43 protein-coding genes and 2 tRNA genes (1 of these 45 cut by a window edge) are annotated in these 55,175 nt (G+C 69.8%); 22 read left to right on the top strand and 23 right to left on the bottom strand.

What is annotated here, in order from left to right:
* From mreC to ACH4YP_RS21265, 6 genes are all read right to left on the bottom strand, one after another.
* On the bottom strand, positions 1–526 hold the 5' portion of the coding sequence (mreC, locus tag ACH4YP_RS21240; RefSeq protein WP_361059283.1) for a rod shape-determining protein MreC. The gene continues 419 nt to the left of window position 1, outside the view; 526 of the gene's 945 nt are visible here — the first part of the coding sequence; the start codon lies at positions 524–526; its stop codon lies beyond the left edge, outside the window.
* Positions 527–691: 165 nt separating this feature from the next.
* Positions 692–1,711, bottom strand: coding sequence for a rod shape-determining protein (locus ACH4YP_RS21245; protein WP_361059281.1), 1,020 nt, complete (start codon positions 1,709–1,711; stop codon positions 692–694).
* Between the two features lie 1,046 nt (positions 1,712–2,757).
* On the bottom strand, positions 2,758–3,171 hold the full coding sequence (gene ndk / locus ACH4YP_RS21250; RefSeq protein WP_361059279.1) for a nucleoside-diphosphate kinase: 414 nt from the start codon (positions 3,169–3,171) through the stop codon (positions 2,758–2,760).
* Between the two features lie 192 nt (positions 3,172–3,363).
* Entirely contained in the window at positions 3,364–3,723 is a 360-nt protein-coding gene (locus ACH4YP_RS21255; protein ID WP_361059277.1) for a DUF4233 domain-containing protein, read from the bottom strand.
* 3 nt (positions 3,724–3,726) lie between these two features.
* Entirely contained in the window at positions 3,727–5,241 is a 1,515-nt protein-coding gene (locus ACH4YP_RS21260) for a folylpolyglutamate synthase/dihydrofolate synthase family protein (RefSeq protein WP_361059275.1), read from the bottom strand.
* Positions 5,242–5,380: 139 nt separating this feature from the next.
* Positions 5,381–8,011 carry a valine--tRNA ligase gene (locus tag ACH4YP_RS21265; RefSeq protein ID WP_361059273.1) on the bottom strand — a complete coding sequence of 877 codons (2,631 nt, stop codon included), beginning with the start codon at positions 8,009–8,011 and terminating at the stop codon, positions 5,381–5,383.
* A 136-nt stretch (positions 8,012–8,147) separates the two neighbouring features.
* Between ACH4YP_RS21265 and ACH4YP_RS21270 the strand changes: the two genes are divergently transcribed.
* On the top strand, positions 8,148–9,080 hold the full coding sequence (locus ACH4YP_RS21270) for a hypothetical protein (RefSeq protein WP_398491773.1): 933 nt from the start codon (positions 8,148–8,150) through the stop codon (positions 9,078–9,080).
* Positions 9,081–9,178: 98 nt separating this feature from the next.
* On the opposite strand, the gene clpX is transcribed toward ACH4YP_RS21270, so the two are convergent.
* The 5 genes from clpX to ACH4YP_RS21295 form a co-directional block, all read right to left on the bottom strand.
* Entirely contained in the window at positions 9,179–10,465 is a 1,287-nt protein-coding gene (gene clpX / locus ACH4YP_RS21275) for an ATP-dependent Clp protease ATP-binding subunit ClpX (protein ID WP_361071483.1), read from the bottom strand.
* 160 nt (positions 10,466–10,625) lie between these two features.
* Positions 10,626–11,306, bottom strand: coding sequence for an ATP-dependent Clp protease proteolytic subunit (locus tag ACH4YP_RS21280; protein WP_200398175.1), 681 nt, complete (start codon positions 11,304–11,306; stop codon positions 10,626–10,628).
* 101 nt (positions 11,307–11,407) lie between these two features.
* The gene (locus ACH4YP_RS21285) at positions 11,408–12,013 is read right to left on the bottom strand and encodes an ATP-dependent Clp protease proteolytic subunit (RefSeq protein ID WP_055611887.1); all 606 of its coding nucleotides are present in this window, start codon (positions 12,011–12,013) and stop codon (positions 11,408–11,410) included.
* Between the two features lie 459 nt (positions 12,014–12,472).
* Complete coding sequence (gene tig / locus ACH4YP_RS21290; protein ID WP_398491776.1) at positions 12,473–13,888, bottom strand: trigger factor; 1,416 nt, start codon at positions 13,886–13,888, stop codon at positions 12,473–12,475.
* Positions 13,889–14,086: 198 nt separating this feature from the next.
* Positions 14,087–14,163, bottom strand: a tRNA-Pro gene (locus ACH4YP_RS21295).
* Between the two features lie 153 nt (positions 14,164–14,316).
* On the opposite strand from ACH4YP_RS21295, the gene ACH4YP_RS21300 reads away from it, so the two are divergent.
* Positions 14,317–14,387: transfer RNA gene (locus ACH4YP_RS21300), tRNA-Gly, on the top strand.
* Between the two features lie 78 nt (positions 14,388–14,465).
* On the opposite strand, the gene ACH4YP_RS21305 is transcribed toward ACH4YP_RS21300, so the two are convergent.
* Both ACH4YP_RS21305 and ACH4YP_RS21310 read right to left on the bottom strand, forming a co-directional pair.
* Entirely contained in the window at positions 14,466–15,305 is an 840-nt protein-coding gene (locus tag ACH4YP_RS21305) for an alpha/beta fold hydrolase (RefSeq protein WP_398491778.1), read from the bottom strand.
* Between the two features lie 283 nt (positions 15,306–15,588).
* A complete protein-coding gene (locus ACH4YP_RS21310) occupies positions 15,589–15,783 on the bottom strand; it encodes a hypothetical protein (RefSeq protein WP_055611884.1) in 195 nt (64 codons plus the stop codon).
* 590 nt (positions 15,784–16,373) lie between these two features.
* On the opposite strand from ACH4YP_RS21310, the gene ACH4YP_RS21315 reads away from it, so the two are divergent.
* Complete coding sequence (locus tag ACH4YP_RS21315) at positions 16,374–17,573, top strand: acyltransferase family protein (RefSeq protein WP_361071471.1); 1,200 nt, start codon at positions 16,374–16,376, stop codon at positions 17,571–17,573.
* A 57-nt stretch (positions 17,574–17,630) separates the two neighbouring features.
* Here the strand turns inward: ACH4YP_RS21315 and ACH4YP_RS21320 are convergent, their stop codons facing one another.
* From ACH4YP_RS21320 to ACH4YP_RS21330, 3 genes are read right to left on the bottom strand one after another with little or no spacing between them, the layout of a single operon-like run.
* Positions 17,631–18,110 carry an HD domain-containing protein gene (locus ACH4YP_RS21320; RefSeq protein ID WP_398491780.1) on the bottom strand — a complete coding sequence of 160 codons (480 nt, stop codon included), beginning with the start codon at positions 18,108–18,110 and terminating at the stop codon, positions 17,631–17,633.
* Entirely contained in the window at positions 18,107–20,575 is a 2,469-nt protein-coding gene (locus tag ACH4YP_RS21325) for an ABC transporter permease (RefSeq protein WP_398491781.1), read from the bottom strand. The genes ACH4YP_RS21320 and ACH4YP_RS21325 overlap by 4 nt, the downstream gene beginning before the upstream one ends.
* A complete protein-coding gene (locus tag ACH4YP_RS21330) occupies positions 20,575–21,411 on the bottom strand; it encodes an ABC transporter ATP-binding protein (RefSeq protein WP_398491783.1) in 837 nt (278 codons plus the stop codon). Before ACH4YP_RS21330 ends, ACH4YP_RS21325 begins: the two co-directional genes overlap by 1 nt.
* 333 nt (positions 21,412–21,744) lie before the next feature.
* Here ACH4YP_RS21330 and ACH4YP_RS21335 point away from each other — a divergent pair, with 333 nt between their 5' ends.
* Positions 21,745–22,923: a cation:proton antiporter gene (locus ACH4YP_RS21335; protein ID WP_361071459.1), complete on the top strand. Its 1,179-nt coding sequence runs from the start codon at positions 21,745–21,747 to the stop codon at positions 22,921–22,923.
* A gap of 418 nt (positions 22,924–23,341) precedes the next feature.
* On the opposite strand, the gene ACH4YP_RS21340 is transcribed toward ACH4YP_RS21335, so the two are convergent.
* A complete protein-coding gene (locus tag ACH4YP_RS21340; RefSeq protein WP_361073205.1) occupies positions 23,342–24,523 on the bottom strand; it encodes a PP2C family protein-serine/threonine phosphatase in 1,182 nt (393 codons plus the stop codon).
* A 186-nt stretch (positions 24,524–24,709) separates the two neighbouring features.
* On the opposite strand from ACH4YP_RS21340, the gene ACH4YP_RS21345 reads away from it, so the two are divergent.
* On the top strand, positions 24,710–25,945 hold the full coding sequence (locus ACH4YP_RS21345) for a GNAT family N-acetyltransferase (RefSeq protein WP_361073202.1): 1,236 nt from the start codon (positions 24,710–24,712) through the stop codon (positions 25,943–25,945).
* Positions 25,946–26,062: 117 nt separating this feature from the next.
* Here the strand turns inward: ACH4YP_RS21345 and ACH4YP_RS21350 are convergent, their stop codons facing one another.
* Positions 26,063–26,872, bottom strand: coding sequence for a DNA-formamidopyrimidine glycosylase family protein (locus tag ACH4YP_RS21350; protein WP_361073199.1), 810 nt, complete (start codon positions 26,870–26,872; stop codon positions 26,063–26,065).
* Between the two features lie 223 nt (positions 26,873–27,095).
* On the bottom strand, positions 27,096–27,581 hold the full coding sequence (locus ACH4YP_RS21355; RefSeq protein WP_361072486.1) for a ribose-5-phosphate isomerase: 486 nt from the start codon (positions 27,579–27,581) through the stop codon (positions 27,096–27,098).
* A 329-nt stretch (positions 27,582–27,910) separates the two neighbouring features.
* Between ACH4YP_RS21355 and ACH4YP_RS21360 the strand changes: the two genes are divergently transcribed.
* Positions 27,911–29,386, top strand: coding sequence for an amino acid permease (locus tag ACH4YP_RS21360; protein WP_361072483.1), 1,476 nt, complete (start codon positions 27,911–27,913; stop codon positions 29,384–29,386).
* 149 nt (positions 29,387–29,535) lie between these two features.
* On the opposite strand, the gene ACH4YP_RS21365 is transcribed toward ACH4YP_RS21360, so the two are convergent.
* The gene (locus ACH4YP_RS21365; RefSeq protein ID WP_398491787.1) at positions 29,536–32,100 is read right to left on the bottom strand and encodes a protein kinase; all 2,565 of its coding nucleotides are present in this window, start codon (positions 32,098–32,100) and stop codon (positions 29,536–29,538) included.
* Positions 32,101–32,295: 195 nt separating this feature from the next.
* Between ACH4YP_RS21365 and ACH4YP_RS21370 the strand changes: the two genes are divergently transcribed.
* On the top strand, positions 32,296–33,078 hold the full coding sequence (locus ACH4YP_RS21370) for a hypothetical protein (protein WP_398491824.1): 783 nt from the start codon (positions 32,296–32,298) through the stop codon (positions 33,076–33,078).
* Between the two features lie 188 nt (positions 33,079–33,266).
* On the top strand, positions 33,267–34,616 hold the full coding sequence (locus tag ACH4YP_RS21375; protein ID WP_398491826.1) for an FAD-binding oxidoreductase: 1,350 nt from the start codon (positions 33,267–33,269) through the stop codon (positions 34,614–34,616).
* Here ACH4YP_RS21375 and ACH4YP_RS21380 read toward each other — a convergent pair.
* On the bottom strand, positions 34,600–35,181 hold the full coding sequence (locus tag ACH4YP_RS21380) for a biotin transporter BioY (protein ID WP_398491789.1): 582 nt from the start codon (positions 35,179–35,181) through the stop codon (positions 34,600–34,602). The genes ACH4YP_RS21375 and ACH4YP_RS21380 overlap by 17 nt on opposite strands.
* A gap of 661 nt (positions 35,182–35,842) precedes the next feature.
* On the opposite strand from ACH4YP_RS21380, the gene ACH4YP_RS21385 reads away from it, so the two are divergent.
* From ACH4YP_RS21385 to ACH4YP_RS21440, 12 genes are all read left to right on the top strand, one after another.
* Positions 35,843–37,120: an ROK family protein gene (locus tag ACH4YP_RS21385; RefSeq protein WP_398491792.1), complete on the top strand. Its 1,278-nt coding sequence runs from the start codon at positions 35,843–35,845 to the stop codon at positions 37,118–37,120.
* A 327-nt stretch (positions 37,121–37,447) separates the two neighbouring features.
* On the top strand, positions 37,448–38,515 hold the full coding sequence (locus ACH4YP_RS21390) for an ABC transporter substrate-binding protein (RefSeq protein ID WP_398491794.1): 1,068 nt from the start codon (positions 37,448–37,450) through the stop codon (positions 38,513–38,515).
* Positions 38,516–38,520: 5 nt separating this feature from the next.
* Positions 38,521–39,441: an ABC transporter permease gene (locus ACH4YP_RS21395; RefSeq protein ID WP_398491796.1), complete on the top strand. Its 921-nt coding sequence runs from the start codon at positions 38,521–38,523 to the stop codon at positions 39,439–39,441.
* A complete protein-coding gene (locus tag ACH4YP_RS21400) occupies positions 39,417–40,241 on the top strand; it encodes an ABC transporter ATP-binding protein (protein ID WP_398491798.1) in 825 nt (274 codons plus the stop codon). The genes ACH4YP_RS21395 and ACH4YP_RS21400 overlap by 25 nt, the downstream gene beginning before the upstream one ends.
* Positions 40,238–41,590: an LLM class flavin-dependent oxidoreductase gene (locus ACH4YP_RS21405; RefSeq protein WP_398491800.1), complete on the top strand. Its 1,353-nt coding sequence runs from the start codon at positions 40,238–40,240 to the stop codon at positions 41,588–41,590. The genes ACH4YP_RS21400 and ACH4YP_RS21405 overlap by 4 nt, the downstream gene beginning before the upstream one ends.
* A 60-nt stretch (positions 41,591–41,650) precedes the next feature.
* Positions 41,651–42,562, top strand: coding sequence for a TauD/TfdA dioxygenase family protein (locus ACH4YP_RS21410; protein WP_398491802.1), 912 nt, complete (start codon positions 41,651–41,653; stop codon positions 42,560–42,562).
* 136 nt (positions 42,563–42,698) lie between these two features.
* Positions 42,699–44,132, top strand: coding sequence for an amino acid permease (locus ACH4YP_RS21415; RefSeq protein WP_361064208.1), 1,434 nt, complete (start codon positions 42,699–42,701; stop codon positions 44,130–44,132).
* A gap of 171 nt (positions 44,133–44,303) precedes the next feature.
* A complete protein-coding gene (locus tag ACH4YP_RS21420) occupies positions 44,304–44,945 on the top strand; it encodes a superoxide dismutase (protein WP_398491804.1) in 642 nt (213 codons plus the stop codon).
* 236 nt (positions 44,946–45,181) lie between these two features.
* Positions 45,182–47,401, top strand: a complete 2,220-nt coding sequence (locus tag ACH4YP_RS21425; RefSeq protein WP_361064202.1) for an MMPL family transporter — start codon at positions 45,182–45,184, stop codon at positions 47,399–47,401.
* Between the two features lie 5 nt (positions 47,402–47,406).
* Positions 47,407–48,669, top strand: a complete 1,263-nt coding sequence (locus ACH4YP_RS21430) for a sensor histidine kinase (RefSeq protein ID WP_398491807.1) — start codon at positions 47,407–47,409, stop codon at positions 48,667–48,669.
* Positions 48,666–49,325 (top strand): response regulator transcription factor, encoded by a 660-nt coding sequence (locus ACH4YP_RS21435; protein WP_361064196.1) that lies wholly within the window; start codon positions 48,666–48,668, stop codon positions 49,323–49,325. Before ACH4YP_RS21430 ends, ACH4YP_RS21435 begins: the two co-directional genes overlap by 4 nt.
* A 10-nt stretch (positions 49,326–49,335) precedes the next feature.
* The gene (locus ACH4YP_RS21440) at positions 49,336–49,572 is read left to right on the top strand and encodes a hypothetical protein (RefSeq protein ID WP_398491809.1); all 237 of its coding nucleotides are present in this window, start codon (positions 49,336–49,338) and stop codon (positions 49,570–49,572) included.
* 12 nt (positions 49,573–49,584) lie between these two features.
* On the opposite strand, the gene ACH4YP_RS21445 is transcribed toward ACH4YP_RS21440, so the two are convergent.
* Positions 49,585–50,235: a DsbA family protein gene (locus tag ACH4YP_RS21445; protein ID WP_361064190.1), complete on the bottom strand. Its 651-nt coding sequence runs from the start codon at positions 50,233–50,235 to the stop codon at positions 49,585–49,587.
* Positions 50,236–50,424: 189 nt separating this feature from the next.
* Between ACH4YP_RS21445 and pepN the strand changes: the two genes are divergently transcribed.
* Together pepN and ACH4YP_RS21455 are read left to right on the top strand one after the other, a co-directional pair.
* Positions 50,425–53,001, top strand: coding sequence for an aminopeptidase N (pepN, locus tag ACH4YP_RS21450; RefSeq protein WP_398491811.1), 2,577 nt, complete (start codon positions 50,425–50,427; stop codon positions 52,999–53,001).
* A 253-nt stretch (positions 53,002–53,254) separates the two neighbouring features.
* Positions 53,255–54,316, top strand: coding sequence for a hypothetical protein (locus ACH4YP_RS21455; RefSeq protein ID WP_361064184.1), 1,062 nt, complete (start codon positions 53,255–53,257; stop codon positions 54,314–54,316).
* A gap of 55 nt (positions 54,317–54,371) precedes the next feature.
* Here ACH4YP_RS21455 and ACH4YP_RS21460 read toward each other — a convergent pair.
* Positions 54,372–55,175: RNA-guided endonuclease InsQ/TnpB family protein (locus ACH4YP_RS21460; protein WP_398491813.1), on the bottom strand; the 804-nt coding region annotated here is incomplete at its 5' end.

Raw genomic sequence — 55,175 nt, forward strand, 5'->3', positions numbered from 1 at the left:
CGTTGGCGAGCAGCACGGTGGCGGTGTTGGGCCCCACGGTGGTGACGCGCCCGACCAGCCCGTCCCCGTTCAGGACGGTCATGTCGCGCTTGATGCCGTCGTTCGCGCCGACGTCGATGGTCACGGTCCAGGAGAAGCCCTGGGCCGCTCCTATGGCGATGACCTCGGCACCCTTGATGCCGTACTGCCCGGCGCCGGCCGTCTTGAGGACCTTGTCGAGCTGTTTGAGGCGGCTGCGGTTGCGGTCGTCGCTGCCCAGCTTCGCCTTCAACGCGGCGTTGTCGCGCTCCAGTTGGGCGATGCGGTCGTGGCGGCCACCGGAGCCCTTCACGGCCTCGATCGCGTTGCCGACGGGGTCGACCGCGGAGGACACCCCGTTCTCGATCGGGCCGAAGACGGTGGCGGCGGCCTGCCGGGCACCGTCGACCGGCGAATCCTTGCCACCACGGATGTCCACCGTGATCAAAGCGAACGCGATGGCGATCAGCAGCACCAAGAGCAGCCGGCTCTCTCGTGTGTCCCTCACGTGCGGCGGCCGTGCCTTCCTCGTCGAATACGTGTATGACTCACCCGGAAAATCCCCGGAGTGCGGCGGATCCACGGGCGGCGTTACGGGGGAGCCTATGCCCCAATATCAACGATCCGCCGTACGAGAAGGGATCATCCCGTACGGCGGAATCGAAGAGTTACGTCATCTGCGCGGCTGGGCGTCCAGAACCTGCTGGAGCGCCTCGAACTCCTCGACGCACTTGCCGGAGCCGAGCGCCACGCTGTCGAGCGGATCCTCCGCGATATGGATCGGCATGCCCGTCTCGCGACGCAGCCGCTCGTCGAGACCGCGCAGCAGGGCGCCACCACCGGTGAGCACGATCCCGCGGTCCATGACGTCGCCGGACAGCTCCGGCGGGCACTTGTCGAGGGTGGTCTTGACCGCGTCGACGATGGCGTTGACGGGCTCCTCGATCGCCTTGCGGACTTCGGCGGCCGAGATGACTACGGTCTTAGGGAGGCCGGAGACCAGGTCCCGGCCGCGGATTTCGGTGTGCTGGTCGTCGTCGAGGTCGTACGCGGAACCGATCGTGATCTTGATCTGCTCGGCCGTCCGCTCACCGAGAAGGAGCGAGTACTCCTTCTTGATGTGCTGGATGATCGCGTTGTCCAGCTCGTCGCCGGCGACACGGATGGACTGTGCCGTGACGATTCCGCCGAGCGAGATGACCGCGACCTCCGTGGTGCCGCCGCCGATGTCCACCACCATGTTGCCCGTGGCCTCGTGGACCGGCAGGCCGGAGCCGATGGCCGCGGCCATGGGCTCCTCGATGATGTGCACCTGGCGGGCGCCGGCCTGGGACGACGCCTCGATGACGGCACGGCGCTCGACGCCCGTGATGCCCGAGGGCACACAGACGACGACGCGAGGACGGGCGAGATAGCGCCGCTTGTGGATCTTCAGGATGAAGTAGCGGAGCATACGCTCGGTGATCTCGAAGTCGGCGATGACGCCGTCCTTCAGCGGGCGCACGGCAACGATGTTGCCAGGCGTCCGCCCGATCATCTTCTTCGCTTCCGCGCCGACCGCGAGGATGCCACCGGTGTTGGTGTTGATCGCGACGACGGACGGCTCGTTGAGTACGATCCCGCGACCCCTGACGTACACCAGCGTGTTGGCGGTCCCGAGGTCGACAGCCATGTCACGGCCGATGAACGACATTGAGTTCCCCATCAGGATTCGTCTGGCCTTCCCAAGTGGAGCTTTTGATGGCTTTTTAGGTCGGCGAGGGTGAGCGCTGTGACGTGAAGGCTTCCATCGTAGTCTCGCCTCCACGAACACCGCGCGAGGGTCTTCGCCATTGTGACCAGATGACGTGCCGCCCCGCTTCTGGAGACGGTCCATCGGGGGAACGCGTTCCCCCGATCGCCACGCATATGCCAGCCGTCAGCAGCCATTGTGCGCCGCTCCCAGGTCAGAAGCCCAGGTACCTGACACAACATCAGAAGATTCTTGGCGGGGCGGGTTCTTCGGTGGGGCAAACGGGCGGGTGGGGCGTGAACGAGGGGTGAGGGGGTGGGGGACGGCCGGGTCTGGCGAGCCTGGGCCTGGCTTGCCGGGTCTGGCGAGCCTGGGCCTGGCTTGCCTGGACCGACCCGCCCGGGTCCCACCGCGCGGGTCCGGCCGCCCAGGTCTGGCCGCCCGGGTCTGGCCAGCCCACGCCCCGGGGTGCCGGGCTTGGAGCGCTCGGGTTTGGCGGGCCTGCGCCTCGGGGTGCCGAGCTTGGCGGGCTCGGGTCTGGCTGGCCTGCGCCCCGGACGCCGGGCTTCGTGAGCCCAGGTCGGGCGTGCCTGGGCCCGCCAGGCCTGCCGGGTGCAGAACCCGGTCCTCCGGGCGCCCGCGCGCCTGGGGGAGCGGCCCCGGCCGCCGGGAGTGGGCCAGGCGCCAGGAACGGCACGGGAGCTGGCCATGGGGCACGGGACCTGGGGACTGGGGACTGCGGCGTGAAACGCAGGGCCCCGGCCGAGCCCGGCATACGCCACGACGAGCCCCGCGACCGCCGGACCCGCGACCCCGCCGACCGGGACTGCGACCTGGGGTCTGGACCTGAGGCACAGGGCACCGAGCCTTGGGCCTTGGGCCTTGCAGTGTCTCCCGGGCGACTGCGTCGTGTCCGGGCGTCCGAGTTCCGCGACCGTGCTTCGCGCTCGGTCCGTCGCCCGTCGGCCCGCTGGTGGCGCGGGCCTCGGGGTTCGTCGGGCCGCCGGTCAGGCGAGGCCCGGGAAGAAGAGCTTCAGCTCGCGTTCGGCGGACTCCTCGGAGTCGGAGGCGTGGATCAGGTTCTCCCGGACGATCACACCGAAGTCACCACGGATGGAGCCGGGAGCGGCGGCGATCGGGTCGGTCGGGCCCGCGAGTGCCCGTACGCCCTCGATGACGCGCTCGCCCTCGACGACCAGCGCCACGACCGGGCCGGAGGCCATGAAGGCGACCAGGGGCTCGTAGAAGGGCTTGCCCTTGTGCTCGCCGTAGTGCTGCTCCAGCGTGTCCTGGTCCAGCGTGCGCAGCTCCAGCGCGGTGATCTCCCAGCCGGCCTTGCGCTCGATGCGGCTGATGATCTCGCCGGTCAGGCCGCGACGGACCGCGTCGGGCTTGAGAAGGACGAGGGTGCGCTGGCTCACGGTGGTGGCTCCTTCAGGTCACAGATGTGCGGATGACCGAGATTACAGGGCGTGTCCGGGTGCGTGTCACACAGCGTCAGGTGCTAAGGGATGGACCGGTCCGATACGGGCCGACCCCCATCGTCCCCTACTCAGGGGCTCCGCCCCCGAACCCCCGCTCCTCAAACGCCGGAGGGGCTGAATTTCAAGCGCCTACGCCGCGTTACCCCCGACCCCGGCCTCGGCCTGCGCGGCGAAGCGCGCCTTCGCTTCCTCCACCTTCCGTCCGAAATGGACCGACGCCCACCACAGCGCGGCGAAGACGGCCCCGAGGAAGAACATGGTCGGCACGACGAACCCGCTCGCGATCAGCAGAACCTGCAGCGCCCAGCCCAGCTGAACACCCCCAGGCCGCGTGATCATCCCGCAGAGCAGCAGACACAGCACCATCGCGACCCCGCTCACCGTCCAGACCGTGGCCATGGACAGATCGGGATCCTTCATCGCGACAAGTCCCGCGAAACCGATGACGAAGAACTCACCGATCAGCGTCGAAGCACAGAGCGTACGCACGGATCAGCCCCTCCCCAGCAGCAACCGGGCCTCGCCCACCGTGATCACGGAACCGGTCACCAGGACACCGGCCCCCGCGTACTCCGCCTCCTCCTCGGCCAGCGTGATCGCGGCCTCCAAGGCGTCGTCCAGCCGGGACTCGACCTGCACCCGGTCGTCCCCGAACACCTCGACGGCGATCGCGGCGAGCGAGTCCACGTCCATGGCCCGCTGGCTGGAGTTCTGTGTGACGACGACCTCGGTGAAGATCGGCTCGAAGGCTTCGAGCAGCCCCCGTACGTTCTTGTCCCCGCTCGATCCCACGACACCGATCAGCCGGCTGAAGTCGAAGACCTCGCGGACCCCCTCGGCGGTCGCCCGGGCCCCCGCCGGATTGTGCGCCGCGTCCAGCACGATCGTCGGCGACCGCCGCACGATCTCCAGCCGCCCCGGCGAGGAGACCGCCGCGAAGGCCTTGCGGACCGTGCCGATGTCGAGCGGCTCGGGCCGCTGCGAGCCGACCCCGAAGAACGCCTCCACCGCGGCGAGCGCCACCGCCGCGTTGTGCGCCTGGTACGCCCCGTGCAGCGGGATGTACACCTCGTCGTACTCCCCGCCCAGCCCCCGGAGAGTCAGCAGCTGCCCGCCGACGGCGACCTGGCGGCTCACGACGCCGAACTCGAGCCCCTCGCGGGCGACTGTGGCATCGACCTCGACGGCCTTCTTGAGCATCACCTGGGCGGCGTCGACGGGCTGCTGGGCCAGGATCACCGTCGCGTCCTGCTTGACGATCCCGGCCTTCTCCTTGGCGATCTCCCCGGGGGTGGTACCGAGCCGGTCGGTGTGGTCCAGATCGATCGGGGTCACGACGGCGACATCCCCGTCGATCACGTTCGTCGCGTCCCAGCTGCCTCCCATCCCCACCTCCACGACGGCCACGTCGACGGGCGCGTCCGCGAAGGCCGCGTACGCCATGCCCGTGAGGACCTCGAAGAAGGAGAGGCGGAACTCCTGCTGGGAGTCGACCATCTCGACGTACGGCTTGATGTCCCGGTACGTCTCCACGAACCGCTCGGCGGGGATCGCGGCGCCGTCCAGACTGATGCGCTCGGTGATCGACTGGACGTGCGGCGAGGTGTACCGCCCGGTGCGCAGGTCGAAGGCGCCGAGGAGGGCCTCGATCATGCGGGCGGTCGACGTCTTGCCGTTCGTCCCCGTGATGTGGATGGCGGGATACGCGCGCTGTGGCTCCCCCAGTACGTCCATGAGCGCGGCGATCCGGCTCACGGACGGTTCCAGCTTGGTCTCGCCCCAGCGCGAGGCCAGCTCGGCCTCGACCTCGCGGAGCGCCTTGTCGGTCTCCTGGTCGGACGGGCGCGTGGGAATGTCGGACTCCGGCGCCACGCCCTGCGTGCGCAGGGTACGGCTGCCGGCCTCGATCACGGCCAGATCGGGATCACGCCCGGTCTCCGCCTCGACGATCTCGTCGAACGGGTCGGACGGGTCTGACTCACTGCTGTCGTGCGGGAGCTCGCTCACACCCCCAGTCTACGGAGCCGCACCGACAGCGGCGGGAGAGGGCCGAGCCCCGTCGGGGACGGGCGGCAGACCGATGGCCCCGGAGCCACCAGGTCCCGGGGCCATCGGCCACGTACACGCTCACCCTCGCCGGAGGCGGTTAGGCCTGCGGCAGCCCCTCCAGCTGAGCCTGGATACGGGCGATGTCCTCGTCGGCCTTGGCGAGCCGCCCCCGGATCTTGTCCACGACATGATCCGGCGCCTTCGCGAGGAACGCCTCGTTGCCGAGCTTGGCGTTCGACTGCGCCTTCTCCTTCTCGGCGGCGGCCAAGTCCTTGGCAAGCCGCTTGCGCTCGGCGGCGACGTCGATCGTGCCGGAGAGGTCGAGCGCGACCTGTGCGCCCGAGACCGGCAGGGTCGCCGTGGCCGCGAAGGCGTCGCCCTCGGGCTGGAGGCGCAGCAGCTGGCGGATGGCCGCCTCGTGCGGGGCGAGGGCGGTCCCGTCGAGGGTCAGCCGGGCCGGGACCCGCTGGCCGGGCTGCAGCCCCTGGTCGGCACGGAAGCGGCGGACCTCCGTGATGACCTGCTGAAGCGTCTCGATCTCCCGCTCGGCGCCGGTGTCACGGAAACCACTGTCCTTCGGCCAGTCCGCGATCACGACGGACTCGCCACCGGTGAGGGTGGTCCAGAGCGTCTCCGTGACGAACGGGACGACCGGGTGCAGCAGCCGCAGCGTGACGTCCAGGACCTCGCCGAGGACGCGCTTGCTGACGTCGGCGGCGGCGCCGCCCGCCATGAACGTCGTCTTCGACAGCTCGACGTACCAGTCGAAGACCTCGCCCCACGCGAAGTGGTAGAGCGCGTCGGAGAGCTTCGCGAACTGGAAGTCCTCGTAGAGCGCGTCGACTTGGGCGACGGTCTCGTTGAGACGGGAGAGGATCCACCGGTCCGTCGCCGACATCTCGGACGCGTCCGGGAGCGGGCCCTCGACCGTCGCGCCGTTCATCAGCGCGAACCGCGTCGCGTTCCAGATCTTGTTGGCGAAGTTCCGGGACGCCTGGACCCAGTCCTCGCCGATCGGCACGTCCGTACCGGGGTTGGCACCGCGGGCCAGGGTGAAGCGGACGGCGTCGGAGCCGTACGCGTCCATCCAGTCGAGCGGGTCGACGACGTTGCCGAACGACTTCGACATCTTCTTGCCGCGCTCGTCACGGACCAGACCGGTCAGGGCGATGGTCTTGAAGGGGACCTCGCCGTCCATCGCGTACAGACCGAACATCATCATCCGGGCGACCCAGAAGAAGATGATGTCGTGGCCGGTGAGCAGGACGTCCGTCGAGTAGAACTTCCGCAGGTCCGGGGTCTGTTCGGGCCAGCCGAGCGTGGAGAACGGCCACAGGCCGGACGAGAACCAGGTGTCGAGGACGTCGGTGTCCTGCCTCCAGCCCTCGGCCTCGGTGCCCGGCGGCTGCTCGTCGGGGCCGACGCAGACCGTCTCGCCGTCCGGGCCGTACCAGATCGGGATGCGGTGGCCCCACCACAGCTGACGCGAGATGTTCCAGTCGTTGAGGTTGTCGACCCAGTCGAAGTACCGCTTCGACATGTCCTCGGGGTGGATCTTCACCCGGCCGTCGCGGACCGCGTCACCGGCGGCCTGCGCGAGCGGGCCGACCTTGACCCACCACTGCAGGGACTGCCGCGGCTCGATGGTGGTCCGGCAGCGCGAGCAGTGCCCGACGCTGTGGACGTACGGACGCTTCTCGGCGACGATCCGGCCCTGCGAGCGCAGCGCGCCGACGATGGCGGAGCGCGCCTCGTAGCGGTCGAGTCCCTCGAAGGGGCCGTGGACGGTGATGATCGCCCGCTCGTCCATGACCGTGATCGACTCCAGGCCGTGGCGCCGGCCGATCGCGAAGTCGTTCGGGTCGTGGGCGGGGGTGACCTTGACGGCACCCGTGCCGAACTCGGGGTCGACGTGCGTGTCCGCGACGACCGGGATGGTGCGGTCGGTCAGCGGCAGCTTGATGCGCTTGCCGATGAGGTGGCGGTAGCGCTCGTCGTCGGGGTGAACGGCGACGGCGGTGTCACCGAGCATCGTCTCGGCGCGGGTGGTGGCGACGACGAGCGTCTCGTCACCCTCGCCGTACTTGATGGAGACGAGCTCGCCGTCGTCCTCCTGGTACTCGACCTCGATGTCCGAAATGGCCGTCAGACAGCGGGGACACCAATTGATGATGCGCTCGGCGCGGTAGATCAGCTCGTCGTCGTACAGCTTCTTGAAGATGGTCTGGACGGCCTTGGACAGCCCCTCGTCCATGGTGAACCGCTCGCGGTCCCAGTCCACGCCGTCCCCGAGCCGGCGCATCTGCCCGAGGATCCTGCCGCCGTACTCTTCCTTCCACTGCCAGACGCGCTCGACGAACTCCTCGCGCCCGAGGTCGTGCCGCGACTTGCCCTCCTCGGCAAGCTGCTGCTCGACCTTGTTCTGCGTGGCGATACCGGCGTGGTCCATGCCCGGCAGCCACAGCGCCTCGTACCCCTGCATGCGCTTGCGCCTGGTCAGCGCGTCCATGAGCGTGTGCTGGAAGGCGTGCCCCAGGTGCAGCGACCCGGTGACGTTCGGCGGCGGAATGACGATGGTGTACGGCGGCTTCTCGCTCTTCGCGTCGGCGGCGAAGTAACCCCGTTCCACCCAGCGCTCGTACAGCTTCCCCTCTACCTCGGCCGGCGCGTACTGGGTCGGCAGTTCGGGGGCGTTGGCTGGCGTCTGCTGCTGAGCGTTCTCGGTCACGGGGTCAGTTTAGGGGTGTCACGGGCTCGCTCTGAAACTCGATTACTTAGTAACGGTGAGGGCCCCGATGCTCCACCCGCCCTCCCCTTGGGTCAGGATGTTCGGAACACATAAGCATCTGGAGGGGAACCCAGAAATGAGCTACAACCAGCCGGGCCCGTACGGCGGGCAGCCTCAGCAGCCCGGACCGTACGGTCAGCCGGGTCCTTACGGCCAGCAGCCGCCGCAGGCCCCCCAGCCCGGCTACGGCTACCCGCAGCAGGCGCCTCAGCAGCAGCCCGGCTACGGGTACCCCCAGCAGGCCCCTCCCGGGGTTCCGCCCCAGCAGCCCGGCTACGGCCAGCAGCCCCCCGGCGCCCCCTACGGCGCGCCGATGCCGCCGGCCCCGGGCGGCGGCAAGAAGAAGACGGGCCTCATCATCGGCGCGGTCGCGGTCGTGGCGGCGATCGCGGTCGGCGCGTACTTCGTCGTCGGAAGCGGCAGCAGCGGCTCCGCGGACGTCGCGGACGACGGCCCCCACAAGCTGACTACTCCGGCGACCGTACTCACGGAGTACAAGAAGGGTGACGCCTCCAGCTCCGACGGCATGTCCAAGTCGGACCTCAAGGACGCCGAGTCCTGGGGCGTGAAGAACGCCAAGGACGTCAGCGCCAACTACCAGGCGGGCGACAAATCCAACCCGCTGGCCGGGAAGCTGATCACCTTCGGTGGCGTCTACGGCGACATCGAGGACCCGGAGAAGGCGGTCGACGGATTCCTCGCCTTCATGAAGAAGGACTCCCAGGGTGAGGAGGGCGTCACCGTCGTCGGCAGCCCGAAGGAGTACAAGCCCGACTCGTTGGACGGCGCCGTCATGAAGTGCCAGAACGCCAAGGTGGACAACACCGACGGCGAGGCCAACGAGCCGAAGTCGGTGACCATGACGTACTGCGTCTGGGGCGACCACAGCACGCTCGGCTTCGTCATGCCGATGGAGCTCACGGACGTCGCGGCGGGCAAGAGTGCCGACCCCAATGAATCGGCCGAGACCGCCGCCAAGCTCCGCAAGGAAGTCCGCGTCAAGGCCTGACCGTACGTTCCAAGCGGTCTCTGGAGCAGTCTCAACGAGGAAGGGGCCCCGGTCTGTTGACCGGGGCCCCTTCCTCGTACCTCGTGTGTGCGTGCCGCCTAGGCGGTCTTCTGCTCGCCCGGTCCCCGTCCCCGCGCGTCCCGCGGGATCAGGGTCGGGTTCACGTTCGAGCGGACGACCTCCGACGTGATGACGACGCGGGCCACGTCCTTGCGGGACGGGACCTCGTACATCACCGCCTGGAGGACCTCTTCCATGATGGCGCGCAGGCCGCGCGCGCCGGTCTGGCGGAGGATGGCCTGGTCGGCGATGGCTTCGAGGGCCTCGCGCTCGAATTCCAGCTCCACGCCGTCGAGTTCGAAGAGGCGCTGGTACTGCTTCACCAGCGCGTTGCGGGGCTCGACGAGGATCTCGAGGAGGGCCTCGCGGTCGAGGTTGTGGACCGACGTGATGACCGGGAGGCGGCCGATGAACTCGGGGATCATGCCGAACTTCACCAGGTCCTCGGGCATGACGTCCTCGAAGCGGTCCTTCGCCTCCAACTCCTTCTTGGAGCGGATCGTCGCGCCGAAGCCGATGCCCTTGGCACCCGCGCGGGACTCGACGAGCTTCTCCAGGCCCGCGAAGGCGCCGCCCACGATGAACAGGACGTTCGTCGTGTCGATCTGGATGAACTCCTGGTGCGGATGCTTGCGTCCGCCCTGGGGCGGGACCGAGGCCGTCGTGCCCTCAAGGATCTTCAACAGGGCCTGCTGGACGCCCTCGCCGCTCACATCCCGCGTGATCGACGGGTTTTCGCTCTTACGAGCCACCTTGTCGATCTCGTCGATGTAGATGATGCCCGTCTCGGCCTTCTTGACGTCGTAGTCGGCGGCCTGGATGAGCTTCAGCAGGATGTTCTCGACGTCCTCGCCCACATAGCCGGCCTCCGTCAGCGCCGTCGCGTCGGCGATGGCGAACGGGACGTTCAGCATGCGGGCCAGGGTCTGGGCGAGGAGCGTCTTGCCCGAGCCCGTGGGGCCGAGGAGCAGGATGTTGGACTTCGCCAACTCGATGGCGTCCTCGCGGTTCTGACCTGTGCTGTTCTCGCCGGCCTGGACCCGCTTGTAGTGGTTGTACACCGCGACCGAGAGGGCCTTCTTGGCCGACTCCTGGCCTACGACGTACCCCTCGAGGAACTCGTAGATCTCGCGAGGTTTGGGAAGTTCTTCCCAACGCACCTCGCTCGTCTCCGCGAGCTCTTCCTCGATGATCTCGTTGCAGAGATCGATGCACTCGTCGCAGATGTACACACCAGGGCCTGCGATGAGCTTCTTGACCTGCTTCTGGCTCTTGCCACAGAACGAGCACTTGAGCAGATCGCCGCCGTCACCGATGCGTGCCACGGTGTGCTTCCCCTTCGCCTGGGAGACGCCTAGGTCCAGCGGCTCCTGGTGCTGCCTTATGTCCGACGGTACCTTGCCGAGCCCCTCGTTCGGGCCCCCCTTGGCGCGGTTCACTTTGTCGTGAACCGCGTCAAGGAGCGGCAGACGATACAGCGCCGCGTCACGCGACCGATGCGTTGTTCATCTTCCGGGTCGAGATGATCTGGTCGATCAGGCCGTACGCGAGGGCGTCCTCGGCCGTGAGGATCTTGTCGCGCTCGATGTCCTCGCGGATCTTCTCGATCGGCGTCGTCGAGTGCTTGGCCAGCATGTCTTCCAGCTGGGCGCGCATGCGGAGGATTTCGTTCGCCGCGATTTCGAGGTCCGAGACCTGGCCTCGGCCGGTCTCGCTGTACGGCTGGTGGATCAGCACACGGGCGTTGGGAAGTGCCATGCGCTTGCCCGGTGTACCGGCGGCCAGCAGGATCGCGGCGGCCGAGGCGGCCTGGCCCATGCAGACCGTCTGAACGTCCGGCTTCACGAACTGCATCGTGTCGTAAATCGCGGTGAGTGCCGTGAAGGAGCCGCCGGGGCTGTTGATGTAGACCGAGATGTCCCGGTCGGGGTCCATCGACTCCAGGCACAGCAGCTGCGCCATGACGTCGTTGGCGGAGGCGTCGTCGATCTGCACGCCGAGGAAGATCACGCGCTCCTCGAACAGCTTCGCGTACGGGTCGTACTCACGGACGCCCTGCGAGGTGCGCTCGACGAAGCGCGGGATGACGTAGCGGGACTCCGCGCGAGGGCCGGTGTACTCGGCCTCTGTGCGGGCGTAGAGGCCGCTGCCGGGGAAGTCGTTCACTGTGTCTCCTGGAGAGCCTGATAAGGGCTGAGGCGGTCGGCTGGGGGCTCGGAGGGGCTGGTGCCGGTCTACGCCGGCACCCGGGTCGGCGGTGTGCCGACCTATGCCGCCCCGGTGCCGCCGCCGCCAGGCATTCCGGCAGCGGTGGGCATGATGTCGTCGATGAGGCCGTACGCCTTGGCCTCGACCGGGTCGAACCAGCGGTCCCGGTCGGAGTCGCGGGTGATCTGCTCCACGGTCTGGCCGGTGTGGAAGGAGGTCAGCTCCGCCATCCGCTTCTTGGTGTGCAGCAGCCGCTCGGCGTGGATCTTGATGTCCGACGCGGAACCGGCGAGGCCGGCCGAGGGCTGGTGGATCAGGATCTCCGCGTTCGGCAGCGCGAAGCGCTTGCCCGGAGTACCCGCGCTCAGCAGGAACTGGCCCATGGAGGCCGCCATGCCCATCGCGATCGTCACCACGTCGTTCTTGATGTACTGCATGGTGTCGTAGATCGCCATGCCGGCGGTGATCGAGCCGCCGGGGCTGTTGATGTAGAGGTAGATGTCCTTCTCCGGGTCGGAGGCAAGGAGCAGCAGCTGCGCCGTGATCTTGTTGGCGATGTCGTCGTCGACCGCCTGGCCGAGGAAGATGATCCGCTCGCCGAGCAGCCGGTTGTAGACCTGGTCGCCGAGGCCACCACCGATGGGGTCGCCGGCGGCTGTGGGCATCAGATTCGTCACGTATCCACCTGCTCGTCTTACGACGGCGCCGGGCCGTCTCACGTCTTCTGCTGGGGGCGTGGGACCCCGTGTGCGCGCCGTGTCGGACGGCTCCGGGGACTCCCCTGCCCTCGTACTCATGGACCCTAACGCGCGGGTCCCTCCGGGGAATCCCGCAGAGGTGACTGTTCGCTGTGAGCGCATGCGCCGCGGTGGGTGAGCAGGGGGTTCGGCGGGCCCCGCCCCGGCTTTCGGGGGCGCGCGGAACCGCGCGCTCCGCCCCCGCCGGGCCGCGGTCGCGATCGCGTCCGCCTCGGACGGCGCCTCGGCGGGTGCGGGTTGTCGTGAGGCGGGCTGCTCGCGCCCGTGCGGCGGAGCCGCACGTCGATACAGCCCCGCGCCCCTGGAAGGCCCTACGGGCCCCCGGAACATGTCCCGGGGGCCCGCAAGTACGTACTGGTGAGGCGATCAGGCCTCGGTCTTCTCCTCGGAGTCCTTGGAAGCCTCGACGGCCTCGGGGGCCTCCTCGGCGGCTTCCTCGGTCGAGTCCTCGGCGGAGACCTCGTCCTCGTCCTCGTCGTCCAGGTCGACGAGCTCGCCGTTGGTGTCCTTCACCGTGGCGGCCTCGACCACGACGGCCAGAGCCTTGCCGCGGGCGACCTCGCCGACGAGCATCGGGACCTGGCCGCCCTCGACGACCGCCTGGGCGAACTGGTCGGGGGACATGCCGGAGGAGGCAGCACGCCGCATGAGGTGCTCGGTGAGCTCCTCCTGGTTGACGTTCAGCTTCTCCTTGTTGACGAGCTCGTCCAGGACGAACTGCGTCTTGATGCCCTTGACCGCGGCTTCCTTGGTCTCGGTGTCGAACTCCTCGGCCGTCTTGCCCTGGATCTCGAGGTACTTCTCGAGGTCGATGCCCATCTGGCCGAGCTGGTGGTGCTCCAGGTTGTGCTTGCGGGTGTTGATCTCGTCCTCGAGCAGCTTCTCGGGGACGGGCACCTCGACGAGCTCCAGCAGCTTCTCCAGGACGCGCTCCTGGGCCTGCGTGGCCTGGTCGTACTGCTTCATGTTCTCGAGGCGCTTGCGGCTGTCACCGCGCATCTCCTCGAGGGTGTCGAACTCGGACGCGAGCTGCGCGAAGTCGTCGTCCAGCTCGGGCAGTTCGCGCTTGGCGACCTGGGTGACCTTGACGGTGACCTCGGCCTCCTTGCCGGCCGCCGAGCCGCCCTTGAGCTCGGAGGCGAAGGTGGCCTCGCCACCGGCCTCCACACCCTTCACGGCGTCGTCGATGCCATCCAGCAGCTCACCGGAACCGATGGTGTAGGAGACGCCGCTCGCGACGCCGTCCTCCAGGACCTCGCCGTCGACCTTGGCCTCCAGGTCGAGGGTGACGACGTCACCGTCCTCGGCGGCACGCTCGACCGGGGCGGTCGAGGCGAAGCGCTCACGCAGCTCCTCGACGGCCTTGTCGACGTCCTCTTCGCTGACCTCGACGGCGTCGACCTCGACCTCGATGCCGGAGTAGTCCGGGATCTCGATGGCCGGGCGAATGTCGACCTCGGCGGTGAAGTTCAGCGTCTCGCCGTCCTTCAGCTCCGTGATGTCGACCTCGGGCTGGCCGAGGACGTTCAGCTCGGCCTCGTTGACCGCGTCGGTGTAGAACTTCGGAAGCGCGTCGTTGACCGCTTCCTCAAGAACCGCACCGCGGCCGAACCGCTGGTCGATGACGCGCGCCGGAATCTTGCCCTTCCGGAACCCCTTCACCGTGACCTGCTGGTTGATCTTCTTGTACGCCGCGTCGAGGCTGTCCTTGAGCTCCTCGAAGGGCACCTCGATGCTGAGCCGAACCCGGGTCGGGTTCAGGGTCTCCACGGCGCTCTTCACGGTTCGGTCTCCTTGGGGGCTGACTTCTTTGGGTTCTGCTGACGTTCTCCGCCGGATACGGCGGAGCCTCAGCGGATTGGCGGCCCTTGAGGGACGTAACAATGCAGACACACGGGCGCGCAGTTTGCATACTAGCCGCAGGCGGGACACGCCCCAAAAGGTGATCTTGCCGATGTCCGACACGGAGGTCCGGCACGGTGGTCGGGGTGGCGGGATTTGAACCCACGGCCTTCCGCTCCCAAAGCGGACGCGCTACCAAGCTGCGCCACACCCCGTCTGGTGCGAGACGTAGGGTACATGCCCGCAGGCGGCGCGGCTCCCGCATTTCACGGGGCAGTCGGGGCCTCCGGAACGGGGTGTGCGGCGAGGGGCCGCGACCCGCTACGATGCTTCCGTGCCGCGCGTCACTGACCTGCGGCGCGTCCTGTGCGGGCGTAGCTCAATGGTAGAGCCCTAGTCTTCCAAACTAGCTACGCGGGTTCGATTCCCGTCGCCCGCTCTCTACGGCTCAGGGCCAGGCCGGAGATTCGTTCTCCGACCTGGCCCTGACACGTTTCCGGGGCATCGCCGCGTTCGCTCAGTTCCGGAGGAAGGCGATCAACTCGCCCAGGAGGCGGGCCGGGGCGTCCAGGGGGACCAGGTGGCCCGCGTCCGGGATCGGGCGGAGACGGGCGCCCGGGATCAGGGAGGCGAGTTCCTCGCCCTTGGCGGGTGGGATCCAGGTGTCCTCGGCGGCCCAGCAGACGGTGACGGGCAGGTTCAGCGTGGGATAGAGGGGTTGGATCTCGTCCGTGTAGCGCTGGTCGGCCTGGGCGATCTGGCGGTAGAACGCCGCCTGCCCCGCCGTGTCCGTCCAGGGGGCGACCAGTTCGTCCAGCACCTCCGGCAGCAGTCCCCGATGGCTCGCGGAGCTCACGTACTCGCGGACCAGGGCCTCGTGCAGCGGTGCGGGCAGTTGCCCGAAGACCGCCGCGTTCTCGGCGACCAGGCGGAAGAAGGGCGAGCCCCAGGGGGCGAGCGCGACGGGGTCGACCAGGGCGAGGCGCCGGTACTCCGCCTTGTGCAGCAGGTGCGCGCGGAGTGCGACACAGCCGCCGAAGTCGTGTGCGATCACGGACGGGTTCGACAGTCCCCAGACCCGCAGGAGCTCGGCGAACACCTCGCCCTGCGCCTTCAGGGACACGTCCTGGCCGTCGCTCTTCTGGGAACTGCCGTAGCCGGGCATGTCCCAGACGTGGACCCGGTGGCCGTCGGCGGCGAGCGCCGGGGCGATCTCGTGCCAGACGTACGACGAGAACGGGGTGCCGTGCAGCAGCACCACGGGCGGGCCGTCCCGCGGCCCGAGGCGGTCCCACCGGAGGGTTCCGATCGGGCTCTCCCAGCTCTCACGCAGCTGCCAGGTGACCTCGGGGCTCACTTCCTCGGGCTCCTTCGGTCGAGAGAGCGGATGGGAAGCAGACCGATGAGAAGTCGTACGTCTGCCGGAGGGCTCGGACGTCCACCTCGTGGACCGAGCGGATTCCGTACGTCGCATACAGGGCGTCGCCGCCCACGAGTTCGCGCCGGCGTGCGCTTCGAGGGGAGCAACTCTTCCGGTACGCCGTGGAGTTCGGGTCCGCCCTCGGTGACCCGGGGCGCCGTGTTCCAGGCGCTGCCGGATGCCGTGACCGCGCACCTCGGAAGGGTCACCCCTGGGTCGCTCAGAACTGGATCGAGTTGATGGTCTCCGCTACCGAGTTGAGGAACCGTTGGATGTCGTCCGCCATGCCTGTGGAGGCGAGGAAGAAACCGAAGAGCACGGCCACCACCGCCGGCCCACCCTTGATCGATCCACCTCGTATCAACACCACCAGGACGATCCCCAACAGAAGCACCACTGACAGCGAAATGGCCACAACTGATCACACCCTACGGTCGGTCCGCTCTCCCGGCCCGGAGGTGCAACCCCGCGCACCCCCGCCAGAACCATCGTGCCACCAACGAGCCCGGCGTATGCGGCGGGTGAGCCATCGTTCGGTCACAGAGGCGAACGGCCGGGCGTCGTACGGCAATTCGAGCGATCCCTCTCACGGGAAATTCAGGAAGATCGTTTCCATGTCCACACAGTCGTCCACACAACCTGTTCGCAGCCAATTCGAATTGTTGCCACAGGCACAGCGACGAGACTGAAGCGAGACCGAAGACGGGTCACTAAAGACGAATCAACCGGACATTTCACCAGAGTCGCCCGCAGACGTTATGCACCATTTAGTCGTGACGAAGCAGGACGTAACACCCGCTTGCGGTATGACGATCGACACAGGCATCAGCATGACGACTTCGCCGAATACCGGGTACACGTACGGCGATAAGCAGGATTCGCCTCAGAGGTTTTACGAAATCACACAGACAACGCTAGGGTGCCTCAGATGTTCTACGCTGCCACGTCCCCCGCACGCGCAGCGAGGTCAAGGATCGTCTCCCCCAGCTCCTGGTGGGAGGGTCTGTGACGAACTCGCTCCGTCCGCACGGCCAACAGAGGGCTCCGCTCCCTTCGGCCCAGCCACCGGCGTCGGGTGTACCGAGCCCGCGACCACCACGAACCCCGGGATCCCCGCAACCGGGTACCGCCACCACCGGGCCGGGCACCAAGCCCGCCAAGCAGCGCGACGCGTTCTTCGACAACGCCAAGTACCTGGCGATCGTGTTCGTCGCGATGGGTCACGCCTGGGAACCGCTGACCGACCACAGCCGCGCCGCCGAGGCGCTCTACATGGTCGTCTACACCTTCCACATGCCGGCCTTCATCCTCATCTCCGGCTACTTCTCCCGCAGTTTCGACATGCGCACCGACCGGCTCCAGCGGCTGGTCACGGGCATCGCCGTGCCGTACATCCTCTTCGAGGTCGCGTACTCCCTCTTCAAGAAGTGGGCGGACGACGACCCGAGCCACCCGATCAGCCTGCTCGACCCCTGGTACCTCACGTGGTTCCTGGTCGCGCTGTTCGTGTGGCGGATGACGGTCCCGCTGTGGAAGGTCGTGCGCTGGCCCGTGCCGCTCGCGCTCGCCATCGCGATGCTCGCCTCCGTCTCGCCCGACATCGGCGACGACCTGGACCTCCAGCGGGTCCTGCAGTTCCTGCCGTTCTTCGTCGTGGGCCTGTTCATGAAGCCCGAGCACTTCCAGCTCATGCGGCGCCGCGAGGTGCGGATCCTGTCGGTTCCGGTGCTTCTGGGCGCGCTCGTCTTCGCCTACTGGGCGGGGCCGCGCATGAACTCGGCGTGGTTCTACCACCGTGACAGCGCCCAGGAGTTGGGCGCCCCCTGGTGGGCCGGTGTCGTGATGACGCTCGCCATGTTCGGCTGCTCGCTGGTGCTCACCTCGTGCTTCTTCGCCTGGGTGCCGCGCCGCAGGATGTGGTTCACGGTGCTGGGCGCGGGCACGCTGTACGGCTATCTGCTGCACGGCTTCCTCGCCAAGGGCTCCCGTTTCTGGGGCTGGTACGACGACTACGCGTGGCTGAACAAGCCGCTCGGCGAGATCTTCCTCACGGTCGTCGCGGCCGCGGTCATCACCGTGCTGTGTACTCCGCCTGTGCAGCGGGCCTTCCGGTTCGCGATGGAGCCGAAGATGGAGTGGGCGTTCAAGAGGGACGCCACGGAGCTGGCCCGGGAGCGGGCCAAGTCGGAGCGGGCCAAGTCGTAGGGCGGCCCACGTCGTAGAGCGGCCCACGTCGTAGAGCGCGCCCCGGCAGGGGCTCGGTCAGGGGCGTGGCAGGCCCAGGAGTTTGCGCATCCTCGTGTACTTCTGGGTCAGGCGGGCCCGGGTGAACTCGTCCAGGGCCGCCAGGCGGGCCGGGTCCGCGTTGTGGGCGAGGTCGGACTCCTTCACCAGGAGGGCTCCCGGGGTGGCCAGGATGCGGTCGGCGTAGGCCTCCGGGCGCTCGTCCCTCCGCTTGGTGAGGGCCAGCACGATGTCCTTCGTCCGCCGGGACAGGGCGGCCTCGCGGAGCCAGTCCTCGGAGAGCGCGTCGTCCTCGACGGAGTCGTGCAGCCAGGCGGCGGCGATCTGTTCCTCGTCGCCGCCTCGGGCCCGCACCCCGTCGGCCACGGCCAGCAGGTGTTCGGTGTACGGGCGGCCCGCCTTGTCCGTCTGGGCGGCGTGCGCGTTCCGCGCCAGGGCCTCGACCTCCGTGAGGGTCAGCAGGGGTCTTTCGGTCACTCGGCGCTCGTTCTCGGTCATAGGTCGAGTGTGCCCCGTATCGCGGCCCGCGCCGGTACGGTCGCCGCCGTCAGGCCGAGGATCACGATGGCCGCCGCGAAGGAGCCGTACACCAGCGGGGGTATGTAGGGCGCCCGGCCCGTCAGGCCCTTCATCATCGGGACGAGCGTGGCGAGCGCGATGGCCGTGCCGAGAGCGATCCCGGCGAGCGCGACGAGCAGCGCCTCCCAGCGGATCATCCGCATCACCTGGCGGCGGGTGGAACCGATGAGCCGCAGCGTGCCCAGCTCGCGCCGGCGGTCGAGGACCGTCATCACCAGGGTGTTGGCGGCGGCGACGGCCGCGAAGCCGCCGAGGACGGCCGCCATGACGGTGTTCGCCCAGGCGTTGAGCTCGCGGTCGAGGGACTGGGCGGTCGTGTAGTCCGCGCGTTCCAGGACAGTGCCCACCTTCGCGAGATCGCCGGCGCTTCCGCCCTTCGTCCAGACCTCGGTGACGAAGGCGGAACTGACGTGGCCCGCCAAGTCCGCCTGACCCATGGTGACCTGGGACAGTCCCATGCCCCGTTCGTACGTCGCCACGACGCGCGGGGACGTCTTCGTGCCGTCGGGCAGGCGCAGTTCCATCCGGTCGCCCACGCCGGCGCCGGCGTTCTCGGCCAGTGAGGCGTCGACCGCGACCTCGCCGCGCTTCAGGGACAGGGTGCCCTTGTCGACCTTCAGGTCCTGCACCCGGGCCAGGTCGCGTGCCGAGCCCGTGATGCCCTGGGTGGAGGCCGAGTCCAGGTACCCGTTCGCCCGCACGAGCACCTCGGTCCTCAACAGGCCGACGGCGGCGGTGACTTCGGGTGCTCGGGCGGCCTCGCGCACGGCGTCCGGAGCCAGTCCTCCGTCCGACGTCACGATGTGGTCGGCCACGATGCCGTCCCGCTGCTGCTCCTGGGTGACCCGCTCCTCGCTGGTGTGCATGAAGACGAGGACGGACGAGAAGGCCATCGCGAGGACGATCGGCGTGATCGCGGAGGCCAGCCGACGGGCGTTCGTACGGGAGTTGGCGGCGGCGAGTGAGGCGGACGCGCCCGCGCCGCGCAGCGGGAGCCCGAACAGGGCGGCGCAGGCGCGTGCGACCAGTGGTCCGAGCAGCGCCACCGCCAGCATGAACAGCATGACGATGCCCAGCGCCGCGTTGGCCGCGTCCTCCCCGGTCAGCGACGCTGCGAGCCCCGCGCAGACACACCCTCCGGCGGCCGCCGCGATCCCCAGCGGCGTACGGATCCAGCCCGGGCGCAGCCGCTCCACGGACGCCTCGGTGAGCGCCTGGCCCGGCTTGATGCGCGCCGGGCGGCGGGCGGCCGCGTATCCGGCGAGCAGTGCGGCGACGAGGACCGCGCCGACGGCGGAGAGCAGCGGGATGTACGAGACGGACAGGTCGACGGCCTCCGGGATCGCGCCCTTGTCCTTGAGCTGGCCGAACCACCAGCCGGCCAGCGCGATCCCGGGCAGCAGGCCGGCCAGGCCGGCGAGGGGCGCGACGAGCAGGTTCTCGGTGGCGATCGAGCGGCGGATCTGACGCGGGGTCGTGCCGATGGCCCGCAACAGGGCGAACTCGCGGGCGCGTTGGGCGACGGACAGCGCCACGGTGCCCATCGCCGTGAAGACGGCGACCGTGGCGGCGATTCCGCCGAAGGAACCGCCGAGCGCGATGAGCGTTTCCTTGGCCTCGGCGAGGGAGGAGTCCTCGACGGTCCCGCGGTCGCCCCCGGCGTACACCTCGGCGCGGTTGCCGAGAGCGTGCTCCACCTGGGACTTGAGGGTCCCGGCCGACACGCCCTCCTTGGGGAGGACGGCGATGGCGTCGACGCGGCCGGGGTGCCCGGAGAGGCGTACGGCTTCGGTGTCGGTGAACCAGGCGGTGGGCGCCCCGGCCTTGGTGAGCCCGGAGATACGGAAGGTGCGGGGGCCGTCGGCCGTGGTGAGGGTGACGCGGTCGCCCACCTTGCCGTTCGCGGCGCCGCCGTTCGTGAGGACGCCCTTCGTGAGGGCGACTTCGCCCGCACCGGGTGCCTGCCCGGACGTCAGCCGTTCGCCGGTGAAGGCGGTGGAGCCCCAGCCGTGGGCGGTGACCTGCTCACCCGTACGCGTCTGGACGGGGAAGGTGACATCCGGCACCGCCACCCGCGCTCCGGGCACCGAACTTGCCTTCGCCACCAGGGAGTTGTCCAGCCAGGCCCGGTCCGGGACGGGCACGGCGTCGTCCTCGCGGTCGTCGCCGTGGCCGGTGACGAGGTGGGCCCGCTGGTCGGCGGCGGCGACCACCGGGGCGCCGGCGTAGCGGGTGGGCGGAACCGAGGCCCGCAGGCCGGTCTCCAGGAGGATGCCGCAGGCCGAGACGATGAACGCGGCCATGGCCAGCGCGACGAACGTGCCCACGAAGGCGGCGGGCTTGAAGCGCACGGCGGCACGGGCGAGGCCGTTGGGCACGAACATCAGGCCGCCGCTCCCGAGAACGAGGGCGCGGCCAGCGACGCCATGCGGGCGGCGATCCGGTCGGCCGGGGCACGCTCCAGGTGGTCGACGATCGAGCCGTCGGCGAGGAACAGGACGCGGTCGGACCAGGCGGCGGCCGTCGGATCGTGGGTGACCATGACGACCGTGGCGCCGAGCCCGTCCACGGCCTGCCTCAGCAGGCCGAGAACCTCGGCGGCGGTGGTCGTGTCGAGCGCGCCGGTCGGCTCGTCCGCGAAAACGACGTCGGGCCGGGTGACGAGGGCGCGGGCGATGGCGACACGTTGCTGCTGCCCACCGGAGAGCTGGCCGGGGCGTCGGCGCCCCAGGCCGTCGAGGCCGACCTGACCGAGGACGGCTGCCGCCCGGCGCCGGTCGGGCCGGTGACCCGCCAGGCGCATCGGCAGCACCACGTTCTGCTCGACCGTCAGGGACGGCAGCAGGTTGAACGCCTGGAAGACGAACCCGAGGCGCGAACGCCGCAGCGCCGTGAGCTTGTTCTCACTCATGCCCGTGATGTCCGTGCCGCCGAGCCTGACCGTGCCGCCGCTCGGCCGGTCGAGGCCGGCCGCGCACTGCAGGAACGTGGACTTGCCCGAGCCGGACGGTCCCATCACGGCGGTGAAGCTGCCGCGCGGGAGCGCGAGGTCGATGCCGCGCAGGGCGTGCACGGCGGAGGCGCCGCGCCCGTACTGCCGCCGCACGCCCCGCAGTTCGACGGCCCAGTCCCCCGCCGAGGCGACCGCAGGGCCGGTCGTGCTCTGTTTCTGCACGGCGTCCCGGTCCCCGTCCTCGTACCGCTTCCTGCGCAGCCCCATGGCCGGGTCCGCCTTCCCTCGCTCGTCGCCCCGCTCGTCGCAGCGCGCTCGCTGCCGATGGCTCGAAACTACGGATTCGGGACCACTCGGGACCATGAGGGCGACCGCCGAGTCCACCTGGGGTAAACCCCACCACTCGGCGCGGACCGGACGGCACTCCAGATCGTTTGGTAAACTAATTACTGACGATTTCTTGACGCTTACTTGACCAATCGCCGACCGCTCCCTCGCCAGTCCCCCAACCGCGCCCTCTACTGCTCTTCACCGCTCCCTCGACCGCTCTCTCGACCAAGGAGGAACGGGCCCATCGGACACGCAGAGCTCCTGATCGCCATGGGCGGTGCCTTTCTGGCCGCCGCCGTTCTCGCCCGCGCGGGTGCCCGTATCGGGCTCCCCACGATTCCCCTCTTCATCCTGGCCGGAATCCTGCTCGGCCCCCACACGCCCGGCATCGTGCTCGTCTCGGACCCGCACGACATGGAGATGCTCTCCGCACTCGGCCTGGTCCTGCTGCTCTTCTACCTCGGCCTCGAGTTCCACATGGACGACCTCAAGGCGGGCGGGCGCCGGATGGCTCTCGCCGGAGGGATCTACCTCGCGCTGAACGTCGGCGCGGGCCTGGGCTTCGGATTCGCCCTCGGCTGGGGCACCTCCGAGGCGCTGGTCCTCGCCGGGGTGCTGGGCATCTCGTCGTCCGCGATCGTCACGAAGGTGCTCGTGGACACGGGGCGGCTCGGCAATCCCGAGACGAAGCCGATCCTCGGCATCATCGTCGTCGAGGACATCTTCCTCGCCCTCTACCTGGCGGCCCTCCAGCCGATCCTGTCCGGCGCGAACTCCCTCGGCGCGGCCGTCCTCGACGGCGGCAAGGCCTTCGCCTTCCTGCTGCTGCTCGCCCTCGCGGCGCGGTTCGGTACGCGGGTGGTGGGGCGGCTCTTCGACACCAAGGACGACGAGCTGCTGGTCATCTCCTTCCTCGGGGCGGCCGTGTTCATGGCGGGGGTCTCGGAGTGGTTCGGGGTGGCGGACGCGATCGGGGCGTTCATGGTCGGGCTGATGCTCGGCAGCACCTCCTCCGGGGAGCGGATACGGAAACTGGTGCATCCGTTGCGGGACGCCTTCGGCGCGATGTTCTTCTTCGCCTTCGGGCTGTCCATCGACCCCGGTGACCTGCCGACCGTGCTCTGGCCGGTGCTGGCCGCGGTGGCGCTGACGCTCGTCATGAACGTGCTCGCCGGTCTTGGGGCGGCTCGTGTGTACGGGTTCGGGGCCGGGCCGGCCGCCAATATCTCCACGACCCTTCTTGCTCGGGGGGAGTTCGCGCTCATCCTTGCGACGATGGCCGCGGCGGCGGGGCTCGACGATCGGCTGTCGCCGTTCATCGCGGGATATGTGTTGCTGCTGGCTGTTCTTGGGCCGTTGGCCGCGGGGCGGTCGGGGTGGCTGGCTCGGGTGTTGCCCGGGGGGCCGTCCGACGTGGAGCCCGAGCGGGACGTGGCCCGGGTCGGCTGAGACCGCCCGCGCTCATCTTGTGCGGTTTTCCCTTTCCCCAGCCCCACCTCTTCCCGAAATCGGGGCTCCGTCCCGGGGGTGGGTGGGGGACTGGGACGGATTGGCAGGTGCGGGCCCACCGCGGTTGCCCGCGCAGTTCCCCGCGCCCCTGAAGGGGCGCGGCGGATGGTGCAGTGGGCCGGCGGGGCCGTGGCGGGATGTGTGTCCGCAGCGTACGAGGACACCAGCAAGCGGTCACCGTGCGACAACCGCGCCTTACGTCACCGGCTGCGGACACACGTCCCGCCACGGCCCCGCACCCCACAGACGAACCGCACCCCCAACCACCCAGGGGCGCGGGGAACTGCGCAATCCTTCACCCGACCCAGCCACAACACAGCCGCACCCGCAGACGCACCCCGCAGACGAGCAACAACCCTCAGACCGTCGCCGGCCCCGTCGTCGCCCCCTCGCGGCAGATCAGCAGCAACGCCCGGTCGTCGTTCACGTCCTTCGCGACCGCCTCGATGAGGTGCCAGGCGGCACCGTGGAAGCCCCCGGCGACGTACCGGTCGGCCTCGCCGGTGAGGCGGTCGATGCCCTCGACGATGTCCCGTTCGGACGTCTCGACCAGCCCGTCCGTGAAGAGCATCAGGACGTCTCCAGGCCGCAGCGAACCCTTCACCGGGTCGAACTGGGCCCCGTCGTACACCCCGAGCAACGGCCCCTCCGCCGCCTTCTCCTCCCAGCGCCCACTCCCCGCGCTGAGTTGAAGCCCCGGAGGGTGTCCCGCGGAGAACAACTCGTAGTCCCCCGAGTCCAGGTCCAGGACCAGGTGGATCGACGTGGCGAAACCCTCGTCCCAGTCCTGCCGGAGCAGGTACCCGTTCGCCGCGGGCAGGAAGGCGTGCGGGGGAAGCGAGCCCAGCAGCCCCCCGAACGCCCCGGACAACAGCAGCGCACGCGACCCCGCGTCCATCCCCTTGCCGGAGACGTCCGTCAGGACGACCTCAAGCGTGCGGCCCCCGTTCGTACGGGCAGCGACGACGAAGTCGCCGGAGAACGACTGCCCGCCGGCCGGCCGCAGCGCCATCTCCCGATGCCAACCCATCGGCAGCTTCGGCAACTTGCTCTGCACCCGGATCCGCTCACGCAGGTCGAACAGCATGGTCCCGCCCCGCCGCCACGGCACACCCACCCGGCTGCGGAACTGGGCGATCAGCAGCCCGAAGAACCCGCACGCGGCCACGACCAGCACGATCCCGGGCGTCACCCGGGAAGGCCCCTCCGTGTACGGCCCGAGTTTCACGGACTCCACGATCAGCGCGGTGGCGGCCGCGGCGTACAGCCCGAGCAGACTCGACGGCCGCAGCAGCAGCCCGCCGGCGACGATCGGCAGGACCAGCAGCGCCGGCGAGCACCAGACGGAGTTCATGAGTGTGAGGCAGGCGATCACGGGAATGGTCAGCAGCAGACCGGCGAGCGCGACCCAGTCGGAGCCGTCGCCGCGGAAGTAGTCGACAGCGGATCTGCGCAGGCCGGTGCGGACCCGGTGAACCTGCTTCTTCAACCGGGCCGTGAACGTATCGGCTTCAGCGCGCCGCTCTCGTCCTACTGCCATTAGTTCGGGACCCTATCCATCGGACCAGGTGCTTGGCACGGGAGGTCCCACTTGTCCCCCGTCCGGGGACGGAAGTCACAGGGAATTCCGACCCTCGCAGAGCGTACGGCCGGATGCGGACCCCACATCGCCGGGCCGGGAGAAATAGAGTCGCTCATCCCGGATTGCCCTGGTAGGCATGAGGACATGACGACAGAACTGCGCGTGCTGCGCCCGGACGACTGGGACAAGTGGTACGGAAACCTCGAGCTCGCGTTCGGCGGGGTCGCGGAATCCGCCGAGGAGAGGTCGCTGTGGAGCGACCTCACGGAGCACGACCGGTTCATCGGCGTCTGGGACGGCGACGACTGCGTGGGTACGACCGGTGCGTTCACGTTCCGGGTCACCGTCCCGGGCGGCGCCGCCGTGCAGGCGGCCGGCGTCACCATGGTGAGCGTCGCCTCGACGCACCGCAGGCGCGGTGTGCTGAGCTCGATGATGCGTCGCCAGCTGGACGACGTGCGGTCCTGGGGCGAGTCGCTCGCCGTGCTCACGGCGTCCGAACCCGTCATCTACGGCCGGTTCGGCTACGGCGTGGCGACACATCAACTGCGCGCCGAGATCGACACGTCCCGGGTGCGGCTGTCGGTGCCGGAGGGCACGGACGACGTACGGCTGCGGCTCGTGGTGCCGGACGCGCCGGTCGTACGGGACGCCTGCGAGGCCGTGTACGCGCGGCAGGTGGCGGCCCGGCCCGGGATGACGGAGCGCAGGCCCGGCTGGGAGCGGCTGCCGCTGCTCGACCCGGAGAGCGACCGCAAGGGCACGTCGCCGCTGCAGTGCGTGCTCGCGGAGCGGGACGGCGAAGTGGTCGGCTACGCCCGGTACTTCAACAAGCCGGAGTGGGACTCGGCCGGCCCCGCCGGCACCATCGAGCTGCGCGACCTGGAGGCGCTCGACCCGGCGTCGTACGCGGCGCTGTGGCAGCACCTCTTCGGCATCGACCTGACATCGACGGTGAAGACGCACAGCCGTCCCGTCGACGACGCCTGGCAGCATCTGGTCTCCGACGTGCGGCGGTGCGGCGTGTCGCTCAGGGACTCGATGTACGTGCGGCTCGTCGACGTCGGCGCGGCGCTTGAGGCGCGGACGTACCAGGCGCCCGTGGACGTCGTGTTCGAGATCGAGGACGCCTTCTGCCCCTGGAACGAGGGGCGTTGGCGGCTCACGGGTGACACGAAGGGAGCGTCCTGCGCGCGGACGGCCGACGCGGCTGATCTCGCCCTGTCCGTACGGGAGTTGGGTTCGGTCTACCTCGGCGGCGTGTCCCTCGCCTCGCTCGCCGCGGCGGGGCGGGTGCGGGAGCTGCGCCAGGGCGCCCTCGCGGAGGCCTCGCTCGGCTTCTCCTCCGCGGCGGCGCCGTGGCTGCCGCACGGCTTCTGAGCCTCGGCGGGCCCGCTTGCCGTCAGGCCCGATGACTTTCAGGCCTGGCGACTCTCGGGCCTGGCGACTCTCGGGCCTGGCGACTCTCGGGCCTGATGACTCTCAGGCCTGATGGCTTCAGGTCTTCTGGCAGGTCGGGCACCAGAAGAGGTTGCGGGCGGCGAGATCGGCGGTGCGGATCTCGCCGCCACAGATGAGGCAGGGCAGGTTGGCCCTGCGGTACACGTAGACCTCGCCGCCGTGGTCGTCCTTGCGCGGCGGGCGGCCCATCGCCTCCGGTTCGTGCTCCGGGCGGACGGTGTCGATGCGGTTGTTGCGCACGCCCTCGCGCATGAGCGCGACCAGGTCCGCCCAGATCGCGTCCCACTCGGCCGCCGTGATGTCCTTGCCCGCTCTGTACGGGTCGATGCCGTGCCGGAAGAGGACCTCGGCGCGGTAGACGTTTCCCACGCCGGCGATGATCTTCTGGTCCATGAGGAGCGCGGCGATCGTCGTACGGCTGCGGGAGACGCGTGCGTACGCGCGTGCCGGTTCCGCGTCCTCGCGCAGGGGGTCCGGGCCCAGGCGGGCGTGTACCGCCTGCTTCTCCGCGTCCGTGATCAGCGTGCAGGTGGTCGGGCCGCGGAGGTCCACGTACGTGGTGTCGTTCGCGAGTCTCAGGCGGACCGTGTCCGTGGGTGGGGGTGCGGGGGTGGGGCCGAAGTTCACCTTGCCGAAGAGGCCGAGGTGGATGTGGATCCAGTCCTCGGACTCGAAGCGGAGGAAGAGGTGTTTGCCGTGGGCTTCCGCCGTGGTGAGTTCCGTGCCGTTCAGGAGGGCTGCGGCGTCTGTGAACTTGCCCTGGGGGCTGGTGACGTGTGCCCTGCGTCCACCGAAGGCGGAGAGGTAGTCCTCGGCCAGCCGGTGAATGGTGTGCCCTTCGGGCACGGGGGCCTCCTGGTCGGTGTGCGGATGCCGTACAAGCGGTTCCTCTTCCCCAGCCCCGCCCCTTCCCGAAACTGGGGGCTGCCGCCCCCAGACCCCCGCATCGGCCTGAACGGCCTCGTCCTCAAACGCCGGAGGAGCTAGCCCCTCCGGCGTCTGAGGAGCGGGGGTTCGGGGGCCGGCCCCCGAGACGGGACGGGTAGGGGCGGCGGGGGCGAGAAAACGCCTAGCCCTGCGGGTGGTGGGCCGGGATTGCCGGGAGGTCGCCCGTCGTCTCGTACGTCGACAGCATGTCGATGCGGCGGATGTGGCGCTCGTCGCCGGAGAACGGGGTGTTGAGGAAGATCTCGACGAACTTGGTCGCCTCCTCCTCGGTGTGCATCCGCGCACCGACGGCCACCACGTTGGCGTCGTTGTGCTCCCGCCCGAGCGCCGCGGTCTGCTCACTCCAGGCGAGCGAGGCCCGTACTCCCTCGACCTTGTTCGCCGCGATCTGCTCCCCGTTCCCAGAGCCGCCGATCACGATGCCCAGCGAGCCCGGGTCGGCCGCCGTGCGCTCCGCGGCGCGGAGGCAGAACGGCGGGTAGTCGTCCTGGGCGTCATAGATGAGGGGCCCGCAGTCGACGGGCTCGTGCCCGGCCGCCCTGAGCCACTCGACGAGGTGGTTCTTGAGTTCGAAACCGGCATGATCGGAGCCGAGGTACACGCGCATGGTCCGAGTGTGACACGCCTGTTTCCGATCGGCCCCGTCGGGGCAGGCGCACGAAATGCGCCGCGTCGCATGACGGAAAAGCGTGAGTAACACTACAGATCCTCAAGGAAACCTCAAGTAACGATCTGGATTCAAAGGTTCACGAATCCATTCGCCTGGGATTCACTGGACCGGCTTGTGTACCTCGTGTACCTCGTGTGCATCGCCCGTACACCGCTCGTACGGACTCCCCGTAGGAAACCGCGGTATCCGCAGCATCCGCGGTGGCTCGCAGTCCCCCACTCAAGTCCCCTCCCCCCACAGTCCCCGGCGCAAAGGAACACCGTCCTATGACCTCGCAGCCGACTATGACGAAGGCCGGAAACGGCCCCGACGGGCCCGGAGAACCCGGAGGACCCGACGCCGGCCTCCAGGCCGGGCTCAAGAACCGTCACCTCTCGATGATCGCCATCGGCGGAGTCATCGGCGCCGGCCTGTTCGTCAGCTCCAGCTCCGGTATCGCCACCGCGGGCCCCGGCATCCTCCTGTCGTACGCCCTCGTCGGCACGATGGTCGTCCTCGTGATGCGGATGCTCGGCGAGATGTCCGTCGCGAACCCGACCTCGGGTTCGTTCTCCGCACACGCGGACCGGGCGCTCGGCCGGTGGGCCGGCTTCTCGATCGGCTGGCTGTACTGGTTCTTCTGGGTCGTCGTGCTCGCCATCGAGGCGACCGCCGGTGCTGTGATCCTGGAGAGCTGGATCCCCTCCGTACCGCAGTGGGGCTGGGCGCTCATCGTCATGGTCGTGCTGACCGCGACGAACCTGGTCTCCGTCGGCTCGTACGGCGAGTTCGAGTTCTGGTTCGCCGGGATCAAGGTCGTCGCGATCGGCGCGTTCATCGTCATCGGCGGGCTCGCGGTCTTCGGCGTACTGCCGGGTGTCGACAGCGACACGGCCGGGCTCGGGAACCTCACCGACCACGGCGGGTTCCTGCCGAACGGGCCGGGCGCGATCCTCACCGGCATCCTGCTCGTCGTCTTCTCCTTCATGGGCAGCGAGATCGCCACCCTCGCGGCGGGCGAGTCGGAGAACCCGCAGCGCGCGGTGACCAAGTCCACCAACAGCATCATCTGGCGGATCGGCGTCTTCTACCTCGGCTCGATCTTCGTCGTGGTCACGCTGGTGCCCTGGGACTCGGACGCCATCCAGAAGGACGGCTCGTACGTCGCCGCCCTGAACTCGCTCGGCATCCCGCACGCCGGCGAGATCATGAAGTTCATCGTGCTGACGTCCGTACTGTCCTGTCTCAACTCCGGCCTCTACACCGCCTCCCGCATGGCCTTCTCGCTGGGTCAGCGCGGTGACGCGCCGAAGTCCTTCGCCCGTACCACCAGCCGTGGTGTGCCGATGACCGCGATCATCGCCTCGGTCGTCTTCGGCTTCGTCGCGGTGTTCTTCAACTACGAGTTCCCCGACTCGGTCTTCCTCTTCCTGGTCAACTCCTCCGGCGCGGTCGCCCTGTTCGTCTGGCTCGTCATCTGCCTCTCCCAGCTGCGGATGCGGAAGATCATCGAGCGCGAGACGCCGGAGAAGCTGGTCGTGCGGATGTGGCTGTACCCGTATCTGACGTACGCGACGATCGCGCTGATCGTCTTCATCCTCGGCTACATGCTCACCGACACCGAGCACGACGGCCGCGAGACGATGCTGCTGTCGCTTCTCGTCGCGGCCGTCGTCGTCGGCATCGCGCTGGTACTGGAGAAGGTGCGGCGCGGGAAGGCCCGGGCCGAGCTCCAGAAGGAGCAGGACTCCACGGCGGTCTGACGCCGACCCGGTTCGCTCGACCGGCCCGTCTGATCTCGCCTGTTCTCATCTGATCTCGCTTGATATCGTCTGATCTCCGTACGATTGATCTCTGCACGACGCCTCCGTGGGACTCCCCCGGAGGCGTCGTCGTGTTTCCGGCTCGTGCGTCACAGGGGCGTGAAGCTGTCCTTGACCTCCTCGTAGACCGGGAGTGCGCGGTCCTCGATCTCCGGGCGGTACCAGGTGGTGATCTCGTAGTACTTGCCGTCCGCGTTGAAGCCGAGCAGCCGGGCGTGCCAGGGCCGTCCCTTGGCCGTGACCGTGTACTCCCAGACGACGGCGGGCGCGTCGCGGAACGTGGTCTCCTCCAGCCGGATCCGCTGGTAGTCGAGTCCCTTGCTGGTGTCCTTCTCCGTGTTCGTCCACTGCTCCATCAGGTCGCCCCTGGCCGGGGCCGCGTTGGCGAGGATCTCCTGTTCGCGGTCCGGGGAGCTGTAGTGGACCTCGGCGCCGCTCTGCACCACCCGTTCCCAGCCCTCGGGCGGGACCCACGCGTACATACCGGCCTCCGTACGGGAGCCCTCCGGGAGGGTGGGCGGCCGTGCGGTGCCCGCGACCGTGGGGGGCGGAGTGGACGGAGTGCCTCCGGTGGTGGCGGAGGCGGACGCGGAAGAAGAGGGGAGAGAGGAGGGAGAGGCCTTGTCCTTGTCGCCGGGGGATCCGCCGAGCGCCGGGATCACCAGGGCGGCGACCACACCGGCGACGACCACACCCGCGGCGGCCACGGCTCCCTTACGGTTCCGGCTCCAGGTCCGGCTCCGGCGCGGGTCGGCCGGCACGGCGGGGCCGAGCGGTTCGCCCGGCGGCATCGGGGCCGACCGGGGCCTTGTGGGCAGCGAGTTGTTCCCGTTGGCAGCCGGTTGCGGCACCTCTGTCCGCTCCGGCCGGATGCCGGACGCGTGGAAGGCGTACCCGGATCCGGGAGCCGCTCCCGCGGAGGAGATCTCGGGAGTTCCCTCGGGCGGGGCCTCGGAGGACGCGTTCTCGGGGTCGGGGGCAGGTTCGTCCGGAGCGGAGGTTGAGGGCGGGCCCTCGCTTGAGATCGGGGTCGGGCTCTCCGTCGAGACTGGAGTCGGGCTCTCCGTCGCGGTTGGGGTTGGGGCGGCGGCAGAGGCGGGACCGGCCGCCTCCTCGGATTCGGTTGCGCTCCTGATCGTCGGTGTACGCCGTACCGGTACCGCGTCCTCCACCGGCTCCGTCAGCCTCGGATCACCCTTCCCTGTCGTCGGCGGGGTGAAGGCCGGCGGCTCCAGGACAGGAATCCGCAGGAACGGAGACGTCGGGTGCTCGGTCGACGGCGGAGGTTCGGCCGGTGGTGCCGGGGCCGCCGCGTGGAGCTCCGGTGATGCCGTACCGGCGGCCCCGGGTGAGGACTCGGCCGCATGGGAGGCCGCCGGTACGGCACCCGGAGCCGGTGCGGCTCCCGGCCGCGCCGCGGGTCCGGTTCCGGCCCTGACCCAGGACTCGGGACCAGACCCGGACCCACCCCCGGACGAGGACTCGGGCCCAGACCCGGACTCGGGCTCAATCCCGGCCCCGGACCCAGACCCGGCCCAGGACCCGGGCCAGGACTCGGACTCGGGCCCAATCCCGGCCCCGGCTGCAGCTGCGGACTCGGGTCCTGGAGCAGGCCCCGACGCCGTACCGGATTCAGAACCTCCCGTTCCCGCTCCCGCTCCCGCTGCCGCTGCCGATCCCGGTTCCGCCACCACTCCTGGAGCGGTCCTCTCCCCCTCCCCCAGGCCAACCAGCCGAGCCGGCTCAGGTTGCCCGGGCTGGCCGGGCTGGCCGGGATGACCGGGCTGCAGAGTCGGCTCGGGGCCAACCGCCGTGCCCAGACCGGCCGTTGCGCCGGGCGGCGCCGACGCCCCCGTGCTCCCGTCCGCCACCGGGCCGAGGATCGTCGCCAGTTCCTCCAGGCCCGGCCGTACCGACGGGTCCTTGAGCAGCAGGGCCGACAGCACCTCCCTCAACTCCCCCGCCGCGGACGGGATCTCCGGCTCCTCGTACAGCACGGCGTGCAGGGTGGCGAGGGTCGTCGCGCGGGAGAAAGGGGAGCGGCCGCCGAGGGCCGCGCAGAGGGTGGCGCCGAGGGACCAGAGGTCGGACGGCGGGCCCTGGGGGCGGCCGGAGACCCGCTCGGGTGCCATGTAGTCGGGGGAGCCGACCAGCATCCCCGCCATCGTCAGCGCCTCGGCGTCCTGGATCGCGGCGATGCCGAAGTCGGTGAGGACGACCCGGCCCGCCCGCCGCTCGACCAGGACGTTGGCCGGCTTGATGTCCCGGTGCAGCACGCCCCCCGCGTGCACCTGGCCGAGCGCGGCGACCAGTCCGAGCCCGACCCGTGCCGTGCCGCGCGGGCTCAGCGGCCCGTCCTCCGCCAGGACCTTGTCCAGGGAGCGGCCGTCGACCAGTTCCATCACGATCCACAGCCGTTCGCCCTGGTCCACCACGTCGTACACGCGCACGACGTTGGGGTGGTCGATCCGGGCCGTGGCCCTGGCCTCGCGCAGGGTTCGTTCGCGACGGGTCCGGGCGTCCTCCTGGTCCATGCCGTCTATGCGCATTTCCTTGACGGCGACCTGTCGGTCGAGGATTTCGTCGACGGCCCGCCACACCCGCCCCATTCCCCCCTGACCAATGCTCTCGGTCAGCCGGTAACGACCCGTCACCAGCAATCCCGGAATACCGCCCCTCGTTATTTCCGGCACCCCCATGCCCCCCTTCAACACCCGCCACAGAAGAACCGCAAAGAAGCACAATGGCCACAACTTCGTGCCACACCAGCATAGTGGGGAGAAATCTTGTGGTACCACTTCAAAGACTGCGAATTCAGGCGCAGTCAGGGGGATACAAGGGGGACGAACATGAGTTCTCGTCGCATGACGATCACCACTGGATCGCTGCTCACTGCATCTTTCTCGGCAGTGATGATCTTTTCCTTCTCCGCCGGTGCGGACGACGAAGGGCCGATGAGTGGCAAGGGGGGAAAGGTCGTCGACAAGGCACCCGCGGGTGTCGAGCTGACGACTCTGCTGCCCGAGAAGATCAAGGTCGACAACAGCTCACAGGAAACGGCAATTACCGCCACGGTAAAGAACGGGGGGACGAAGGACAGCGGCGCAATCCGACTGCTTGTGGTCGGTTTTGATGGCCTCTCGGTCAAGGGCGTGGAGGGCTGTGCGGAAATCGCCGAGAAAGACCTGCCCGAAGGTTCGAACAGTGGTTTCGCATGTGCCATCGACAATCTCGCGGCCGGCAAGTCGAAGTCGTACGCCGTGGACGCGACCTTCGATCTGAAGAAGGAGGGCAAGATCTGCCTGCCCGTCCAGGACGCCGACGGCAAGAAGACGTTCTGGCAGCAGGGCCCGGTCCCCTTCGGCGCGAACGACCCGTCGCCGAACGCACCGGCCACACCGCTCCTGCTCGGCACCGACAACAGCCCGGTCACCCCGGGCAGCGACAAGGCCGGCGGGGACAAGACGGGTGGTGACAAGTCGGGCGGTGACAAGTCGGGCGGCAAGGAACTGCCCAAGACCGGTCCGGCCGACCGGATCCTGCCGCTCGGCGCGGTCGGCGCGGCGCTGATCTCCGCGGGCGCGGCGGGCCTGTGGTGGACACAGCGGCGGCCTCAGCGGAGTGCGTCGTAGGCCCCCACACCCCACGGCACGACAGGTACGCGTACGGCGCCTTCGCGGTCTCACCGCGGAGGCGTCGTCGTGCCCGGGGCGGAAGGACGTGGGGAAAAGCTGACGGTAGATGTCAGGTAATCCGGCCAGTATGGCGCCGTACAGCCACACAGCCGTAGCGCCGCGAAGGACACCCCGTGACCGTGAGCCTGCAAGACTTCATCACCCCCGACCGTCTTGTCCTCCTGCCCGGTGATCCCGGGTTCGAGGACGAACTCGCCGGTTTCCAGACGGGGTTCGCGCAGCGACCCGATGTCGTGTTCGCCGCGCGCTCCGCCGACGACGTGGCCGCCGCGGTCGCGTACGCCGCCGCCGAGGGACTGCCGGTCGGCGTGCAGGCCACCGGACACGGCCTGCCGGACGCGTCCGAAGGCGGTGTGCTGATCACGACGAAGCGCATGGACCGGGTGGCGGTCGACGCGGAGGCACGCACGGCTCGGGTGCAGGCGGGCGTCCGCTGGAGCCAGGTCGTCACGGCCGCCGAGCCGTACGGGCTCGCCCCGCTGAACGGTTCGGCGCCGGGCGTGGGAGCCGTCGCGTACACACTGGGTGGTGGACTCGGCATCCTGGCAAGGGAGTTCGGGTACACGGCCGACCACGTGCGCTCCCTGGACGTCGTGACGGCGGACGGCCGGCTCCGGCACGTGACCCCCGACTCCGATGACTCCGAGCTGTTCTGGGGGCTGCTCGGCGGCGGCGCGAACCTGGGTGTGGTGACCGAGCTGGAGATCGGACTCGTACCGGTGGCGCGGCTGTACGGCGGATCGCTCGCCTTCGACGGGCGCGTGGTGGATCCGGCGGCGGTGCTGCGCGCGTACGCACGCTGGACGGCGACCGTCCCGGACGGTCTGACGTCGTCGTTCGCGGCCGTGCCCTACCCGGACGTTCCGGCGCTGCCGCCGCAACTGCGCGGGCGGTACGTCGTGTCGGTGCGGGTCGCGTACACGGGCGCCGACGGTGAGCGGCTCGTCGCGCCGCTGCGCGGGATCGGCCCGGTGCTCACGGACTCGCTGCGCGAGATGCCGTACGCCGACAGCCACACCATCCACTCCGACCCGGACTTCCCGCACGCGTACTACGGGGACAGCGCGGTACTGAGCGGGCTGGGCGTCGAGGCGACGGCCGCGGTGGGCGAACTCCTCGCGCTGACCGGCCCGGACGCGCCCTCGATGTACGTCGTCCAGATCAACCATCTCGGTGGAGCGCTGGCCGAGCCGCGGCCGAACGCCGTGCCGCATCGCGAAGGGCGTTTCCTCGTACGGGTCGTCGTCGGCGGCGTCGACGATCCGGCGCGGCAGCGGGTGCACCGGGCGCTCGCCACGGTGGAGCCGTGGACGATCGGGCGGGCGTTGAACTTCGCGTACGGGGCGGGCGGGCGTACGGCGGAGGGGCTGTACGACTCCGCGACGCACAAGAGGCTCGCCGGGCTGAAGTCGGTGTACGACCCGGCGAACCTCTTCCGCAGGAACTACGACGTGTCCGTCAGCCCTCGCGCTTGACGAACTTCCAGGCGGTGGGCAGCACGCCCATCGCGAGGGCGGCCTTGAGCGCGTCGCCGAGGAGGAACGGGGTGAGGCCGGCCGCGATGGCCTGGGTCAGCGTCATGTCGGCGGCGAACGCCAGGTACGGGACGCCGATCACGTAGATGATCGCCTCGCCCAGGAGCATCGTGCCGGCCATCCGTACGACCGAGCGGTCGGCGCCGCGGCGGGCGAGGGCGCCCACGACGGTGGCCGCGAGCAGCATGCCGAGGATGTAGCCGAAGGACACGGTGACGCCGGAGCCGCCCTCGGCGAACCACGGGACGCCGGCCAGGCCCAGCAGCGCGTAGATCGCGAGGGAGGCCAGGCCTCGGCCGGTGCCGAGTGCGGTGCCGACCAGGAGGGCCGCGAAGGTCTGGCCGGTCACCGGGACCGGGGAGCCCGGGACCGGGACCGCTAGCTGGGCCGCGAGGCCCGTGAGCGCGGCGCCGCCTGCCACGAGTGCGGCGTCCCTTACGCGGGAGGCGGGGAGCAGGTCGGCGATTACCTGGCCCGGGCGGGTGGGGGCGACGGCGGTGGTCATGGGGGCTCCGGCGGGTGTGGGCAGTTCGGGACACGGTGACGCTATCCCAGGGGGTTGGGGGCGGCACCGTCAGTGGTCGACAAAGGGGGGATCCGGTGTGTGGTGGACCTCTGACAAAGAGTGTGGTGTACACCCGTGCGGGCGTGATGCTGGTCACTGAGGTGGGGTGGGGTTCCCTACGGAGTGGCGGCTGACGCCGTCTGTAGGGTCCCGCCAAAGGGGTCTCGCCCCCGCCGCCCCTACCTGTCCCGTCCCTGGGGGCTCCGCCCCCAGACCCCCGCTGTCGCGCTGACGCGCTCGTCCTCAAACGCCGGACAGGCTGAAGGTGTCGGCCCGGGCTGCGAAATCTTCAGCCCCTCCGGCGTTTGAGGAGCGGGGGTTCGGGGGCCGGCCCCCGAAAAGGGACGGAAATGGGTAGGGGCGGCGGGGGCGAAACAAAAGGCCCCTGGCCGGACAGGCCACCCACCGCCTACCCTTCACCCCATGGTCGCCCAAGCCAGGAACTTCGCGTCGCGTCGCTATGTCGACCTGCGACGCCAGGGCACGGCCACCTGTCGCCACCGCTGAGGCGGGCGCGGAGGGGATTCATCCGGCTCGCCGAGACGAGACAAGACAGCAGACGTCGGCGCAGTGTCGGACCCAGTTCCTGAGGAAGTCCTCCATGCCTCTCTCCTCCCTCGCACCCGCTCCCCTTCCCCTTCCCGTTCCCACCCACCGAGCCGTCGACAGCGACCGCCGCCGCACCAGCGCCAGCGCCATCCTGCGGTCGGTGCTGGCGCACGGCCCGGTCGCCCGCAGCACCGTCGCCCGGCTGACCGGCCTCTCCCCGGCATCGGTGACCGACCACTGCAACCGCCTCACCGCACTCGGCCTGATCCAGGAGGCCGCCACGCTCCGCCGGTCGAACGGAGTCGGCCGCCCGCACGTACCGGTCGACCTGGACGACTCCCGGTTCGTGGTCGGCGGCGTGCACGTGGCGGTGCCGTACACGACCGTCGCCCTCCTGGACCTGCGCGGCCGTGTCGTCGCCGAACGCCGGCTGGACCACGGGGAGGAGGGCGGGGACAGCGACCGTCAAGCCCCGCCCCCTGCCCCCGCCCGAGTACTGGCCGACGCCGCCGCCGGGCTCCGCGCCCTGCTCGCGGCCGACCCGGCCCGCGTCCCCCTCGGCGTCGGCGTGGCCACCGGCGGCTGGGTGGACCGGGACTCCGGGACCATCGTCGAACACCCGCTCCTCGGCTGGCGGGACGTCCGCGCGCGCGAGGTGATCCACGCGCACACCGGTCTGCCCGTGCACGTGGACGGGCACGCGCGAGCCCTGGTCAACGGGGAGCGGCTCTTCGGGCGGACCGCCGATACCGGCGGCGGACGCAGCCTGCTGCACCTCTTCGTCGGGAACGTCGTGGACGCCGCCTTCGCCACCCACGACGAGGTCCACCACGGGCCCCGCTCCCAGTCCGGCGCGATCGCCCACCTCCCGCTCGCGGGCGGCACGGAACGCTGCGACTGCGGCCGGACCGGCTGCCTCCAGGCCGAGTTGAGCGAGCGGACCCTGTGCAGGAGGGCGCGCGAGGCCGGGGTCGTCCGGACCTCCGACCCCATGCACGTCCTCGCCGCCGCGGCGGACGGCGATCCCGTCGCCGTACGCCTGCTGCTGCACCGCGCCCGGATGGTGGGCCGTGCGGCGGGGCTGCTGCTCGACGTGCTCAACCCGGACACGGTCGTCGTCACGGAGATGGGTGCCGTCCACCGGGCGGACTGCCTGGCCGCCCTGCGCGAGGAGGTCGGTCCGGACCGGGCGGCGGCCGTCGTGCCGACCAGTTTTCCGGACTCCGTGCTCGCCGTGGCCGGCGGTTCGGTGGCTCTGGACGTGCTCTACCGGGATCCGCTGAGCGTGCCTCCGAGCAGGTCCTCGGCCGTCTCACCGGGGCCGATTTAATTCAGAAAATCCGAATGTTGACAGGCCTCCACCAGGCCAGGAGCATCGTGTTCATGAGCTGTCGCACCTTCTGTTGCTGACGCGTCGACCTGTGCTGACGCGTTGACGCACTGACGACGATCCATCGGCGTTCCTCGCCGATCCGTCCGCGTTCCTCGCCGATCCGCCAGCGTCCTTTGCCACCACCGCCACGCCCTCCGCGTGTGCTTCCCCCTGCGCACCTTCCGCGTTCCCGGCTTCCGCCCTGCCTGGAACTGCCCGCAACTGCCCGGAAATACCCGGAACGCCGCGCATCTGCCTGCCCCAATGAATTCAGGGAGTCCTCCCATGCCACCTCCGTCCGCCTCCGGTGTCGACCGACGGCTCTTCCTCTCGTCCCTGCTCGGGGCCGCCGCCGCGGCCGGGCTCAGCGGCTGCGCGGGCAGCAGTGCCGCCGACACCGGGGTCAAGGGGTCCACGTCCGCCCCGCTGGCGGACAAGGTCCCGTCCGGTACGAGCCTGAAGATCGCCTCCTATCAGGGCGTCCAGCAGCTGCAGTTCAAGCTCGCGGGCCTGTCCGACCTGCCGTTCGAGGTGGCCGACTGGCCGAACCTCGGTGCCGGACCCGATGTCATCAACGCCTTCCGCGCCAAGTCCCTGGACATCGGCAACAACGCGGGCATCCCGCCCATCCAGGCCCACTACCAGGGCTTCGACGCGAAGATCGTCGCGATCAACGTCACCCGCAAGCCCAACTACCTCTTCGCCACCAAGCCCGGCAGCGACATCCAGGACGTCCAGGGCTTCAAGGGCAGGAAGCTCGCCTTCTCGCAGGGGCAGGCGCAAGGAGTCGTACTGCTGCGGGCGTTGAAGGAGGCCGGGCTGGCCTACGACGACGTCGATCTGGTGCCGCTGACCAGCAACCAGTTCCTCACCGCGCTCCAGGCGGGCCAGGTGGACATCGCCCCACTCGCCAACAGCCAGTCACCCGCGTACCTCAAGCAGTACGGGTCCAAGGGCGCCCATGTCATCACCACGGACGTCGTGGACCTGCTGAACCTGCTGTGGGCGCCCACCTCCGTGCTCGCCGACCCCGCGAAGGCCGCCGCCGTCGCCGCCTACATCCCGCGCTGGGCGAAGGGCGCGGTGTGGGCGTACGAGCATCCCGACGACTGGAACGAGGAGTTCTACGTGAAGACGCAGAACCTGACCCTCGCGCAGGCGCGGTCGATCACCGAGCTCGCCAACAAGCCGCTGTTCCCGCCGAGTTGGGACGAGGCGGTGAAGTGGGAGCAGGAGACCGCCGACCTGCTGGCCGAGGGCGGCTTCGTGAAGGGGTTCAAGGTCGACTCGCTCTTCGACCGGCGCTTCGAGGGCATCGCGGCGAAGTCCGCACCGACGGAGTACCGGAGGTGAGCGCCGTGACCACGACCACCAACACGACCGCGAACACAACTGCGAACACGACTGCGACCAGCAACACGGCTACGACTGCCAATACGGCTACGACCACAACCGCCGCCGCGCCCCTCGCGGCCACCGTGGAAAGTCCACAGGTCCGCAGGCGTCGCCGGCTCTCCCCCGGCAAGCGGCTGCCCGCCACCCGCTTCCTCGGGCCGGTCCTGCTGCTCGCCCTGTGGGCCGTGGCCTCCGCCGCCGGGCAGCTCGATCCGGGTGCGATCCCGGCGCCCTGGACGGTGCTGGAGACCGGCGTCCGCCTGTGGACCGACGGGACACTGCCCACCGACATCCTGACCTCGCTGCAACGCGCCGGCTCCGGTTTCGCGATCGGCCTGACCGCGGGCATCGCGCTCGCGCTGGCCTCCGGGCTCAGCCGGACCGGCGAGGCGCTGATCGACGGATCGGTGCAGCTCAACCGGGCGATCCCGACGCTCGGTCTGATTCCGCTGTTCATCCTCTGGCTGGGCATCGGAGAGACCTTCAAGGTCGCCATCATCGCGATCGTCGTCTACATCCCCATCTACCTGAACACACACGCCGCCCTGTCCGGCATCGACAGCCGTTTCGTCGAACTCGCCGAGATGCAGGGCCTGTCGAGGTACGCCTTCATCCGGCGGATCGTCATCCCGGGCGCGCTGCCCGGATTCTTCGTCGGGCTGCGGCTCGGGGTGACCGGCTCCTGGCTGGGCCTGGTCGTGCTGGAGCAGATCAACGCCACCAGCGGACTCGGCTACATGATGTTCCAGGCCCAGAACTACGGCCAGACGGACGTCATCCTGGTCGGCCTGGTCGTCTACGGCATCTTCGGCCTGATCTCCGACAGCGCGGTCCGTCTGATCGAACGGAGGGTGCTGTCATGGCGCCGCACGCTGAGCAGCTGACCCGTCCTGCCGTCCAACTCCGGGACCTGACAAGGTCGTTCGACGGACGTACGGTCCTCGACGGCATCGATCTCGACCTCCCCGCCGGACAGTTCACCGCACTGCTCGGGCACAGCGGCTCCGGCAAGAGCACGCTGCTGCGGGCGGTCGCCGGACTCGACCACGAGGTCGCCGGAAGCGGTCAACTCACCGCCCCGTCAAGGGTGTCCGTGGTCTTCCAGGACTCCCGGCTGCTGCCCTGGCAGCGCGTCCTCGACAACGTCCTGCTCGGTCTCGACGGCAGGGAGGCCGAGCAGAGGGGCCGTGCCGCCCTCGCCGAGGTGGGGCTCGCGGGCCGTGAACGGGCCTGGCCCAACGAGCTGTCCGGCGGTGAGGCCCAGCGTGCCGCACTGGCCCGCTCCCTCGTCCGCGAGCCCGAACTCCTGCTGGCCGACGAGCCGTTCGGCGCGCTGGACGCGCTCACCCGGATCCGTATGCACACCCTGCTGCGCGAACTGTGGGAGCGCCACCGGCCCTCCGTCCTGCTCGTCACCCACGACGTGGACGAGGCGATCGTGCTGGCCGACCGGGTGCTCGTGCTCGACGAGGGCCGCATCGGCCTCGACCTGACCATCGACCGCCCGCACCCCCGCTCGTACCGCGACCCGCTGCTCGGCGAGTACCGCGAGCGGCTCCTCACCGCCCTCGGCGTCACGGAGCACCACGACCACCACGGGACCGACAGGACCGACGGGACCGGCTCGAACGACGACCGCCAGAAGCGCCACGAGCACCACGAGCACGCGGAGGACCCCAAGTGACCGAGCGCAGACTGCACCTCAACGCCTTCCTCATGAACACCGGTCACCACGAGGCATCTTGGCGGCTCCCGGAAAGCGATCCGTACGCCCACGTGGAGCTCGGGCACTACGTCCACCTCGCCCGGATCGCCGAACGCGGGACCTTCGACTCGCTCTTCCTCGCCGACGGGCCGCAGTTGTGGGGCAACCTCGCCCAGCGGCCGGCCGGCGCCCTGGAGCCGCTCACCCTGCTCACCGCGCTGGCGACGGCCACCGAGCACATCGGTCTGATCGCCACCGCCTCCACGTCCTACAACTCGCCCTACAACCTGGCCCGCAAGTTCGCCTCGCTCGACATCATCAGCGGCGGCCGGGCGGGCTGGAACGTCGTCACCACGGCGGGCGCGGAGGCCGCCCGCAACTTCGGTCTCGACGCGGAGCCCGCGCACGCCGAGCGGTACGCCCGTGCCTCCGAGTTCCTCGACGTGGCCCTGAAGTTGTGGGACAGCTGGGAGGACGACGCGATCGTCGCCGACAAGGCGGCCGGTGTCTGGGGCGACGACACGAGAGTCCACCCCGCCCGGCACAAGGGCCGGTACTTCAGCGTCGAGGGCGCCCTCAACGTGCCGCGCTCCCCGCAGGGTTACCCGCTGCTGGTGCAGGCGGGCTCGTCCGAGGACGGCAAGGGGTTCGCGGCTCGGTACGCGGAGGCGGTGTTCACCGCCCAGCAGACCATCGAGGACGCGCAGGCCTTCTACGCCGACCTCAAGTCCCGTACGGCGGCGGCCGGTCGGGACCCCGACCACATCAAGGTGCTGCCCGGAATCGTCCCCGTCATCGGTTCCACGGAGGCCGAGGCACTGGCCGCGGAACAGGTCCTGGAGGACCACATCGTGTACGCGCACGGCGTGGCCCGCCTTGAAGCCCTGCTGCAACTGGAGCCGGGGACACTGGAGTTGGACGCCGAGCTCCCCTCCGATCTACCCCCGGAGAGCGTCATCGAGGGCGCCAAGAGCCGCTACACGCTCGTGGTGGAGCTGGCCCGGCGCGAACGCCTCACCGTGCGGCAGCTGATCGGCCGCCTCGGCGGCGGGCGCGGGCACCTCACCTTCGCCGGCACGCCCGAGCAGGTCGCCGACGCCATCGAGCAGTGGTTCACGCGGGGTGCCGCCGACGGCTTCAACATCATGCCCGCGGTCCTGCCGTCCGGCCTCGACTCCTTCGTCGACCACGTCGTCCCGCTCCTGCGCGCCCGCGGTCTGCTCCGCGAGGAGTACGGCCCCCGGCAGACCCTGCGCGAGAGATACGGACTCCCGCGCCCCGCCAACCAGTACGTCACCGCCCCAGCCCCCGCGCTCGCCCGAGTCTGAGCCCGAGCCCGACTCCGAGCCCGCTCCCGCGCTCCCGCTCCCGCTCCCGAAAGGAACCCCATGTCCGACATCGAGATCCGCAAGATCACCGCGAGGATCGGCGCCCGGATATCCGGCGTCGACATCTCGAAGCCGCTCGACCACGAGACCGTCACCGCGCTGCGCGACGCCCTCAACGTCCACAAGGCCCTGGTCTTCGACGACGTGAACCTCGACGACGAGGGCCAGCAGGCCTTCGCCCGCCACTTCGGCGACCTGACCACCGCCCACCCGACCGTGCCCGCCGTCGAGGGCGCCCCGAACGTGCTGCCCGTCGACAGCGAGCGCGGCCGTGCCGCCAACAACTGGCACACCGACGTCACGTTCGTCCTCAACCCGCCGCAGGCCAGCACCCTGCGCAGCATCACGATCCCGCCGTACGGGGGCGAGACGCTGATCGCCAGCTCGGCCGCCGCCTACCGCAACCTGCCCGAACCGCTGCGGCTGCTCGCCGACACCTTGTGGGCCGAGCACACCAACGACTACGACTACGCGGTGCCCGAGGAGGAGGTGGACGAGCAACAGGCCGCCCAGCGCGCCCGGTTCACGTCCATCAAGTACCGCACCGCCCACCCCGTCGTCCGCGTCCACCCGCTGACCGGTGAGCGCGGGCTGTTCATCGGCGGCTTCGCACAGCGGATCGTCGGCCTGTCGGTGAGCGAGTCCCGCAAGGTCCTCGACCTGCTCCAGGCCTACGTGACCCGGCCCGAGAACGTGCTGCACCACCGCTGGTCCCCGAACCAGCTCGTCCTGTTCGACAACCGCATCACCCAGCACTACGCCATCGACAACTACGACGGCCTGCCGCGCCGCCTGAACCGGGTGACGGTCGCCGGTGACGTACCGGTCGGCATCGAGGGCAAGGAGAGCTACTCGATCGCGGGGGACGCCTCGCACTACACGTCGGTCGCGACGTACCCGGTGGCCGCGTAATCGGAATCTCGCACTCCGTGTCGAGTGTGTCCACATGATGGGCGGCCTCTCCGTGCGGGCGGAGGGGCCGCCCAGACTGTGGGCGTTTTTGCCCTCGCACGTATTTGTCCTCGCACGTAAGGGACCACCCGCACTCATGTCCCGTACCACCCACGACCCCGCGCCCGGCGCCTCCGGCACTCCTGGCGCCTCCGGCACTCCCGACGCGGACGTCTCGCTCTCACACGGCCTCAAGCAGCGCCATCTGTCGATGATCGCCCTCGGCGGGGTGATCGGCGCGGGCCTGTTCGTCGGTTCCGGCGCCGGTATCGCGGCCGCCGGCCCGTCGATCGTCGTCGCGTACGCCGTCTCCGGTCTGCTCGTCATGCTGGTGATGCGGATGCTCGGCGAGATGTCGGCCGCGTATCCGTCGTCGGGTTCCTTCTCGGCGCACGCCGAGCGGGCGATCGGGCCGTGGGCGGGGTTCACCGCGGGCTGGTCGTTCTGGGTGCTGCTCTGCACGGCCGTCGGACTGGAGGGCATCGGCGCCGCGAAGATCGTGACGGGCTGGCTGCCGGGCACGCCGGAGTGGGCCTGGGTGGCCCTCTTCATGGTCGTCTTCTGCGCCGCGAACCTGGCCGCCGTGAAGAACTTCGGCGAGTTCGAGTTCTGGTTCGCCGCGCTGAAGGTGGGCGCGATCACGCTGTTCCTGGTGCTCGGCGTGCTGGCGATCGCCGGCGTCCTGCCCGGCACGGACTCCCCGGGCCTCACGAACCTCACCGGCGAGGGCGGCTTCCTGCCGAACGGCGGCGAGGGGCTCGTCATCGGCCTGCTCGCGTCCGTCTTCGCGTACGGCGGTCTGGAGACCGTCACCATCGCGGCGGCCGAGTCGCAGGACCCGGTCCGGGGCGTCGCGAGCGCCGTGCGCACCGCGATGTGGCGCATCGCGCTCTTCTACATCGGCTCGATGGCGGTCATCGTCACGCTCGTCCCATGGGACTCGAAGGCGGTCGTCGAGAAGGGCCCGTACGTCGCCGCCCTCGACCACCTGGGCATCCCGGGCGCGGGCCAGCTCATGAACGTGGTGGTGCTGGTCGCCCTGCTCTCGGCGATGAACGCCAACATCTACGGCTCCTCGCGCATCGCGTACTCGCTGGTGCGGCGGGGGCAGGGGCCGAAGGCCCTCGGCCGGGTGTCGGGAGGCGCGTCGGGAGGCGTTCCGCGGATCGCGGTCCTCGCCTCCTCCGTCTTCGGCTTCGTCTGCGTCCTGCTGAGCTACTGGCGCCCCGACGACGTCTTCCCCTGGCTGCTGAACATGATCGGCGCGGTGATCCTGGTCGTCTGGATCTTCATCGCGGTCTCCCAGCTCCGCCTGCGCCGCGGCCTGGAACGCGAGGCCCCGGAGAGGCTGGTCGTACGGATGTGGGCGTTCCCCGTGCTGACCTGGGTGGCCCTCGCGGGCATGCTGGCGATCTTCATCCTGATGGCCCGGGAACCGGACACCCGGGTCCAGCTGTACTCGACGGGCGCGATGACGCTGGCACTGGCGGCGGCGGGCTACGCCTGGCAACGAACGCGCACACGGGACTGAACGCACCGCGACCAGCCACAACGAACCCGCGCGCACTCCCGGAACAAGCACCAAGCGAAGCGCCCCCACACGCGGGGGCGCTTTTTGCATGCCCCCACGCACCCCTCCACCCTCTTGCTGCTAGCGTGCACTTGCAAGTAACTTGCAACAAGAGGTCGGAGAGGACCTGGCATGGCCGTCTACACACTTCCCGAGCTGCCGTACGACTACTCCGCGCTCGCACCCGTGATCAGCCCCGAGATCATCGAGCTGCACCATGACAAGCACCACGCGGCGTACGTGAAGGGGGCGAACGACACCCTGGACCAGCTCGCCGAGGCGCGGGACAAGGAGTCGTGGGGCTCGGTCAACGGGCTGGAGAAGAACCTCGCCTTCCACCTCTCCGGGCACATCCTGCACAGCATCTACTGGCACAACATGACGGGCGAGGGCGGCGGTGAGCCCCTCGCCTCGGACGGTGTGGGCGAGCTCGCCGACGCGATCACCGAGTCGTTCGGGTCCTTCGGCGCGTTCAAGACCCAGTTGGCCAAGGCCTCCGCGACGACTCAGGGCTCCGGCTGGGGCGTGCTCGCGTACGAGCCCCTCAGCGGCCGTCTGATCGTCGAGCAGATCTACGACCACCAGGGCAACGTCGGCCAAGGCTCGGTACCGATCCTCGTCTTCGACGCCTGGGAGCACGCCTTCTACCTCCAGTACCGGAACCAGAAGGTCGACTTCATCGACGCAATGTGGCAGGTCGTCAACTGGCAGGACGTGGCACGCCGTTACGAGGCAGCCCGGTCCCGCGCCGACGTGTTGCTGCTCGCCCCCTGAACCAGCCGTACCCGCCCCTTGAGGGCGGCCCGAAGCGCCCTGCCTCGTGATCGCCTTCTCAACCTTCTCGCGGGCAGGCGGATGGATGGAGAGCCCCCGCGAGGACGTGACTCGCGGGGGCTCTCCTCGTCCCCGGCGGGGGTTTTCCTCAGCACCGGGGTCCACCGATCGGTGGACGGCAAGTTCAACCGAGTACCTCTGCCGCCCAACTGCCCTGCTCAGCCACGCTTTTGGACATGAACTCACTCACTGTGCGTATGGCGCGTTGGAGCGCCCTGCACCCCTGGCGGGCCATCATCGGCTGGCTCGTGTTCGTCGTGCTCTGTCTGGGCATCGGCAGCGCCGTCGGCGTCAACAGCGCGAAGACCGCCGACTACCGGGTCGGCGAGGCCGGCCGAGCCGAAGCCATCGCCGCCGAGGGGCAGTTGGAGCGCAGGTCCACCGAACAGGTGCTGATCTCCGCCCGGCCGGGCGCCCTGGACGAGGCCGGCGCGAAGACCGCCGTCGAGGCTTCCGTCGAGGCCGCCGCGAAGGACCTCGCCGCCCGGTTCGAGCGGCTGCCCGAGGTGGAGAGCGTGGCCGAGCCGGTGCTGTCCGGGGACGGCGGGATCCTCCTGGTCGAGGCGGCCCTGAAGGGCGAGGAGCGCGACGCGAAGGACAAGGTCGACGCACTGGTCGCGCAGACCGACGCCGTGCAGAAGGCGAACCCCGGTCTGCTCCTGGAGGAGACCGGAAGTCCCTCCATCAGCAAGGGAGTCGACAAGCAGCGCGGCGAGGACCTGGCACTCTCCGAGGCGATCACCCTCCCCGTCACGCTGATCACCCTGCTGATCGTGTTCGGTTCGGTGACCATGGCCGGGGTGCCGCTGCTGCTCGCGCTGTCGTCGATCGCGGCGGCCGTCGGACTCTCGATGGTGGTCTCGCACATCTCCCCGGACACCGGCGTCGGCACCAACCTCATCCTGATGATCGGCCTCGCGGTCGGCGTCGACTACACACTCTTCTATCTCAAGCGCGAACGCGAGGAACGGGCCCGCAGCCAGGGGAAGTTGAGCTCCGAGGCGCTGGTTGAGCTGGCTGCGGCGACCTCGGGACGGGCGGTCGTGGTCTCCGGGTTCGCGGTCGTGGTCTCCACCGCGACGCTGTACCTGGCCTCCGACGTGATCTTCTCCTCGCTGGCCACCGGCACCATCGTGGTCGTGCTGGTGGCGGTGCTCAGCTCCCTGACCGTACTGCCCGCACTGCTGGTCAAGCTCGGCAAGCGGGCCGAGCGCAGGGAGCGGCGGCGCGCGGAGCGCGGGAAGCCCGTACGGAACCGGACGCGCGGCGAGAGCGGCGGGCGGGTGTGGGCCGCGCTGCTGCGGCCCGCGAACCGGCATCCGGTGGCCACCCTGTGCGTCTCCGTCCTCGCCCTGCTCGCGCTCGCCGCACCGCTGGCCGGACTGAAGATCACCGAGATGAGCCGGGACACCCACTCCCGCGAGATCCCCGCCATGCAGGTGTACGACCGGCTCAACGAGGCCTTCCCCGAGCGCCGGGTCACCCACGACATCGTCGTACGCGCCGACGCGGGCCGTTCCGCCGAGGTGACGGCCGCCCTGTCGAAGCTGGCCGAACTCGCCCACGCCGACCCGCTGTTCACCGACGCGGAGCGCATCCGCACCTCGGACGACCGCCGCGTCAGCGTCCTCGAACTGAAGGTGCCCCACCTCGGCAACTCCGACGAGGCCTACGACTCACTGGACCAGCTGCGGGACGAGTACGTGCCCGCCACCGTCGGCGGTATCGAGGGCGCCGAGTACGGCGTGAGCGGCGATGTCGCCCGCTACAGCGACTATCCGGCGCACCAGAACGGCAAACTGCCCCTGGTTCTCGGCGCGTTGCTCCTGGTGACCTTCGCGATGACCCTGTACGCGTTCCGCTCGGTGGTGCTGGCCCTGCTCGGTGTCGTACTGAACCTGCTCTCCGCGGCGGCGGCGCTGGGGCTGCTCGTCCTGGTCTTCCAGGGCAGTTGGGCCGAGGGTCCGCTCAACTTCGACTCCACCGGGTCGATCGGATCACGCGTGCCCCTGTTCCTGTTCGTGATCCTCTTCGGACTCTCGATGGACTACCAGGTGTTCGTGGTGAGCCGGATCAGGGAGGCCGTGCTGGGCGGCGTACCGACACGGCAGGCCGTGCTCGACGGGATCCGCAGCTCGGCGAGCGTGGTGACCAGCGCGGCGGCGGTGATGACGACCGTCTTCACGAGCTTCGTCTTCCTCCACATCATCGAGATGAAGCAGATCGGATTCGTGCTCGCGGCGGCCGTGCTGCTCGACGCCTTCGTCATCCGGGTGCTGATCCTGCCCGCGGCGATGCTGCTGCTCGGCGAGGCGAGCTGGTGGCCCTCGCGCGGGGTGCGACGGCCCGTACGGGAGAACCGGGAGGCCTCCGCGGTGGCGGCGGACGTACGTTGATCCGTATGACCACTTCCGCCGGGCAGGCCACCGATCCCTTCTGGGCCGCGACGATCCGTCGCTGGAACGCGGTGTGCTGGGTGCTGTTCGCCGCGATGGCGGTCGGACTCGCCGCGATGGACCGGCCCGGCGGGAGCAAGTACTGGGCGCTCGGGCTGCTGGGCCTACTGGTGCTGTGCTACGCGGTGGTCGACCGGTTCCCGGACAACCCCGTGCTGCGCCCGCACACGTATCTGCTGGTGCTGGTCGCCGTGCTCGGGGTGTTCGCGTACATGCGCAACTCCTTCGGGTCGCTGTTCATGGTGACGCTGCCGCACTTCTGGATGTTCAGCCGTACGCCGCGGGCCTCGATCCTCTTCCTGGGGCTGGCCACCGGGTCGACGCTGACCGGGAGTTGGCTGCGGCTCGGGAACTCGCCGAAGTTCTTCGGGGAGACGCTGGTCCCGGTGGTGATCGTGGTGGCGGTCGGGATGCTGATCGGTCTGTGGGTGCACTCCGTCGTCGCCCAGAGTCATGAACGGGCGCGGCTGATCGTCGAGTTGGAGCAGACACAGGCCGAGCTGTCCGAGGCGCACCAGCGTCAGGGGGCGGCCGACGAGAGGGAGCGGATGGCACGCGACATCCATGACACGCTCGCACAGGGCTTCGCCTCGATCATCGTGCTCGCGGAGGCGGCGCGCGCCGGTCTCGACAGCGAACCGGACCGCAGCGCACAGCAGTTGCGCTCGATCGAGTCGACGGCACGCGAGAACCTCGCGGAGGCGCGGGAGCTGGTCGGTTCGGCACAGCAGCAGGGGCAGGTGGCCGCGGGTTCGGTGGCGCGGACGCTGCGGCGGACCCTGGACCGGTTCGCGGAGGACACCGGGCTCGCGGTCGACGCGGACCTGGCGGACATCGAGTGCGACCAGCCGACCCGGATCGCGCTGCTGCGCTGCACCCAGGAGTCGCTGGCCAATGTGCGCAAGCACGCGCGGGCGTCCACCGTCGGTGTGGTGCTGGCCCGGCAGCCGTACGGGGTGGAGCTGGAGGTCACGGACGACGGGGCCGGGTTCGTGGTCGGCCGGTCGGCGGGGTTCGGGCTCGACGGGATGCGCAAGCGGCTGGCGGAGCTGGGCGGGGAGCTGACGGTGACGAGTTCGGTGGGGGACGGGACACGGGTGCTGGCGACCATTCCGACGGATACGGCCGTGGCGACGGACGCAGCGGCCGTTCCGGCGGATGGTCCGACGGACGCGGCGGGATCCGCCGAGGGCGGGGTGACGGTATGAGCGGCCCGAAGCTGCGGATCGTCGTGGTCGACGACCACACGGTGATGCGGGCCGGTGTCGTGGCCCTGCTGGCCTCCGAGCCGAGCATCGAGATCGTCGGCGAGGCGGGCGACGGCCGGGCGGCGCTCGACCTCGTCGCCGCTCACGAGCCCGATGTCGCGCTGGTGGATCTGCGGATGCCGGTGCTGGACGGGGTGGCGACGACGGCCGAGATCGTGGCGGCCCACCCCCGCACCCGGGTCCTGATCCTCACGACGTACGACACCGACGCGGAGATCGAGCGCGGGGTGGAAGCGGGCGCCATCGGCTATCTGCTCAAGGACACCACGCGCGAACAGCTCGTGGACGCGATCCACGCGGCGGCGCGGGGCGAGACGGTCCTCGCCCCGCGGGTGGCCGAGAAACTGGTCGCCCGTATGCGCCGGCCCGCCCAGCCGCCGCTGACCGCCCGCGAGGCCGACGTCCTGAACGCCGTCGCGGACGGTCTCACCAACGCCGAGATCGGCGCCCGTCTGGTCATCGCCGAGGCCACCGTGAAGACCCACCTCCTGCGGCTGTTCGCCAAGCTGGACGTGAACGACCGGACGCGGGCGGTGGTGGTTGCGATGGAGCGCGGACTGCTGCGAAGGGCTTCCGGTACGGGGGGCTCCGGGTGATGGTTGCGGAATGCCGAAGGAGAAGACGTATCCCTGCTTCACGTGCGGCTCCTACGAGCCGCACCGCCAACCGCAGGACGACCGGGAACGGAACGTGATCCGGAAGCTGGCCAAGAAGCAGAAGGACAACGCGTTCGTCCACGACTACTGGATCTGCGTCACCGGCGACCGCGACTGCCGCAACATCCGGTACGCGTTCGACGACAAGCCCTTCGCCCCTCCCGAGAAGATGCCCAAGCCCGAATGAGCCCCCGCTCCCTCACAGGTTGCTGAAGTCCGGCCCCGCCGTCCGCGTGCGCTTGATCTCGTAGAAGCCCGGGATCGAGGCGACCATCAGCGTGCCGTCCCACAGCCGGCCGGCCTCGTCGCCCTTGGGGGCCGGGGTGACGACCGGGCCGAAGAAGGCGATCTGCTCGCCGTCGGAGCCGGGGACCGCGATCACGGGGGTGCCGACCTCCTGGCCGACCTTGTCTATGCCCTCCTTGTGGGAGGCGCGCAGCTGGGGCTCGTACGGGGTGTCGTCCCAGTGGTCCATGAGGGACTCGGGCAGGCCGACGTCCTTCAGGGCGGCGGCGACGATCTCCTTGCCGGGGCCCTCGCCCTGGTTGTGGATGCGGGTGCCGAGCGCCGTGTAAAGGCCTCCGAGCACCTCGGGGCCGTGCTCCTCCTGGGCCGCGATGACGATGCGGACCGGGCCCCACGCCTTCGTGCTGAGCAGCTCGCGGTACTCCTCGGGCAGCTCGTCCAGCTTCGGCTCGTTCAGTACCGCGAGGCTCATCACGTGCCAGCGGACCTCGATGTCCCGGACCTTCTCCACCTCCAGGATCCACCGCGAGGTCATCCACGCCCAGGGGCAGAGCGGGTCGAACCAGAAGTCGACGGGGGTCTTGCCGGAGGTCTGCTCGGACATGGTTCTCCTCGGTCGGGGTCGGGCGGGGTCGGTCTGGGTCTCAGGGGGCCGGGTGTGCTGTGGCCGACTGCTCTCCTCAGCCCCAACCGATCGGTCATCCGTGCCATTCCCGGGTGTCCCGTGTCAGGGGCGCGTGGCAGGATCGGTCCTGTTCACGCGTACCCATGACGCCACGAGGGAGTACCGCCCGTGCCCGGTGAGAATCTGTCCCGCGACGAGGCCCGCGAGCGGGCCGCACTGCTGTCCGTCGAGGGGTACGAGGTGTTCCTGGACCTGCGCTCCGCGGTGGGCGGGACGGACGCCGGGCCGCGCACCTTCCGGTCGGTGACGACGATCCGCTTCCGCAGCGCCGAGCCGGGTGCCGCGACCTTCGCGGACCTGATCGCCCCGAGCGTCACGGCCCTCTCGCTGAACGGCAGGGACCTCGACCCGGGCGCGGTCTTCGACGGCTCGCGCATCCTCCTGGAGGACCTGGCCGAGGACAACGAGCTCGTGGTCGACGCGCAGTGCGCCTACAGCCGCACCGGCGAGGGCATGCACCGCTTCGTCGACCCGGAGGACGGCGAGGTCTACCTCTACACGCAGTACGAGCCGGCGGACTCCCGCCGGGTCTTCGCGAACTTCGAGCAGCCGGACCTCAAGGCGCCCTTCCGGTTCGAGGTGCGGGCCCCCGAGGGCTGGGTCGTGTGGAGCAACGGCGTCGGTGAACTGGCCGACGGTGTCTGGAAGTTCGCCGAGACCAAGCCCATCTCGACGTACATCACGGCGTTCGTCGCGGGCCCGTACCACTACGTCACGGACTCCTACGAGCGCGTCTTCGAGGACGGTACGCGCCTGGAGATCCCGCTCGGCGCGATGTGCCGCAAGGGCCTGGCCCGGCACTTCGACTCCGACGACGTCTTCCTCGTCACCAAGCAGGGGCTCGACTTCTTCCACGACAACTTCGACTACCCGTACCCGTTCGGGAAGTACGACCAGGCGTTCGTGCCGGAGTACAACCTCGGCGCGATGGAGAACCCGGGACTCGTCACCTTCCGCGAGGAGTTCATCTTCCGCGGCAGGGTGACGCGGGCGTCGTACGAGCGCCGGGCGAACGTGATCCTGCACGAGATGGCCCACATGTGGTTCGGCGACCTGGTGACCATGGTGTGGTGGGACGACCTGTGGCTGAAGGAGTCCTTCGCGGACTTCATGGGCTCGTTCTCGATGGTCGAGGCGACCCGCTTCACGAACGGCTGGATCACCTTCGCCAACAACCGCAAGTCCTGGGCGTACCGCGCCGACCAGCTGCCCTCCACGCACCCGATCACGGCCGACATCCGTGACCTGGAGGACGCCAAGCTCAACTTCGACGGGATCACGTACGCCAAGGGCGCTTCCGTCCTCAAGCAGTTGGTGGCGTACGTCGGGCGGGACGCGTTCCTTGAGGGCGCCCGCCGCTACTTCAAGCGGCACGCGTACGGGAACACGCGGCTCGGTGATCTGCTGTCGGTCCTGGAGGAGACGAGCGGGCGCGACATGGCCACATGGTCGCGGTCCTGGCTGCAGACCGCCGGGGTCAACTCCCTTACTCCGCAGGTGATTCTGAGCGCGGAGGGGCGCGTCACCGAGCTGGCGATCCTCCAGGAGGCGGCCGAGTCGCATCCCGAACTCCGGCCGCACCGGGTGGCGGTGGGCCTGTACCGGCGCTCTCCCGAGGGCGCGGTGGAGCGGTACGCGCGCGCCGAGGTCGACGTGGAGGGGCCGCGCACGGTCGTCGGGGAACTGGTGGGCACGGAAGCCCCGGACCTGGTGCTCGTGAACGACGACGACCTGACGTACTGCAAGATCCGGTTCGACGAGGGCTCGTTGGCGGCCCTGCGGGACGGCCTCGGCGACATCACCGACCCGCTGGCCCGCGCCCTGTGCTGGTCCGCGCTGTGGAACCTGACCCGCGACGCGCTCATGCCCGCGCGGGACTTCATCGACCTGGTCCTGCGCTTCGCGGGCCGCGAGACCGACATCGGCGTGCTCCAGATGCTGCACGCGTGGGCGAACTCCGCGCTCACCCACTACGCGGCGCCCGAGTGGCGCGGCGAGGGCGGGCGGCTGCTCGCCGAGGGCGCGCTGCGCGAGCTGCGGCTGACCGAGCCGGGCAGCCAGCACCAGCTGACGTGGGCGCGGTTCCTCGCGGCGGTCGCGTCGGGCGAAGCCGATCTCCAGCTGCTCCAGGGCCTGTTGGAGGGCACGGCGAAGATCGACGGGCTTGAGGTGGACCAGGAACTGCGCTGGGCGTTCCTGGAGCCGCTCGCCGCGCACGGGGTCGCGGACGAGGGTGTCATCGCCGCCGAACTGGCGCGGGACGACACGGCGTCGGGCAAGCGGCACCAGGTGCGGTGCCTGGCGGCGCGGCCCTCCGCCGCGGTCAAGGCGCAGGCGTGGGCGTCCGTCGTCGAGTCGGACTCGCTGTCCAACGCGCTGGTCGAGGCGACGATCGCGGGCTTCGCCCAGTCGTCGCACCGGGAGCTGACCGCTCCGTACGCGTCGAAGTACTTCGAGGTGATCGAGCGGGTGTGGGGTGAGCGGTCGATCCAGATCGGGATGGATGTGGTGAAGGGCCTGTTCCCTTCGCTGCAGGATCCTCGGGGGACGCTGGAGGCGGCGGATGCGTGGCTTGCCGCCCATGGGGCGGCTGCGCCCGCGTTGAGGAGGCTGGTGCTGGAGGCTCGGGATGACCTGGCGCGGGCCCTGCGGGGGCAGGCGTGCGATGTGGGTACCGTCGGTTGAGGGGGCCTCAAAGACTGCGCAGTTCCCCGCGCCCCTGAAAGCTGCGCCCCTAAAGGGGCTCTTCGCTCACGCGGTTGACTTCCGTCCCGTCCATAACAGTTACGGAATGCGGGTAATCGGTGCCGTGACCCCCGTACGGACCAGGGGGTTTCGGCAGTCGAACGCTTGCACTTTAGGGCGAGCTTGTCCGGTTCTGTCGACGGGCGTGTAACAGCGGTTAGGAGGAGGATCGGGGGCGGGAAATCCTCGGGTCATGAACCACAACACCCCGCTCTCCCCCCGGCCCCTCCGCCACCTGTCCGACGTTCAGCTCCGTGTCCTGACCACCGCCCAGTTGCGCTCGCAGGGTGTGAGCCCCGCCGACATCAACGCGCAGTGCAGGCCGGGCGGCACCTGGCAGCAGCTCCTGCCGGGCGTGTACCTGCTCCGCCCGGGCCCGGCCACCAGCGAGGAGCGGCTGCACGCGGTTCTCCTGTACGCGGCCCGCTCCCCCGCCACCGAACCGGCGGTCCCCGCCCAGCCCGGCGCGGGTGAGCCGCACGCCCCGCAGCGGTACGCCGACGCGATGATCACCGGCCTGGCGGCGCTGGCCCTGCACCGCTTCTCCTCGGCGCCCCCGCTTCTCTCGCTGGACCGCATCGACGTCCTCGTCCCGCGGCTGCGCCGGCTGCGTTCGACGGGCTGCGTCCGTATCGTCCGTACGCCGGGTATGCCGGAGCCCCAGCAGATCACCGGCATCCCGGTGGCTCCCGTCCCGCGCGCCCTGGCCGACGCGGTCGCCGACCTCGCGGACGCGGGTGTCGTACGCCGGCTGCTCACCGAGGCCGTACGCGGCGGACACTGTGAACCGGCCGCCGTGGTCAAGGAGTTGACGCAGGCGCGGCTGCTGAGCCGCCCGCACGTCGTGGACGCCGTCGACTCGCTGCTCGCCGAGGGGCGGGCCATCGCGGAGGACCGCCTCTACCACCTGGTCAACGAGCACGGTCTGCCCGACCCGGTCTGGAACGTGGACCTCCGCCTGCCCGGCGGCCCGCACCTGGGCGGCCTCGACGCGTACTGGCCCGACCATGCCGTCGCTCTCGAACTCGACACGCGTGCCCCTCGTCAAGGCCTTCGGCAAGACGACGACGCCATGTGGTCCGAGTACGCCCGCAAGCGCGAGCACCTGGAGCGGCTCGGCATCACGGTCGTCCACATCACCCCGAAAAAGCTGCGGGACTCGATGGAACAGCAGGCAACGGTCGTACGTACGGCCCTGATGGCTTCAGCGGACCGCGACCCGGCCGCGTATGTAGTGGTGCTGCCCCGGTTGTAGTGGTACTGCCCCGGTATTGAATCCTCCTCTCCCCTGACGGGAGGGGATTCCTGGCTCAGGCCGCCTCCTGGAGCAGCGCTCCAGGAGGTCTTGCGCCATCAGCACCAGCCGGGTTGAGACCAGCCCGGACGAGCATGACGCGTGCGGAGTTCTTGTCCCGTGGGGACACGGCTCCGCACGCGGTGCAGGTATAGGTGCGCTCACCCAGCGGCAGGCGATGCTTGGCTCTCGCATCACACTGCGCGCAGTCCATCGTGGTGTGCGCGGGATGTACCAGGCGGACGTCCCGCCCGTGCTTGCGGCCCATCTCGATCAGAGCGGCCTTGGTGGCGCCGATGGCGGCGTCAGCGGCCTTGCGGGCCATCGTGGTCCTGGCCAGGAACTTCGGACGGAAGTCCTCGACCGCGACGGCATCGTGGTCGCGGACCACCTTCTTGGCCCACTTACGGCCGGTGTCCTCACGCTGCCTCGCGACCTTCTTATACGCCTTCGCCCGCAGCCTCTTCGCCTCGCGGTAGCCCTTCGATGCCGGTTGTCCCCTCTTCGGCTTGCGGCGGGCCATCATCCGGTCGTACCGGGCCAGCTTCACCCGGCCCTTCCTGCCGTGCCCGGCGTGCGGCAGGTCGTGCGCGTCGGACGTGGTGGTCGCGGTCTCCCTCACACCCCAGTCGACACCAAGTAGGCGGCCGGTCTCCGGCAGGGGCTGGACCTGGGCGGGGACGACGAACGAGCAGTACCAATGCCCCAGGCTGTCCTGGTACACGCGCACCGAAGACGGCTCCCCCGGCAGTTCCCGCGACCACACCACCGTCACCACGATGCCCCCGGCCAGGTGCAGGCGGCCGTCCTTCAACCGGAA

Origin of the sequence: Streptomyces sp. NPDC020747 (assembly GCF_044334695.1) — a bacterium.
Lineage (GTDB): Bacteria > Actinomycetota > Actinomycetes > Streptomycetales > Streptomycetaceae > Streptomyces.

Coding starts and splice junctions, on each gene's coding strand:
- ACH4YP_RS21435 (WP_361064196.1), top strand. CDS start 48,666: ATGAGCGGCCCGAAGCTGCGGATCGTCGTGGTCGACGACCACACGGTG.
- ACH4YP_RS21270 (WP_398491773.1), top strand. CDS start 8,148: ATGAGCTACAACCAGCCGGGCCCGTACGGCGGGCAGCCTCAGCAGCCC.
- ACH4YP_RS21415 (WP_361064208.1), top strand. CDS start 42,699: ATGTCCCGTACCACCCACGACCCCGCGCCCGGCGCCTCCGGCACTCCT.
- ACH4YP_RS21390 (WP_398491794.1), top strand. CDS start 37,448: ATGCCACCTCCGTCCGCCTCCGGTGTCGACCGACGGCTCTTCCTCTCG.
- ACH4YP_RS21335 (WP_361071459.1), top strand. CDS start 21,745: ATGGGCGGTGCCTTTCTGGCCGCCGCCGTTCTCGCCCGCGCGGGTGCC.
- ACH4YP_RS21355 (WP_361072486.1), bottom strand. CDS start 27,581: ATGCGCGTGTACCTCGGCTCCGATCATGCCGGTTTCGAACTCAAGAAC.
- ACH4YP_RS21340 (WP_361073205.1), bottom strand. CDS start 24,523: ATGGCAGTAGGACGAGAGCGGCGCGCTGAAGCCGATACGTTCACGGCC.
- ACH4YP_RS21360 (WP_361072483.1), top strand. CDS start 27,911: ATGACCTCGCAGCCGACTATGACGAAGGCCGGAAACGGCCCCGACGGG.
- ACH4YP_RS21370 (WP_398491824.1), top strand. CDS start 32,296: ATGAGTTCTCGTCGCATGACGATCACCACTGGATCGCTGCTCACTGCA.
- ACH4YP_RS21330 (WP_398491783.1), bottom strand. CDS start 21,411: ATGGGGCTGCGCAGGAAGCGGTACGAGGACGGGGACCGGGACGCCGTG.
- ACH4YP_RS21430 (WP_398491807.1), top strand. CDS start 47,407: ATGACCACTTCCGCCGGGCAGGCCACCGATCCCTTCTGGGCCGCGACG.
- ACH4YP_RS21385 (WP_398491792.1), top strand. CDS start 35,843: ATGCCTCTCTCCTCCCTCGCACCCGCTCCCCTTCCCCTTCCCGTTCCC.
- ACH4YP_RS21410 (WP_398491802.1), top strand. CDS start 41,651: ATGTCCGACATCGAGATCCGCAAGATCACCGCGAGGATCGGCGCCCGG.
- ACH4YP_RS21455 (WP_361064184.1), top strand. CDS start 53,255: ATGAACCACAACACCCCGCTCTCCCCCCGGCCCCTCCGCCACCTGTCC.
- ACH4YP_RS21420 (WP_398491804.1), top strand. CDS start 44,304: ATGGCCGTCTACACACTTCCCGAGCTGCCGTACGACTACTCCGCGCTC.
- ACH4YP_RS21285 (WP_055611887.1), bottom strand. CDS start 12,013: ATGCCCACAGCCGCCGGCGACCCCATCGGTGGTGGCCTCGGCGACCAG.
- ACH4YP_RS21400 (WP_398491798.1), top strand. CDS start 39,417: ATGGCGCCGCACGCTGAGCAGCTGACCCGTCCTGCCGTCCAACTCCGG.
- ACH4YP_RS21440 (WP_398491809.1), top strand. CDS start 49,336: ATGCCGAAGGAGAAGACGTATCCCTGCTTCACGTGCGGCTCCTACGAG.
- ACH4YP_RS21245 (WP_361059281.1), bottom strand. CDS start 1,711: ATGTCGTTCATCGGCCGTGACATGGCTGTCGACCTCGGGACCGCCAAC.
- ACH4YP_RS21380 (WP_398491789.1), bottom strand. CDS start 35,181: ATGACCACCGCCGTCGCCCCCACCCGCCCGGGCCAGGTAATCGCCGAC.
- ACH4YP_RS21325 (WP_398491781.1), bottom strand. CDS start 20,575: ATGTTCGTGCCCAACGGCCTCGCCCGTGCCGCCGTGCGCTTCAAGCCC.
- ACH4YP_RS21345 (WP_361073202.1), top strand. CDS start 24,710: ATGACGACAGAACTGCGCGTGCTGCGCCCGGACGACTGGGACAAGTGG.
- ACH4YP_RS21445 (WP_361064190.1), bottom strand. CDS start 50,235: ATGTCCGAGCAGACCTCCGGCAAGACCCCCGTCGACTTCTGGTTCGAC.
- ACH4YP_RS21425 (WP_361064202.1), top strand. CDS start 45,182: ATGAACTCACTCACTGTGCGTATGGCGCGTTGGAGCGCCCTGCACCCC.
- ACH4YP_RS21320 (WP_398491780.1), bottom strand. CDS start 18,110: ATGACCGAGAACGAGCGCCGAGTGACCGAAAGACCCCTGCTGACCCTC.